This window comes from Rhodococcus sp. B7740, from assembly GCF_000954115.1.
Lineage (GTDB): Bacteria > Actinomycetota > Actinomycetes > Mycobacteriales > Mycobacteriaceae > Rhodococcoides.
In genome coordinates, this window is sequence record NZ_CP010797.1 from 4,481,213 (window position 1) to 4,537,678 (window position 56,466).

The following is a 56,466-nucleotide window of genomic DNA, read 5'->3' on the forward strand; positions in this document are numbered from 1 at the left end:
ACCGGCTCGGCAACACCGCACTGATGATCGACGACTGGCTCGACCGACACGATGCCGGACGGCTGCTCAGCGTCACCAGCGCCGATCTGTCGCTCCGAGTGTTCGACGCCCAGATCGCGACCGAGCAACTCGTCAGCTCACTGTGGGCTCTCGATCCCACCAAGCCGTGGCCGACGGCCCTGGGGCAGGCGACCACCGCGCTCGGATCGTGTCTGCAGAACACGCCGTCCTCGGAGCAGCTGCGGGCCGCTCGACGGTTGGCGGCGGCAGCGGCCGAGCGGGCCGATCCGTCCACCCCCGCCGGAATCGCGACGGTGTCCGCGCAGCGAGCCGTCCAGGCGCACATAGCCATTCATCACATCACCACCAACGCCGTCTCGGCGTCGACGGCCCCCGATATCGGCCCGTCCGAACCCGCGGCCGAGGACACCCCGAGTGGTCTGCATCCCAGCACCAAGGCCGCCGTTCAGGTAGCCGTTGCCACGAGTGCCGCAACGGTACTGGGTGAACTCGTCTCTCCCGACCGCTGGTACTGGGCGGTGCTGACGGCCTTCCTGGTGTTCACGGGGGCGTCGACTCGGGGTGAAATCCTCACGCGGGCAGGCCAACGCGTTCTCGGAACGATTGCTGGCGTGCTCGCCGGGGTGGTGATCGCCGCGTTGGTGGGCAGCAACCAGCCCGTGCAACTGGTGCTGATCGTGGTCTGCGTCTTCTTCGCGTTCTACCTGGTGACGGTCGCGTATGCGCTGCTGTCGTTCTTCGTGACCATCCTGCTCGCGATGCTCTACGGGTTGCTGGGCACGTTCAGTATCGAGGTGCTCGAGCTTCGCATCGTCGAGACAGCTGTCGGTGGTGCCGTCGGAATGGCGTCGGCCTACTTCATCTTCTCGACCAGCACCCGAAAGACACTGGTGAGCAACGTCGACAGCTACCTCGAGCAATTGGATGCGTTGATCGAGTCCAGTGTCGAATCCGTTCTCGAGCCGGGAGGTGCAACCGACCTGGTGGCGTCGACGCGCACACTCGACAACGCCCTCAAAGACGTTCTGACGTCAGGTAAGCCGCTGGTACTCGGGCCGACGACCCGCAGCAGACGCGGCGCGAAGCGACTGTTACGGGTGCTGGCCGTCAGCGGTCGGTCAGCGCACGCACTGGCCCGGGCCGGTGTGCTGGCCTCGCGTGCCGACCCGGACACGGCACCCTCGGCAGAGACCGCCGGAGCTCTACGCGACGCCGCGGCCCTGGTACGCGAGACCGCACGCCAGGTGGAGGCAGTTGTCGCCGGGGATCACGTCGAACCGCCCGAAAAGATCACCGAGACAACGGTATTGGATGTACTGCTCACCTCGACCAACGCGCCCGGTCCGCTGCGCGGCGCGGTGCGGGCACTGAACACGATGAACCGAACACTCGCCGATGTGTTGACTCGGGCTTGACCTTCACACCGTGACAAGGTCTTGGCTGACCGTCATGAACTCGATGAATCTCGTAGGTGGGGCACTTCAGCACAGCAATCCGTCGGCCCGGCTGCGGGCCGCGCTCGACATCGGTACGACACCGGATCCGCAATTTCTGGACGCCCTGGTGCAGCGGTGCGCCGTCGAACCCGATTTTCAGGTGCGGGAGATGTTGACCTGGGCCTTGATTCGCCACCCCGCGTCGCTGACGGTTCCGCGGCTGATCGATCAGGTGCGATCCGGTGGAGCTCTGGCTCGCAGCCAGGCGCTGCACACGTTGTCCAAGATCGAGGACCCGTCGGCGTGGCCGGTGATCACTGAGGATCTGATCTCCGACCCCGACGACGAGGTGGCACGAAGCGCATGGCGAGCCGCGGTGGTCCTGGTGCCGATCGGTAGTGAAGGGCAGTTGGCGGCGATGCTGGGTACCCAACTCGGTCGAGGCGGGTACGACGTTCAGCGAAGCCTGAGCCGTGCGCTGGTTGCGCTCGGATCGGTGATCGAACCGATGGTGCGCCGGGCCGCGTCGAGCACGAATGATTCGGTTCGTGCCCACGCGCTGGCCACCGAGGCGCTGCTCCGAGACCCGGATGCGGGGTTCGCAGTGTTCGAGGCCAAGCGCATCGATGCCCTTGGCGTAGACGACACGACGGGGTGAGATGGAGCGATGTTGATCGGTGAGGTGGCGCAGCGGTCGGGCGTCAGTGCGCGCATGCTTCGGCACTACGACCGGCTGGGGCTCGTGCGCCCCACCTCGCGCAGCAGCACCGGTTACCGTGAGTACGCGCCGGAGGATGTTCGACGCCTGTTCCACGTCGAGTCCCTGCGTTCGCTCGGGTTGTCGCTGAACGACGTCGGTCGCGCGCTCGACGACCCGAGTTTCGCGGCCTCCGGACTCGTCGACGAGCTCGCCGCCCGAGCCGAGGAGCGCATCGCGCGCGATGCCGAGTTGCTCACGCGGTTGCGTCGAATCGGCGACGCGCGGCCGGAGGACTGGGAGGACGTACTGGGAACCGTCGCGCTGCTCGGTGACCTGCAGTCGGTCAGTGCTGGGACCCGACAGGCAGCGGCGCTGGCCTCGGTCGGCGATCGGCCGATCCCTGCGGACGCGTTGGCCGAAGCTGTGTTGCGTGAGCCCGCGCCCAACGTTGCGGGGGCACTTCGATGGGCACTCGCGCAGTCGGGCGGCGATTCTCTCGAGGTGCTCCGGCAGGGTCTCGGTTCACCGGACCCCCAGATTCGACGCCGCGCGGTGGATACCGTCGTCGAGATCGCTCACCCCGACGCCACCGACGTGCTGCGAGAGGCGCTCACTCACGACGACGACCAGGTCAGGCGGATCGCGGCGCTGGAACTCGGTGCGCGCGGGGTGGCCGACGCGATCCCGACGCTGATCGAGATGGTCTTCGAGGGCACCAACGACGTGGACGCCGCCGATGCCCTGGGCATGCTGGGACCCGCAGACTCGATCGTGGCGGCACTGATGGACGGGCCGAGTGATGCGTCGACGCGGCTGCGGGTGACCCAGGCACTGGCGAGTATTCCGGGGAAGGCAGCGTCGCGCGCCCTGCGGGAGCTGACCCGAGACACCGACCGCTCGATCGCGCTGACGGCCGAATACGTGCTCGGCCGACGGGAATGACCCTTTGGGTACCGTCGACGGTATGAAGGCTTTCGGACTCCTCGCAGTCCTGACGATCACGTTGACGGCGTGCTCCACCGCAACCACCCCCGCCGCACCTGTCGAACCCGTTGCCGAGAACCAGGTGACCGTCGCCGATCGGATGTACTCGCCGAAGACGTTGACGATCTCGGTGGGAGACACCGTCACCTGGGTGTTCGCCGACCGCGGCATGGCCCACAACGTCGTCGCCGACGACAACTCGTTTCGCAGTCAGATCATGGAAACCGGACAGTTCACGCACACCTTCGACACCGCGGGCACCTTCACGTACCACTGCACTCCGCATCCGGACATGACGGCATCCATCGTCGTCGAGCCCTGAAACTCCTAGGCTCAGGGGCATGACGGCACCGACCCGAGGACGCAGCATCGTCGCACCCCTCGGTGTGGCCGCTGCCGCCATCGGTGGGGCAGTACTGCTTCACGTTCGCGACCCCCGCACGTCCACGTATCTGCCGTGCCCGTTCCACGCTCTGACCGGACTGTGGTGCCCCGGATGCGGCACGACCAGGGCGCTCGGTGACCTCACTCGCGGAGATGTCGCCGCGGCCGCGTCGAGCAATGTCGTTGCGGTGATGTGCGTCGTCGTGGCCGTCGGACTGTGGGGCCTGTGGCTCAGGGCTCGCTGGATGCAGATACCTCTGACGTTGCCTGGCCCGAATCGGCTGGCCGCCGCTGTGGTGCTCGCCCTTTTGACCGTCTTCACCGTGGTGCGCAACACCCCATGGGGCACCGCGATCGCCCCGACCTGACACGACTAGGAGTAGCTGTGCTGCTGGAAATTTTCTCGATCATCGTGCTGCTGGGCGTGCTCATCGCGCTCATCCCCACGGCCCGCCGCGTGTTCAAGAAAGGTGACGACGAATGAGCGACTCTCTGCGGGATCGCGTCCGCGCGAAACTCCTCGCACAACTCGCCGACGACGGAGGCACCGCCGCCGAACAGGCCGAGGGAGACGACCCACGGTTGAACGCCCTGCGCGACGACCTCGACGCACTCGACGCGGCACAGGACGGGGATCCGGTGATCGACGACATCGCCGCACGGCACTGGGTGCCCTGACCGACCCCGCCCCTCCCCGCCGCCCCGCCGCCCTTGGGGAGTCAATGTGACGTTCAGTGGCCTTTTCGACGGTCGATGTCACGTTGAGTGGACTTCTGGGGTGGCCGAAATTGGTGCACAGTTGAGGTGCATCTAGTATCTATGTTGTGTCCGAGATGAGATCTGCCGCCGATACGGCGTATGCGACGGTCAAGGAGCTCATTGTCTCGGGGGAGCTTCCCGGCGGTGAGCTCGTCAGTGAGGGCGAGATCGCGTCGCGCCTCGAGATCAGTCGCACTCCCGTACGCGAGGCATTTCTGCGGCTTCAGGTCGAAGGATGGATGCGCCTGTATCCCAAGCGTGGGGCACTGGTGGTGCCGATCGCGGTGGGTGAAGCCGAGAGTGTCGTCGATGCGCGCAGGCTGGTCGAATCGGGCAGCGTCCGAGCGTTCATCGCGGACGCCAGTGCCCGCGAATCCGTGGTGGCCGCCCTGCGCGAGAACCTGCAGCTACAACAGCAGCTGGCCGTGAACGGGACCGCCGCACAATTCAGTGCCGTCGACGCCGACTTCCATCGCACCGTGGTCCACGCCGGCGGCAACCCGTTGCTCGACGCGTTCTACGACGGACTTCGCGAGCGTCAGCGGCGGATGACGGCAGCCTCGGTGACGCGTGATCCGGGTCAGATCTCGCGCATCGTCGACGACCATCGCCGACTCACAGACCTGATCGAGGCCGGCGACGCAGACGGATTCGAGCAGGCCGTCGAACGACACATGCTCGGGGTGCACGGCCTACGACCGGACAGAGGGGGAGCACGATGAGCGAAACGCTCACGAACGATCGAGACCTCGAGCTGACTGCACGACGCTGGCTGCTGGTCGCGTCGGGCATGTTCGCCGTGGCATGGGGCGGCAACGAGTTCACACCGTTGCTGGTGATGTATCGGCTCGATCATGGCTTCTCGGCCGTTGTGGTCGATACGTTCCTGTTCGCCTACGTCCTGGGCATCATTCCGGCGATGCTGATCTGCGGTCCGCTCTCGGATCGGCTCGGTCGACGCCCGATCATGTTGCCCGCCCCCGCAATTGCCGCGGCCGGGTCCGTTCTGATCGCGCTCGGACCCGACAACGCCTACATGCTCTTCGGTGGCCGTGTACTCAGCGGCATCGCGCTCGGAATCGGTATGGCCGTGGGCGGGAGCTGGGTCAAGGAACTCTCGAGTCGCGACTCCACCGCCAAGCCCGGTGCCGGAGCGCGCCGCGCCGCGATGTCGCTGACCGCCGGCTTCGCCCTCGGTGCCGGAGTCGCAGGCGTGCTCGCACAATGGGCACCCTGGCCGACGCACCTCGCCTACAGCGTGCACGTGCTGATCTGCATCGCCGCCGGTATCGGCATGCTCTCGGTGCCCGAAACACGCGCTGCCACAACAGCGTCGAAGAACAAGCGGCTGCTCGACGACCTGAGGATTCCGTCCGCATCGCATCGCCGATTCCTGTTCGTCGTGTTGCCCTTGGCCCCATGGGTGTTCGGTGCCGCGAGCGTCGCCTACGCGGTGCTGCCGTCACTGATGGCGGATGCTCTGGCCGACGAGCCCGGTGGCGGCTACCCCGTCGCGCTCTCCGCTGCGATGGCCGTGATCGCCCTCGGCTCCGGCTTCGCGATTCAGGCCGTCGGACGTCGGATCGACACACCGGCCAACGCGCGAGGGGCACTGGTTGCACTCACTCTCCTGGTGGTCGGCATGGCCGTTGCTGCCTGGGCGGCGTCGGTGCTCACCATTGCTGCGGCGCTGATCGCGGCAGCGGTCCTCGGCTGTGGATACGGCATGGCGTTGGTCTCGGGTCTGCAAGAGGTGCAACGCATTGCGGGCCCCGACGACCTCGCCGGCCTCACCGCGGTGTTCTATTCGCTGACCTACCTGGGCTTCGCGGTGCCTGCCGTTCTGTCGGCTCTCACCGAGACCTGGCCCGGGGTGGTCACGTATCCGATCATCTTCGGATTCGGCGCAGTGATGGCGGCGCTGTGCGGACTGGTGGTCCGGTCGAAGACATCTGCTCACTTGCCGTAGGGGCCGGTGCCACCACCGTTTCGTCCGATGACGCTGGGGGTAGGCACCGCGCATGAAAATCAACGGACATGCTTGCGCCGGTCGGCGTCGCCCCGTCGGTTCCGGTTCGATGACTGCGGCACTCGCCGCATTCGTGACCGTCGGCGCGCTGGCCGGCTGCTCGAACGACCCGGTCATCGCGCAGGACACCGGCGCAGCAGAGGAGGCAGGCAGCATCGAGCTGCAGAGTGTCACGCTGCAGGCCGAGCTCACCGGTGCCACGTCCGCAGGTTCCGCCTCGGAGTACGGCAACGCAAACCTGGAGTTCACGGCGGTGAACACCGCGGGGGCAGGGACCGATCGTCTGCTCGAGATATCCTCTCCCGCCGCGTCTTCGGTGACGATCGACGCCAGCGCGGACCAGCTCGTCATCGAACCCGAGACGTCCATCGCAGCCGGCCAGCCGGTGGAGAATCCGGACGGTGGAGACGACGGAACGGACCGGCCGTTCACCGTCACCCTCGAGCTGACCGACGGAGAACTTGCGCCGGGGACATCGATCCCTGTGAGTTTCGAGTTCGAGCGCGCCGGAACTGTGACCGTCGACGCCCCGTTCGACGTCTACGAGCCGGGGGAGCTGAGCGACACTGCCCGGCCTCTTCCCCCCGAGGTCACTCCCGCGCCATGACATAGGTCCGATCCGCTCGGGTCGCTGCGAGCCGACCCGTTCGGCTCTAGGATCAGCGGCATCATGCTGCAGTCCTCGCGCACGGTCCCGCCGCATCGGGTACCTCCGACGGTGGCGCTCGCGGGTGCGACCGTATGGAACCGGCGCGAGGCGTACTGGTTCCTGATCGCGGTGATCGTGCCGGCCGCCTGCTGGTCCGAATATCCGATGGTGGTGCCGTACGTCTTCGCGATCGTTCTGCTCGGGGCCCTGGCGTTTCGCAGCCGACGGATTGCCTGGTGGGTATCGATGCTGCGGTGGGGAGTGATCGCCGACGTCGAGAGCGTGGACACCGCTCTGCGCGGCGACCGTAACCTTCGCCTCGCGCACGCCACGGGATGGAACGTCCAACGACGTTGGTACACAGGGGTTGTCACTCAATCCACGGTTCGGTACCGGGCCGGGGAAGCGCGCGGGCACCTGTTCGTTCGGGGACTGCCGTTCACCAACGGTGTGGTGCTCGCGCACTCGAAGCAACCGTCGTGTGCCATGGCCATCAGCGACTTCCCCTGCGATCTGCAATTGGACGGCAAGGGACGCTGGGCGGCGTCGTTCCCGAGAGGTTTCTGGCTGCAGGCACTGGCGACGTCGGCGATGTACGGCTACACCGTGGCAGGCCTCGCCCTGTCGCTCGGGTATCGCTGACGCAGCCGATGCGGTGGGTACCGTGGAGCGGGTACCCACCTCGTACGACGGGAGCGGACATGAAGTACAACTACTCCGGCCCCTGGCCGATTTTCGCCGTGCTGGGCGTCATCGTGTTCTGGGTGCTGTTTCAGGTCGTGGCACTCGATGCGAGTGTCGGCCGCGCCATCGCGTCGCCGATCAATCTTGTCGCGCTGATGTCGGTGGGCTTCCTGACCATCGGTTACGCGCAGAAGCGCCGTCGCCGGGTCTAGCGGGCAATCGGCTCCCCAGACTTGGATTCCGGCCCTCGATTGCAGGCCGATATCGGAAACTGGGGAGCCGATTGGCGACGCTGGAACTACGGCAACGACGGCAGCTGCGTGTCCACGAGCCATGCGTCCCACAGACTTCGGGGGCACCCGAAGCGGGAGGCGAGGTCGGTGAAGTCCGCCGTTGCGACCGTCGAGTAGCGGTACTTGGAGGTCCATTCCTGGATCAGTCCGAAGAAGCGCTCGTCGCCGATGGTGCGCCGCACGGCGTGCAGTGCCAGTGCACCGCGCTTGTACACGCGGTCGTCGAAGATGCGGGCGGGCCCGGGATCGCTGAGCTGTAGGTCCATGGCCAGTCCGCGCTGAATGGTGTGTGCGCGCTTTGCCTTGTCGTGAGCCGTTGCGCCGCCGGAGTTCTCGGCCCAGATCCACTCGGAGTAGCAGGCGAATCCCTCGTGCAGCCAGATGTCGGCCCACTTGCCGAGAGTCAGCGAGTTGCCGAACCACTGGTGCGCCAGCTCGTGCGCGACGAGACGCTCGTAGTACCGGGAACCGGAACAGTGATTGGCTCCGAAGATCGACAGCCCCTGCGCCTCGATCGGAATCTCGAGATCGTCGTCGGTCACCACCACGGTGTACGACGCGAAAGGGTAAGGGCCGTACAGCCGTACGAACGTATCCATCATCTGCGGTTGACGACCGAAGTCGTGATCGAACTGCGCGCGCAGGCGCGGCGGAGTGATGGCCTTCATTGGCACCGGTCCCGGGCTGACGATGCGATGCTCGTACGGACCGATCTGAATGGTCGCGAGGTAACTGGCCATCGGCTCGGGCTGCTCGTACACCCAGGTGGTGCGGCTGGCGCGAGTCTGCTTGCGCACCAACGTTCCGTTGGCCACCGCGTAGTACGGCGAATCGGTGGTGATGGTGATGCCGTAGCTGGCCTTGGACACCGGATGGTCGTCGCACGGGAACCACGACGCGGCCCCGTTGGGCTGGCTGGCGACGATCGACCCTTCGGCGAGCTCGTCCCAGCCGACCTCACCCCAGAAACCGTTGATGGGCTTGGGGGTTCCGCCGTACGACACCGTCACCACCAGTGCCGCGCCCGACGCGATGGGCTTGGCGGGCGTAATCTTCAGCTTGCCGCGCTGGTGGCTGAACTTCACCGATCGCGAGCCGTTGACCGACACCTTCGACACGTTCATCGCCGGGCCGAGATCGAACGCGAACTTCGACACCGTCGCCGTGGTGACCGCGGTGATCTTCGCCTTGCCCGTCAGCCGGTTGCTCTCGACCTTGTATTCGAGATCGAGTTCGTAGCGCGAGACGCGGTAGCCCCGATTTCCGTTCTGCGGAAGGTATGTATCGATCGGATTGTCGCTGGCATCGACGTCGAACACCGGTGCCACCAGCCTGTCTGGCACGAAAGATCACCCCTCGTTTCGGTCGTCGCGGATGCGCGGGAAGGGATCCCCCTTGGCCCAGGGCGCGATCGGATTGCCCTGCCAACGAGTATGCGCGGGAACCGTATCACCGCGCATCACCAGGGAGGCAGGCCCCACCGTCGCGCCGTCACCGATTCCCGATGCAGGCAGCGCGACACAGTGTGGTCCCAGTGTTGCGCCTCTACCGAGATCGACCGTGTCCATGGACATGATCCGATCATGGAACAGGTGCGTCTGCACAACGCACCCTCGGTTGACGGTCGCACCGTCGGCCAATGTCACCAGATCGGCCTCGGGAAGCCAGTACGTCTCGCACCAGACTCCGCGGCCGATATCGGCACCGAGCCATCGCAACCACATGTTCAACACCGCTGTGCCCTCGGCCGCGCGCGCGAACCACGGCGCGGCGACGGTCTCGACGAAGGTGTCGGCCACCTCGTTCCGCCAGACGAACGAACTCCACAACGGATGATCGGTCTTGCCGATCCGGCCCACCCACAGCCACTTCGCCAACGCCGACACCGCAGCGGCCACGAAACCGGCGACGAGAAGCACGAGGCCACTGACCAGTGCCGCCAACCAATATCCGACGGCGTCGGCGACGGCGGTCAGCCCGAACAACACTCCGAGTCCGATGCCGAACGTCACGACGACGGGAATCAACCGACACGTCTCGACGAGCGAGCGGGCGACCTTCAGCTTGCGTGCCGGATCGAACGTGCGTGACGAGTCCGCGCTACCGGCGGCTCGACGCAGTCGCACCGGCGGGCTGCCGAGCCACGACGAGCCGGACTTCGCCTTGTCCGGAGTGGCGGACAGCACGGCGACCAGACCGTTCTTCGGGACGGTTCGGCCGGGACCGGTCATGCCGGAATTGCCGAGGAACGCTCGCTTGCCCACCTTCGCATCGCCCAGATGCATCCAGCCGCCGCCGAGTTCGTAACTGGCGACCATGGTGTCGTCGGCGAGGAATGCGCCGTCCGCGACCGTGGTGAACTTGGGGATCATCAGCACCGTCGACGCCTCGACGTCCTTGCCGATCTTCGCGCCGAGCAGCCGGAGCCAATGGGGCGTCAACAGCGACGCGTAGAGCGGGAACAGGAACGTGCGCGCCGAGTCCATCAGGCGCTCGGTGGCCCACACCTGCCAACCGATGCGGCTGCGCACCGGGTGGTAGCCGCCGACGAGGCCGATGCTGAGCACCCGCACCGCAACGACGGTGATCAGCGCGAACACCGCCAACGACACCAGCGTCGCCACGGGCAACATCACCAGACCACGCTCGAAGGCGTCGAGCACGGAGTCGGCGGTGTGAATCCACCAGCCCATCAGCACCAGGCTGACGCCGATCGAGAACAAAGCCATGCCGGACAGGAACAGAGATGCGACGCCGTAGGCGAAGACCCAATGGGTTGCGCGTGGTGGAGCTTCCGCGGGCCACGGATGATCGGCCTTGCCGACCTTCTGAGCCGGCGAACCGGACCACATCTGGCCGGCCTTCACGCGTCCGACGACGGCGGAGCCTGCCGTGACGACCGCGTTCTTGCCGACCTTGGTGCCGGGCAGCAGCGTCGAGCGGGCACCGACGGTGGCACCGGCACCGATCTCGATGCCGCCGATGTAGACGAGATCGCCGTCGATCCAGTGACCGGACAGATCGACCTCGGGCTCGATGGAGCAGCCGTCACCCAACTCGAGCAAGCCGGTGACCGGCGGCAGGGTGTGCAGGTCGACGCCCTTGCCGATCTTGGCACCGAGAGCGCGCGCGTAGTAGACCATCCACGGTGCGCCCGACAGGTTCGACGCACCACTGGCATCGGTCAATCTCGTTGCGGCCCAAAGCCTGATGTGCATACTCCCGCCGCGCTCGTACGCGCCCGGTTTCAGCCCGGCCAACAGGATGCGCGATCCGATCACCGAGATCGCCATGCGGCCGACCGGGGTGATGAACAGGACGAATGCCAGGAGCACCCACCACCAGGACAGCGTCGGAGCCCAGGGCACGTCGCCGAACCAGGACATGACGTTGAACAGCAGTCCGAGCCAGGTGACCCACTGCAATCCGGTCAGGGTGGTCAACGGAACGGTTGCAGCGATCTGCGCCCATTGCGCGGTGCGCGAGGTCGGGGCGACTTCACGGGGAACGGCCTCGACGACCGGCTTCAGGTCGTCGAGATACTGCGCCAGCGAACCCAGCCGCGGGTGGTCGTAGAGCTGCGCGACGGTGATCTCGGGGAACCGCTCGCGCAGCGCCGTCACCAATTGCGCGGCCGACAGCGAACCGCCACCGTTGGCGAAAAAATCGGCGTTCTCGTCCGCGATCTGCGCGCCGAGGATGTTGGTCCACAGTTCGGCCACCCACCCCGCCGTGCCGCCGAGCGAGGAGGCACCCGCCATGCCGGGCAGGGGCCACGGCAGGGCATTGCGGTCGACCTTGCCCGAGGTACGCGTTGGCATCTCGTCGACCAACGCCAGGCGCGGAACCAGCGCCGCAGGCAACTGTTCGGCGAGCAACTCGCGAGCGGCTTCGAGATCGAAATCGGGGTTGGTGCTCGCGAGATACCCGACGAGCACCGAGTTACCGGCAGCCGTCTTGCGGATGGCGGCCGCCGCACCGCCGACGCCCGGAAGTGCTTGCAGCGCATTGTCTATCTCGCCGAGCTCGATGCGTCGACCGCCGAGCTTGACCTGGTCGTCGGCGCGACCCTGGAACAACAGACCTTCGAGCTCCAGCTTGACCAGATCGCCGCTGCGATACGCCCGTTCCCACCCGAGGGACGGCATGGGCGCGTACTTCTCGGCGTCCTTGGCCGGGTCGAGATACCGAGCGAGTCCGACGCCCCCGATGACCAGCTCGCCGACTTCGCCGACCTGCACCGGGGTGCCGGAGCCGTCGACGACAGCGAGGTCCCAGCCGTCGAGGGGGAGCCCGATCCGGACCGGACCCTTGCCGTCCATGATCGCCGCACAGGCGACGACCGTCGCCTCGGTGGGGCCGTAGGTGTTCCAGACCTCACGGCCCTCGACGGCGAGGCGCTCGGCCAACTCCGGCGGGCAGGCTTCGCCGCCGAAGATGAGCAGCCGCACCGCTTCCAGAGCCACCGCGGGCCACAGCGACGCCAGCGTCGGGACCGTCGAGACGACACTGATGTCGCGGGAGACGAGCCACGGGCCGAGGTCGAAGCCGGACCGCACCAGAGACCTGGGCGCGGGAACCAGACACGCGCCGTGCCGCCACGCCAGCCACATCTCCTCGCACGACGCGTCGAACGCCACCGACAATCCGGCCAGCACTCGGTCGCCCGGACCGAGCGGATCCTTCTGCAGGAACATGCGGGCCTCGGCGTCGACGAACGCCGCTGCGTTGCGATGACTGACGGCAACGCCCTTGGGAGTGCCCGTCGAACCCGAGGTGAAGATGACCCACGCGTCGTCCTGCGGGGTGGGCGGTCCGGCATTGTGTTCGGTGAGGTCGTGCTGAGGAACGTCCTGCTTGGGGGCAGTACCGGCGGCGATTCCGCCCGCGGTGACGATGGCCGTCACCTGCGCCTCGCCGAAGACCAACTCGGCCCTCTCCTCGGGGTCGTCCGCGTCCACCGGCACGTAGGCAGCACCGACCGCGAGGATCGACAGGATCGCGACGTAGAGGGAGAACGAACCCGACGGCATGCGGATTCCGACGCGATCGCCGCGCCTGACACCGGCGTTGGCGAGCCACTGAGCGCCCTCGGCGATATCGTCCAACAACTCGGAGTAACTGACCGACACGGCACCGTCGTCGATCGCGGGGGCGTCGGGGAAACGATGTGCCGTGTCGCGGAGGATGTCGATGAGCGTCCGGGCGGGTGGAGCCTGCGGCGAGCGAAGAAACGCCGCCGGGGCAGGTGCTGTGTCCGCGCTCGAACCCGGCAGATCGTTCTCTCGATGCACAGACAACCGGGCGTCCTTCTCGTTCGTTGCAAGTAACTCTGCGTTGGCAAGTGATTCTGTGGTGCTGGCGAGCAGCAGCGCCGTTGGTTATCTCACGTTCTGTTTGCCAGCAGGTGAACGAGCGCGCCTTCCCACCGCGGGAATCCTACTGCGGCGCAGGGGCGAGTCCCGGCTTGACAAAACGGCAGCGAGTTTGCGAGTGTCTCTCCCACGGTCACGAGTACCAGCATCAAGCCCCGGCTAGCTGGTCGGCAACCCTCCTCCGCGGTGGGGTGCTCCGGGTGACGACCAGGCTGATGCCGGAAAACCGGCGCGGCAAGCGCGGACTCGTTCACCACGTCCTTCGGTTGCGGGTCCCTCGAACGTGAGGGCTTGATCTGTCATGACATCTGTACTCTCCCGCCCCTGTGCTCCTTTTGCCCCTGTTTCGGGCACGGATCTACAGGTGCCGCTGGTCCACGGCGGCACATGCACTTACGCGAACTTCGATTACGCCGCCAGCGCGCCGGCCCTGGACGCGGTGACCGATCGGATCGCCGAACTGCTGCCGTTCTACTCGAGCGTGCATCGGGGTGCCGGCTACGCCTCACGGGTCTCGACGGCGGCGTACGAGAAGGCTCGGGTGACGGTCGCTGATTTCGTTGGTGCGCACAGTGATTCGGTGGTGGTGTTCACACGGAACACCACCGACTCGCTGAACCTGCTGGCCGCCTGCGTGCCGGGCGATACCGTGGTACTCGACATCGAACACCACGCGAACCTGCTCCCGTGGCGCGATCGACGAGTGGTGGTGGCGGCGTCGACCCTCGCCGAGACCATCACGCGGCTCGACGTGGAGCTCGCCGCGAAACCTGCTGCACTACTGGCGATCACGGGCGCATCGAACGTCACCGGTGAGGTACTTCCCATCGCGGAACTCGCAGCACTGGCGCATCGGCACGGCGCACGCATCGCGGTGGACGGTGCCCAGCTGGTTCCGCATCGGCGGGTCGACATCGCCGCACTCGGCGTGGACTACCTCGCGTTCTCCGGCCACAAGCTCTACGCCCCGTTCGGCGCGGGAGTGCTTGTGGGCACACGTGATTGGCTCGACGCCGGTGAGCCGCACCTGGCCGGCGGCGGCGCGGTGCGCAGCGTGAGCATCGACAACACCGACTGGGCCCCGGCACCGCAGCGGCACGAGGCGGGCACGCCCAACGTGCTCGGGGTCGCCGCTCTCGCCGCGGCCTGCGAGGCCATCGCCGGATTCGACGGTGCCGAGCTGCAGGCGCACGAGCAGGAATTGTCGTCCCGACTGCGGCGCGGCCTGACGGATCTGGACGGCGTCGAGCAGCTCCGGGTCTGGGCCGACGCGCCCGACAGTGTCGGCATCGTCACCTTCACCGTTGCCGGACGCGATCCCGGTGAGGTGGCCGCGTACCTGTCCGCCGAACACGGAATCGGCGTGCGCGACGGCAAGTTCTGCGCACACCCCCTGCTGAGCCGGCTGGGGCACGCGGCCGGAGCGGTTCGAGCCAGCATCGGCCTCGGCAGCTCGTCGGCCGATGTGGACCGACTCGTCGACGCTCTCGCCGCCCTGGTCGAGTCGGGACCGAACTGGCACTACGCGGAGGATGCCGGCTGGTGGAACCCCGTACCCGACCCGCGACCCTTCCCCGAGCTGGCCGACGGGGCCGCCGGGGTTGGATCCCCATGCAGCCCCGCAGGCCGTTAGCATGGCGTCATGACCGTGAGTGTCGTGTGGACGGGCAACCGTCACTGGAGCAACAGATACGTGGATCTGTGCCGCACTGCGTCCGGGTCGTGTTCGAGTTCGGCTCCGCTCCGACCGAATGCGTTCACCGACTTCCAGAAACAGGACCACCACTCATGTCGCACAACTTCACCCGTGTCGCCGTCGAATTCTCTGCAGGTTGGACCGAACTGACCCTGCCGTCGGACGGTGACGTAGTCCGGATCCAGGCCTCCGACCTGCGCGAATCCCAGCAACACCGGGCCCGGGTGCGGGCCGAGGCAATCGAGCGCGGCGAATCTGCCGTCAGCGCAGCAGTGTTTCTCGACCTCGAGGTCCACATCGCAACCGATGCGCGGACTGCACGTCGGGAATTCGCCGCACTGGACGCGCCGACCAGCCCGGCGTCCATCCGCTACGTCGGAACACCGGCGGGCCTGGCCAGTTTGATCTCCGATGTCACCGCGGCCGATGTGGCCGACGGCGTGACGTTGACGGTGCCAGGCGATGTCGCTCGCCAGTCGGTACTGATCAACAACGCAGTGTTGCCGCTGCTCGAATCGCGCGGCACCCGACTCGACATCGACGTCGTCGACTCGGTCCTCGGCGCACCGATCGCCCCGACACTCGCGTCCTGAGCCCCGACAGCGGGGCAGGGTCAGGTGACGTCGATCGCCAGACCCGCGGTGATGCGCACCAACTCGGTGAACGTGGACCGAAAGATCGTGTTGGTGTGACCGGCGGCCGCCCACACCTCGGCGTACCAGGCCAGATCCTGGTCGACGAACGTGTCCAGATTGGTGGGGTGGCCGACCGGTGCGATGCCCCCGATCGGCTGCCCGGTTGCGTGCTTGGCCGTGTCCAGGGGCGCGCGCATCAACGTCCCGCCCAGACGCTCACCGGTGTGCTCGAGATGAACGTTGTGGGCACCGGAAACCAGTAGCAGTACCGGCTCGTCGTCGAGCAGAAACACCATCGACTTCACGATCGCACCCACTTCGACGCCCAGCGCCGCGGCAGCATCGGCGGCGGTGTGCGTGCCCTCAGGGCTGTTGACCACCACACCGTGATGGCCGCGAGAGATCAGAGTGTCGGCAACATGGGCTGCATTCGGATGAAGTAGCCGGGTCATGTGCCAACCCTATTGCCCCGCGACCGTTTACGCAGATGCTTGCTTATCCGGTCGTTCCGCAGGCTCCACTCCCGCCCTACTGGGTCGTTCCCGCAGGCTCCACTCCCGCCCTACTGGGTCGTTCCTGCAGGCTCCACTCCCGCCCTACTGGGTCGTTCCTGCAGGCTCCACTCCCGCGAGATCACCGAACAGTCTCAATCGCGCCATCCCGCCGTCGGGGAAGATGTCCATGCGCACCTCGGAGACCGGGGTGTCGTGGGTGAGCACGAAGCGATGCCGGGTGTCGGGCTGCAGCGTCGTACGTGGCAACAGTTCGATCCACTCGCCGTCGCCGAGCCGGCCACGCAGAGACGCCGCACCGGGCGCGTTTCCGAGGAAGCAGGTGGTGTCGAGTTCGGCCAGAGAGATGAGCCCGGTGCCGGCGAGCTGCACCTGAACCCAGTCGTTCGCCTCGTTGCGTCGACGCGAGGTCTCCCAGCCTTCACCCATCGACCGTGGGGGTCCGGGGAAGAGCAGGTTGTTGGGCGAGCTGTAGAACATGTTCGAGCATGCCGAGACGTACGCGCCGTTCTCGAGTGCAGCCAGGTCCACCGGCCCGGCAGCGAGAAATTTCGGGTCGGGCTTGCCGCGGCCGAGCACCCGCAACCGCGCCACTCCGCCATCGGGATAGATCGACAGCTTCACGTGCGTCCACCGAGCATCGGAGGCGACGGTGAACCTGTTCTCGCTGTCGCCGTCGACCGAGCTGCGCGGGACGATCGTGGTCCACTCCGTCTGGGTGTGAAGCTCCTCCGGTGACGGAAAGCCGTCGACCTCGGCGGCCTCGATCGAGATCTCCGGCGGATAGTTTCCGGTGAACCACGCGGTGTCGACGACGACCGCCGAGACGACACCCGGCGCTCCGAGACGAACGATGGCCTCGTCGTAGCCGGCCTCGCGTCGGCGTCGTGTCTCCCACCCGTCGTAGATCTGGCCCTTGTGTCCGAACGTCGCCGTCGAGTAGTCGGCTTTTCCGGGCCGGACGAGATTCTCCTTCTCCGCGAACGTCTCGTCGTTCGCCCACACGACTGCGCCTCCGAGTGTGCGGACGGCGAGATCGGGCAGTGGCAAGGGGAAGTTGGCGGTCATGGGATCACACTTTACTGGTCGCGCGTGCGGCCACCGGGTTGTGTGCGGACCGGCGACGCAGTGCTGCCGCGCCCATCAGCAGCGTGCCGATCACGATGTACAGAGCAAGTGCGAGTGCGGGTTGCCCCAGTCCGGTGCCGGAGAAGTACACGATGCTGCGCACGCCCTCGGTGCCGATGCCCGGGGTGATCCACCGACCGATGGAAGCGTAGAGCGAGGGCAGGACGTCTGCCCCGAAAGCGCCTCCCGCGCTTGGGTTTCCGAGAATCACGAACAGTACGATCGCGGCCGGAACCGCGGCGACCCCGATCAGTGCGCGCAGGCCCATGGTGAACAGGCCGGTGGCGAAGACCACGGCGGTGCCCAGTAGCGCGAGCGGAAACCAATGGCCGGCAAACGTTTCCAGGACATGGGTGGTGAGAAAGGCGCCGAGTGCGCCCGAGGTGACGGCGTAGGCAGCGAGAATTCCGACGTGCGAAAAGGTTTCGCGACGCGACTGTGGTGCCCCGATCAGCAGTCCGAATGCTGCCGCCAGCAGGTAGCCGCCGACGACCCAGCCGACCGAGAGGTAGAAGCCGGACAGCCCCCGGTTGTCGTGTACTCCCACCGGAATCTCGTCGCGGACCACGAACTGGCGACCCTGCGAGGCCTCGACCTCGGTGAAGATCGATTCGAGGGCGGTGGCCACGGAACTGCCTGCCGCGCTCGCGGTGATGAGGGTGTCCGTTCCGTCGGCACCGAGGACGTACGCCCCGAGAATGTCGCGGTCGCGGAGCAGTGAACGGACCTCTGCGGTATCGGCTGCGGTGCGTGCCGCGAGCGGGGTGCCGTCGATGGCGTCGAGGCGGTCGGCGGTCTGTTGGTCCAGTCCCTCGGGGAGGCCGGGCTCGGTCACCACCGCGATGGGGATCGCGTGCGGCGTCGGCTGATGGAAGGCCGAGACGTAGCTGAGGATGAAGCCGAGCTGAAGTACCAGCACCGCGGCAGCGAGCAGTGACATCTTGCGCATGGGTGACTCCTGAATCTTGTCGATACCCGAGGTATTCAATACTCTAGGTATCGTGAATGCGGAGGAGCAAGAAAAGTGGGGGCCGACACAGGATCGGCGACGACCCCAACGCACCGACGTTCGGGACCGACTGCTCGCCGCGGCAGCCGACGAATTCACCGAACGTGGCTATGCCGCAGCGAAACTCACCGATATCGCCGACAGAGCCGGCTTCACCAAGGGAGCCGTCTACTCCAATTTCGAGTCCAAGCAAGCGCTGTTCGCCGAACTGCTCGCCCGCCGTTCCCTCGACCTCGCCGCCCGCGTACTGGCCCACGTATCCGATCTGGACTCCGGTGCAGCGGCAGGAGCGGGCGGCGGCGAAATAGCGTCCTGGGTGGTGGCCGAACCCCGGTGGCCCCTGCTGACCGTCGAATTCGGCATCCTCGCCGGACGCGACCCTGCCGTCGCCGAGCGCTACCGCACCGACCGTCGCGCGCTGCGCGGGGAGCTCGAACGCCTCATCGCCGAGCACGCAGGGCGGTGGGGAGTCGGCAAGAACTTCGATGCGCGACGCCTCGCGACGTCACTGGCGGCATTGATCTCCGGATTGGCCGTCGAACATTCGGTGGATCCGGAGGAGATCGACGAGGGAGTCATCGCCGACGCGGTGTCGGAACTGTTCGCGGGAGCGATAGCCAGGACACATCTCGATTGAGCGAGACCGCACCGGGTAACCGCAGAAGATGAATGCCCAGAATCCAGACCCCGACGTCACCACAGGACTCGAAGCGGGAGGCGGCGTCACGCCAGGAGACACCCCGCTCGCCGAAACCGGAATCGGCGGTCCGAATCACGAGCCGCCGCAGCGCAGCCGGGTGATGCCCATCGTCGTCATCTGCGTCGTGGCATTGCTGGCGATCCTGATCGCCGGTGGACTGATCGGTCGCGTCGTCGGTTTGTTCGGCTGATCCCCGACCGAGCTCAGTACTGGGGCCAACCGCCTTCGGGCCCCAGCAAGCGATCCAATCTGGTGTGGTTGATCTTCGCCAGCTCGTCGCGCATGATCTTGCGCTCGGTCTGATCGTCGTTGTCGAGGCGATGGCCCAGATCGACCAGGATGTCTCGCGGCTCGAAGCCCTCGGGCTCGAACAACCGGCTGGACGCGTACGGGTAACCGAACCGGTCCTCGTACGCCCTGGCCGCAGTTCCCAGTGCACCGCGAGTGTCGGTGTCCATGGCCGCGCACACCTTGCTCGGCTCCGGCAGCGTCGCGGCGAGCGAATCCACATCCCCGTCCGAGAGTTCGGTCAGTTCCGCGTCGGCTACGGCGAACAGGTCAGCCCGTGAGCGGTACCTGCGGCCGTCGGCCACCCTGGACGCCCACGCCACCGAGCAGCAGCACTCGTACAGCGCATGGACCGCCTTGCGGCGCGGCAGATCGTTGAACGTCTCCAGGCCCAGTCCCTGATGCATCAACATGAGTCGATGATGGGCGCGATTCGATGCATGTACCAGAGCTGAGCAGGGACTTAGCGCAGACGTTACGCGCCGTAACATGCGGTGCAGCAATGTGCGACGCTGCCGCTAGGCTCGCAGGCATGACGGAACGAACCTGGAACGCCTTCTCCGTGGAGATCGCGGACCACATCGCGAACGTGACACTTCTCGGACCGGGCAAGGGCAACGCCATGGGCCCCGACTTCTGGAGCGAAAGCCCCGAGCTGTTCGCGCAGCTCGACGCCGATCCCGAGGTCCGGGCTGTCGTGCTCGCGGGCTCCGGTAAGAACTTCACCTACGGACTCGACCTCGCCGCGATGGCAGGAACATTCGGTCCGCTGATGGCCGACAAGGCGTTGGCCGGTCCCCGGACGTCGTTCCACGACACCATCAAGACGATGCAGAAGGCCATCAACGCGGTTGCCGACTGCCGCAAACCCGTCGTCGCGGCGGTTCAGGGCTGGTGCATCGGCGGCGGCGTCGACCTCATCACCGCCGCGGACGTGCGGTACGCGAGCGCCGACGCAAAGTTCAGCGTGCGCGAGGTCCGGGTCGCGATCGTCGCGGACATGGGGTCGTTGGCCCGACTGCCCGCGATCATCGGCGATGGCCACATGCGTGAGCTCGCTCTGACGGGCAAGGACATCGATGCCGCGCGCGCCGAGAAGATCGGCCTGGTCAACGACGTGTTCGAGGACCACGACACCACCCTGGCCGCTGCTCGTGACTGCGCCGCCGCCATCGCCGCGAATCCGCCTCTGGTGGTGCAGGGCATCAAGACCGTGCTCGACCATTCCCGATCTTCCAGCGTCGACGACTCGCTTCGCTACGTCGCGGCCTGGAACGCCGCCTTCCTCGCCTCGCACGATCTCACCGAGGCGATCACCTCGGTGTTCGAGAAGCGACCGGCGCAGTTCACCGGTAACTGACGTGGTCGAGTTCGCCGAGGAACTGGGCACGCAGCTGGTTCGGCTGCAACGCTTGCGCGAGCGGAACATCGCCCAGATCTCGTCTTCGGGCGGTGTCGACGGGGCTGCTTACGTATGCTTGTTCCGCCTGCTGCGCGACGGGCCGATGAGATCCAGTGAGCTGGCCACGATGGTGAACTCGGATCCGTCGACGGTGAGCAGGCAGGTGGCTCAACTGGTCGAACGGGGGCACGTCGAGCGTGTGCCCGACGAGAGAGACGGAAGGGCCTTCGTTCTCGCCGTGACGCAGTCCGGGCGGGACGTGGCCGCGGCAATTCAGCAACGCCGTACCGAATCTCTCGGTCGGGTGATCGAGGGGTGGGATCGCGAGGACCGGGCGTCACTGGTCGCTTTGCTGGATCGTTTCTTGACCGATTACGAAGAAATGAGACCGGACCTTCCGGCCCGACGCGCAGGTAGCGTCTGAGCCGCCGACAGTCGACAAGGGATCGTTTCGTAGAGGTGCGCGACGAGTCGGGACAACCGGTTCGGACGGAGGGGGCGCGGTGCCAATGGATCGCGATCGACCGCCGCACGGTCGGGCGAGCGGACCGCGAGTAGGTTCGGTGAGGCTCGAACGTCGCGTCGCGCTCGGGATCGCCGCCTTGGTTCCCTCGTTCGGTCTGATCGGGGCCATCGCGATGTTCTCCGACGACGGTCCCGCGTGCACGACCGCGAAGGTCGTCTGTCTGCTGGTGCTGATCTCGACCGTCCCGGTGGGAGCGTGGTGGCTTCGGCGTTCGCTGGATGCGTCGCACATGCCCGGGTGGTTCGTGGTGTACGCCGACGTGGGCGTCGCAGCGATGTTGCTCACCTTCGCCGGCCGCGACCTGGCTCTGAACGGGGCGGCCCTGTTCGCGGTGATCGGCATCTACATCGTCTACTTCGCCCGGCGGCGAGTGCTCGGATTCCACATGCTGTTCGTCAATGTGACGGTCGTAATTCTGGCGGCGCTGGCGCTGGCGGAGGACGCTCACGATCTGGCGTCGACCGCCGCCAGGACCCTCGCGACGCTGCTGGTGGTCAATTCGGTGCTGGTGTTTCGCGCCGTGATTCAGCATCAACTCGATCTCGCCAACACCGACTCACTGACCGGCCTGCTCAACAGGCGCGGCCTGGAACTGCGGTTCGAACGCATGATGGCCTCGCTCGACGCGGATCGTTCGGTGGCGTTGATGGTGGTCGATCTCGATCAGTTCAAACAGGTCAACGACACCTACGGCCATGCAGTGGGCGACCGCGTGCTGCGCCGCACGGCTCGTAGATTGAAGAGCGCCACGGGGGCGCGGCCGTGTGTGGCCCGCACCGGAGGTGAGGAATTCACCATCGCGCTGCCGGTCACGGAAGCTGCGGCGCACTCGATTGCCGACGAGATCCGCGAATCCGTCCACGATTCGCTCGACGACGTACCGGTGACGGTCAGCGTCGGTGTGGCGATGATCAACGGCAGCCGCTGGTCGGACGCAGCAGAGTCGGGTGACGGCGAGGACCTGCTGCACAACGTTCTGCTCGACGCGGACGCCGCGATGTACGAGTCCAAGCACGCGGGCGGAAACAGAGCGACGGTGTATGCCGGCGAATGATCCGCCGGCGTACACCGTCGTCGTTCGGGGAAGAACGTGTGACTTCCGTCAGCGCAAGGCGCTCTTGGGGTCGTTCCACAGCTGATCGGTGAAGTCCTCCAACGCGACGAGCACGATGGTGTCCTCGGTGCGGCGCAGAATCGACTTGCTGGCGCGGACCTGCACGATATCGCCGGTCTTGTCGGTCATCCGCCACAGAGAATCCGCGCGGGTGGCCACCGTGGTGAGGAACATGTCCGCGACATTGACGCCCTCCGGTGCCCGGTCGGGGAAGATGTCGTGCAGGTGGAAGTCCTCCCGCTCGGTGCGGTCCAGGCCGAACAGATCGTCGAAGGCCTCGTTCGCGAACACGATGGCACCGGTGGGATCGACTGCAAGGATCGGCACCGGAATTCGGTCGAGGACGACCGTGACCGGCAGATCGGGAAACTGCGTCGGATCCGAGATCGGTCGCGAATCGAGATTGCGCCGATCACCGTTGGAAGTGCTGTCGGTCATGCGTTTCCCCAAACTAGTTTCGTCGGCGTTCGGCCGAGGGCGAGGTGTGTGATGCCGAAACGATCAGTGCTCCGGATTGTCCGCCAAGCGCTTGAATGATGCAGCGATTTCGGCCTCTGCCTCTGCGCGGCCCACCCAGTCTGCCCCGGTGACGTGCTTGTTGGGTTCGAGATCCTTGTAATGGACGAAGAAATGCTTGATCGCATCGAGCTCGAACGTCGAGACGTCGCTCAGATCCTGGATGTGGTCCCAACGAGTGTCGCCTGCGGGAACGCACAGCACCTTGTCGTCGCCGCCGGCCTCGTCGACCATCTTGAACATCGCTACGGGACGGGCTTCGACGATGACGCCGGGGAACACCGACTCGGGCAGCAGAACCAGTGCGTCGAGCGGATCGCCGTCCTCGCCGAGCGTGTTCTCGATGAAGCCGTAATCGGCTGGATACGCCATCGCGGTGTAGAGGTAGCGATCGAGTCGAACACGTCCGGTGACGTGGTCGACCTCGTACTTGTTGCGCTGCCCCTTGGGGATCTCGATGGTGACGTCGAACGGCACGTGCAGTCCTCACTGTCTTCGTTCGGGCCCGACCGGGCCCGAACCGTTGCGAATGTGTCGATGGTGGCGGCGCAAGGCTACCGGACCCGAGGATACTGTTGACTGAACGATCGTGGGTACGACCACGGCAGATACGGAGGAACAGTGGCGGGGCTGACACGACGGTTCCTCGGCCCCACAGCGGGCCGACGGCGCAGGAAGAAGCGCGTGATCCTGACGCTGTGTGCGCTGTTCGTCGTGATCCTCGCCGCGACGACCGCCGCCCTCGTGTTGCCGTCGGTGTCCGACGGAGCGGAGACCGCGATCGAGCCCCCACCCGAGACGGTGCTGCCCGACCCTGCGATCACCCCGTTCCCGGAATCGGCACCGGTGCCGAACTCGGCAGCTCTGGCAGCTGCGCTGGCCCAGGTGGTCGACGATCCCGCCCTCGGCACGTTCACCGGCACCGTCGCCGACGCACGGACCGGTCAGGTGCTCTGGTCCCAGAACCCCGACACTCCGATGACGCCTGCCTCGACCACCAAGGTCCTCACCGCTGCCGCGGCGATGCTCGCGCTCCCGGCCGATCACCGCGTCACCACTCGCGTGGTCCAGGGCAACGGCGAGGGCAACATCGTGCTGATCGCGGGCGGCGACCCCACACTCACCGCGCTTCCGGTCGGAACGGACGGGTTCTATCCGGGAGCGGCGCGCATCGACGACCTGGTGGAGCAGATTCGGCGCAGCGGAACGGTGGTGCGCAGCATCGGCGTCGACACCTCCGTCTATTCCGGTGACACGATGGCGCAGGGCTGGTTCCCCGCCGATATCGCCGCCGGTTCCATCACACCGATCGAACCGATCATGCTCGACGGCGGACGATCGGACCCACTCGTCGACGAGTCGCCGCGCAGCACAACCCCGGCGCTGGACGCAGGCCGCGCACTGGCTGCTGGGCTGGGCGTCGACCCGGCAGCGGTGACGATCGGCAAGGCCATCGACGGGGCCGATCAGATCGCATCCGTCGAATCCGCGCCGCTGCGGAACCGATTGCAGCAGATGATCTATCGCTCCGACAATGTCCTCGCCGAGGCCGTAGGACGCGAAATCTCTCTCGAAATGAACACGGCGGCAAGCTTTTCCGGAGCAGTGGCGTCGATCGGGCAGACCCTGTACTCGGCAGGCTTCGACATGGCCGGGCTCACGCTCGAGGACGCCAGCGGACTGTCGGTCGACGGCAAGATTCCGGCCAGGCTGCTCGATCAGGTGTTGACGTCGGCAGCGGGAACCGAGCAGCCTGCACTGCGTCCGATGCTCGATTATCTTCCTGTCGCCGGCGCGACCGGAACCCTGACGGATCGGTACGCCTCGGGGGATCGAACCGGAGCGGGCTGGGTTCGCGCCAAGACCGGAACGCTCTCTGCTGCAAGCGCTTTGGCGGGATACGTCGTCGACGTCGACGGCCGCATCCTGACCTTCGCGCTGATGTCCAACGACCGGCCGCCCGACGTCAGTCGCCCCGCCCTCGATGCCGTCGCATCGACCCTGAGATTGTGTGGTTGCCAGTGAACACGGACGCAGCAACGAAGGCCGAAGACGGCGAATCCACGTCCGGTTTCGCCGGTGCCGTCGACTGGTCGGTGGCGGCGAAGACCGGAGCGAAGCTGGCCCGCCCGGGTCCGGCCACTTCGCGCTACACCGCCGATGCGGCCGTGGAAGAGCTTGCCGCCGCATCGATTCGGGCCGAGGGGCCGGTTCGCGAGACCACCGGCCTGGCCGACGGCCTCCCAGTGCCCGACGCCCAGGTGGTCGACCGCGCAGGCTGGATCGCCGCGGCCGCGTCGTCGATGAAGCACCTGACCGGAGACGACGACGGTACGCCGCCGTCCGGTCTGCTCGGCGGAAAGCCGGCCGGACTGCAGGCCGGAGCGATGCTGGCCTTCCTGTCCAGCGCCATTCTCGGACAGTACGACCCCTTCACCGGCGAGAACGGAACGCTGCTTCTGGTCGCGCCCAACGTGATTGCCGTCGAGCGGGCGCTGCGTGTGTCGCCGAGCGACTTCCGGTTGTGGGTGTGCCTGCACGAGGTGACGCACCGAGTGCAGTTCTCCTCCGCGCCGTGGCTCGGCGGCTACATGCGCGAGAACGTCGGGGTGCTCTCCGACGGCACCGACGAGCCGCTGACAGATGTCGCCAACCGGCTGACCGGTGCGCTGAAGGCCCGCAAGAATCCGAGCGGGTCCACCAGGTCCGAGGACGCAGGCATCGTCGGACTCCTGCGCGCCACCCAACCGCAGCCCCAGCGCGACGCCATCGACCGACTCCTGGTGCTGGGCACCCTGCTCGAAGGCCACGCCGACCACGTGATGGACGCCGTCGGACCGGCCGTCGTGCCGACCGTGACGCGGATCCGTGGTGCGTTCGATCAGCGCAGGCAACGCAAGGTGAACCCGCTGCAACGCGTCGTCCGGGCACTGCTCGGCATGGACGCGAAAATGGCGCAGTACGTGCGCGGCAAGGCGTTCGTCGATCACGTCGTCGCCACGGTGGGGATGGAACGCTTCAACACCGTGTGGACCGGGCCCGACACCCTGCCGTTGCTGTCGGAGATCGAGGACCCCGACGCCTGGATCGCCCGAGTTCTGGGCTGATGCCCACGCGGCTACCCGAAGGCCCCGCGCTGCTCGAGGTCAGGCATGCGGTGCGCGCGTGGCTCGCCGCCCACCCCGGTCCTGTCGCCGTCGCGTTGTCCGGTGGAGCGGATTCGTTGGCGTTGACCGCAGCGACCGTGGCGGAGGCTCCGGGTGTGCTCGCGTTGATCGTCGATCACGGTCTGCAGGCCGGCTCCGCGCAGGTGGCCTCGACTGCGGCGGCGCACGCTCTCGAGTTCGGTGTCGCCGACGCGCGGGTTCTGACGGTGCAGGTGAGCGGCTCGGGAGGGATGGAAGCAGCCGCCCGCCGAGCCAGGTACGACGCGTTGAACCAAGCCCGCGGCGACGCGTCGGTGCTGGTGGCGCACACCCTCGACGATCAGGCCGAAACGGTGCTGCTCGGGTTGGGGCGCGGATCGGGACCGCGGTCGATCGCCGGGATGGCGGCATTCGATGCGCCGTGGGGCCGGCCGCTGCTCGGAGTGAGGCGCAGCGTGACCCGGGCTGCCTGCGTCGAGCTGGGGATCGAGCCGTTCGAGGATCCGCACAACATCGACACCGACTTCACTCGGGTTCGGTTGCGTCACGAGGTGCTGCCCCTGCTCGAGGATGTGCTCGGCGGTGGTGTCGCCGCCGCACTCGCGCGGACTGCCGAGCAGTTGCGCGAGGACGGCCGGGTCCTCGACGCGATGGCCGAGTCCGTCGTCGATACCGATGCGCCGGACCTCGAGGTCGCTGCACTCGACCCGCTCGCTCCCGCCGTTCGCAGGCGGGTGCTGCGCCGATGGTTGCTCGGCCGAGGTGTGACGTCGCTGACCGACCGGCAGATCCGGGCCGTCGATGCCCTCGTCGGACGGTGGACGGGTCAGGGCGGAGTCGCGCTGCCAGGAGGAACGTCCGACGCCAGGTTGGTGTGCTCGCGTCGGCATGGCAGGCTGAGCGTCGGCCTGGAGAACGAATGAAGGGAAACCCCGTGTACGAGGGCGACATCGAATCGGTTCTCATTTCCGAGGAACAGATCAAAGCACGCACTGCGGAACTCGCAGAAGAGATCGCCCAGCGGTATCCCGAAGGCTCGCCGGAAGGTGACCTGCTCCTGGTCGGCGTCCTCAAGGGCGCGATCATGTTCATGACCGACTTCGCCAGGGCCCTGCCCATCCCGGCGCAGCTCGAGTTCATGGCGGTCAGCTCCTACGGGTCGTCCACCTCGTCGTCGGGCGTCGTCCGGATTCTCAAGGACCTCGACCGCGACATCACCGGACGCCACGTGCTGATCGTCGAGGACATCATCGACTCCGGTCTGACGCTGAGCTGGCTCAAGCGCAACCTCGCGACCCGCTCGCCTGCCTCGTTGTCGGTGGTGACGTTGCTGCGCAAGCCCGACGCCATCAAGGTCGACGTTGAGGTCGCGAACGTGGGCTTCGATATCCCCAACGAATTCGTCGTCGGCTACGGCCTCGACTACAACGAGCGCTACCGGGATCTGCCGTACATCGGCCTACTCGATCCCAAGGTCTACAGCTGAGTTCGTTCCTTCGGTCCGCCCCGCCCGCGTGAATGGACCATTGCCGCGCGGAGACGCATGCAATGGTCCATCGATGCGGATAAGGTGCCCATCAGGTGGGGAACTGCCGGGGGAGTGCAGTCGTTGGAGGGGAAGGAGCGTCGACGCAAACAGGTGCGTGGACGCACAGCGCCAGGTAAGAGCGAGTCAGATGTCCGAGTCTCGCGCTAGCCTGGAGTATCCGGCGGGCAGGGAGCAGCCAGCGCGCTGGAGCGGACTGAAAGGACACGGCCGACTCGGCTGAAGCTGTATGAATCGGAAGACAGTAATACGAAATCTTGCCATCGTTTTCGGCATTCTGTTGGTGATCTATGCCTTCAGCTACTTCGGTAACGACACGCGGGATTGGAAGACGGTCGACACCTCGGTGGCGATCGCCCAGCTCGACGACCGCAATGTCGAGTCCGCGCAGATCGACGACCGTGAGCAACAGATTCGGCTGACTCTCAAAGAGGCCAACGAGGCCTCGGGCAACGAAACTCAGATCATTGCGAAGTACCCGGACTCGGCGTCCGAGCAGATCTTCGACAAGGTCGACTCCCAGGGGTTGACCAGCTACAACACCACCGTCACCCAGGAGAGCTGGTTCAGCTCGTTCCTGCTGTTGATCCTGCCGATGGTGCTGATCCTCGGCGTGATCATCTTCGTGATGAGCCGCATGCAGGGTGGCGGACGCGGTGGCGTCATGGGCTTCGGCAAGTCCAAGGCCAAGCAGCTGACGAAGGACATGCCCAAGACCACGTTCGCCGACGTCGCGGGCGCGGACGAGGCAGTCGAAGAGCTCTACGAGATCAAGGATTTCCTGCAGAACCCGTCTCGCTACCAGGCCCTCGGTGCCAAGATTCCGCGCGGCGTACTGCTGTACGGCCCTCCCGGAACCGGCAAGACGCTGCTCGCGCGCGCCGTCGCGGGCGAGGCAGGCGTGCCGTTCTTCACCATCTCCGGCTCGGACTTCGTCGAGATGTTCGTCGGTGTCGGCGCGTCCCGCGTGCGCGACCTGTTCGAGCAGGCCAAGCAGAACAGCCCCTGCATCATCTTCGTCGACGAGATCGACGCCGTCGGTCGTCAGCGCGGCGCAGGCATGGGCGGCGGTCACGACGAGCGCGAACAGACGCTCAACCAGCTCCTCGTCGAGATGGACGGCTTCGGTGAGCGCACCGGCGTCATCCTCATCGCCGCCACCAACCGCCCCGACATCCTCGACCCCGCGCTGTTGCGTCCGGGCCGCTTCGATCGGCAGATCCCGGTCGGTGCCCCCGACCTGGCCGGCCGTCGGGCGATCCTGAAGGTGCACTCCGCGGGCAAGCCCGTTGCGCAGGACGCCGACCTCGAAGGTCTCGCCAAGCGAACCGTCGGAATGTCCGGTGCCGACCTGGCGAACGTCATCAACGAAGCGGCACTGCTCACCGCCCGCGAGAACGGCACCGTCATCACCGAGGCATCCCTCGAGGAGTCGGTGGACCGCGTCGTCGGTGGCCCGCGCCGCAAGAGCCGCATCATCAGCGAGCACGAACGCAAGATCACCGCGTACCACGAGGGTGGTCACACTCTCGCGGCGTGGGCGATGCCCGACATCGAGCCCGTCTACAAGGTCACCATCCTCGCTCGCGGTCGCACCGGCGGTCACGCGATGACGGTGCCCGAGGACGACAAGGGCCTGATGACGCGGTCGGAGATGATCGCTCGCCTCGTCATGGCCATGGGTGGCCGCGCGGCCGAGGAGCTCGTCTTCCACGAGCCGACCACCGGTGCGTCCTCGGATATCGACCAGGCCACCAAGATCGCTCGTGCGATGGTCACCGAGTACGGCATGAGCAGCAAGCTCGGAGCCGTTCGCTACGGACAGGAACAGGGTGACCCGTTCCTCGGCCGGTCGATGGGTCAGCAGTCCGACTTCTCGCACGAGGTCGCCCGCGAGATCGACGAGGAGGTGCGCAAGCTCATCGAGGCGGCGCACACCGAGGCGTGGGCCATCCTCAACGAGTACCGCGACCTGCTCGACACCCTTGCCTCGGAGCTGCTCGAACGCGAGACGCTCACCCGCAAGGACCTCGAGAAGATCTTCCACAGCGTCACCAAGCGTCCGCGCATCACGCTGTTCAACGACTTCGGTGATCGCAAGCCCTCGGACAAGCCACCGGTCAAGACTCCTCGCGAACTCGCCGCCGAGCGCGGCGAGCCGTGGCCTCCGGTGCCGCCGGCCCCGAAGCAGCTTCCGCCGCAACAGTTTCCGCAGCCCAGCTACGCCGGTTCGCCGCAGCTGAGCAAGGGTGGCTACCCGAACGGAAGCAACGGATACAACGGGTCTCCGACCAACGGCGCACCCACCAACGGTGCCCCGTCGAACGGCGCTCCGACCAACGGTGGCCCGGTCAACGGATCGCCGAACACCGGCGACGTCGATGCGCCGAACACCGGTGAGCGACGCAGCGCCCCGGTAACCGGCGGCTTCAACGGCGGCGGCTACAACGGCGGGCCCAACGGAGGTTACGGCGGCCCGGTCAACGGAGGAGCTCCCAACGGGGGCGGATACTCCGAGGGCTATCGCAGGCAGGACCCGCGCCCGAGTGGCCCGAGCCAGGGCTCGCGTCCCGATTACGGTGCCCCGGCCGGATGGTCGGCTCCGGGATGGCCTCCGCGTGAGCAGTCCGCGGTTCCCCGTTACCAGGGACCGACCACGCCGCCTGCTGCGAACCAACCGAACCGCGAGCAGTCGGAATCGGATCGACCGGACCAGAATCGGTACGAGCCGCCGCAGGGACAGCCACCGGCGTACCGGCAGCACCCCACCTATCAGCAGCCACAGGCGTATCAACCGCCGACCGCTGCACCGTCGAATCAACCGCCTTCGAATCAACCAACGGAATATCAGCAGCCGCAGTATCAGCCGGATCCGTTCCGGCCGGACGCACGGGAACAGGGTCGTACCTCTCGGCACGAGCCCCCGTACGGCCAGAACCAGAACGATGCTGCACCGGCCGAGGCGTCGCCTCCCACCTGGGAGGTTCCGACTCCGTCGCAGAGCTATCCGCTGCCCGGAGACGATCGTTCCGCGAGCAGCCCGTCCGAGGACGCGCGGCGAGACGAGCGAGCCGAGGACGACGGCGACGAAGGTCCGAGGACGCAACGCTGGGAAGGGCCGGGCGGTTCGTACCGCTAGGTCCATCATTAGGCTGGCTGGGTCGACCCTTTCGGTCGGCCCAGTCCGTCGTTCGAACCGTGCTGAAGGTCGACGCAGCTGCTCGTGAAGAACAGGTGCAGTTCGGCCCAGCTGTCACATTCGCGGAGCCCAACCGGAGGTACGTTCTCGTGTCAGTCAACCGGACCGACGAGTCGGCAATCGACTCGGCAGAAGTCCCAGCAGCGCAGCAGAGGGCAGTGGAAGAGACAGTGGCCTACGCCACCGGCGCGGTCTTCGACCAGCCTCGCGCCGAGGCCGCCGTGCGGGAGCTGTTGATCGCCGTCGGCGAGGATCCCGACCGTCCAGGTCTGCTCGACACCCCTGCCCGCGTCGCGCGTTCCTACCGCGAAATTTTCGCCGGGCTCTACACCGACCCGGACACTGCGCTGAACACGACGTTCGACGAGGGGCACCAGGAACTGGTTCTCGTCCGCGACATCCCCATGTTCTCCACGTGCGAGCATCACCTGGTCTCGTTCCATGGCGTTGCACACGTCGGTTACATCCCTGGCAAGAGCGGCAAGGTCACCGGCCTGTCGAAGCTGGCGCGCGTGGTGGACATGTACGCCAAGCGCCCGCAGGTGCAGGAGCGTCTGACCAGCCAGATCGCCGACGCGTTGATGCGCAAGCTCGACCCGCGCGGTGCGATCGTCGTGATCGAGGCCGAGCACCTGTGCATGGCCATGCGCGGGATTCGCAAGCCGGGTGCCAGTACCACCACCTCCGCGGTGCGGGGTCTGTTGCAGTCCAGCGCGGCGTCGCGTTCGGAAGCTCTGGACCTGATTCTGCGGAAATGACGCGTCCGGTCGATTCCCGATGAGCCCGGCGCGAAGTATCCCCCCGGCACCCGTCGTCATGGGTGTACTCAACGTCACTGCCGATTCGTTCTCCGACGGCGGTCGATACCTCGACGTCGACGCTGCCGTCGAACACGGGTTGGCGATGCATCGTCGCGGCGTCGACATAGTCGACGTCGGTGGTGAGTCGACGCGGCCCGGAGCAGACCGGATCGATCCGACACTCGAGGCGCAGCGTGTCGTACCGGTCATCGCTGCGCTCGCCGAAGCAGGGGTGGCCACCAGCGTCGACACGATGCGTGCCTCGGTCGCCGAGGCCGCGATCGAGGCCGGGGTATCGATCGTCAACGACGTCTCGGGCGGTCGGGCGGATCCGGCCATGGCCGGGGTGGTTGCGGACGGCGGATTGCCGTGGATCCTGATGCACTGGCGAGCCGCCGGATCCGAATACCGGCACGCCGGTCCGGCCGATCGGTACCACGACGTGGTCGCCGACGTCCGCAGTGAACTGCTCGAACAGGTCGACCACGCAGTGGCCGCAGGAGTGGACACCGCGATGCTCGTGCTCGACCCGGGCCTCGGCTTCGCCAAGAACGCCGAGCACAACTGGCAACTGCTCCGTGGCCTCCCCGATCTGGTGTCGGCCGGCTTCCCGGTTCTCGTCGGTGCCTCCAGGAAGCGATTCCTCGGATCACTGCTGGCGGACGACGACGGTTCTCCGCGACCGCCGGACGGGCGAGAGGTCGCCACGGCCGTGGTGTCGGCGCTCGCCGTCGCCGGGGGAGCGTGGGGTGTGCGCGTGCACGACGTTCGAGCGTCACTCGACGCGGTGGCGGTCGTACGGGCATGGCAGGGTGATCGGGCATGAGCGAGATCAGCAGCCGCGTCGGCACCGGGACGCGTCGCGGCGACCGCATCGAACTGCGTGGCCTGACGGTGCGCGGCAATCACGGCGTCTTCGACTTCGAGAAGCGAGACGGGCAGGACTTCGTCGTCGACATCACCGTCTGGATGGACCTGCGGCCCGCGGCCGAGACCGACGACCTGACGCGAACCCTGCACTACGGAGAACTGGCCGAGCACGCCGCGGCTGTCGTCGCGGGCCCGTCGAGGGATCTGATCGAGACGGTCTCGGCCGAGATCGCCGAGGTCGTGCTGGCGTACGACTCACGCGTCGACGCGGTGGAAGTGGTGCTGCACAAGCCGTCGGCACCCATCCCGTTGACGTTCGGGGACGTTGCCGTGGTGGCGTACCGGGAGCGGTCGTGACCCGGGCGGTGCTGTCCATCGGCAGCAACGTCGGTGATTCGCTGGCCCACTTGCGTTCTGTCGCAACCGAATTGGGTCCACGGTTGGTGGCCTGCTCGTCGGTCTATCGCTCCGCTCCCTGGGGCGGCGTGGAGCAGCAGGATTTCCTCAATGCCGTCGTGGTGGCCGAGGACGAAGCGTTCGACGCCTGGGATTGGTTGCGCTTCGGGCAGCGCCTCGAGGAGGCGGCCGATCGCGTTCGAGTCCAGCGGTGGGGGCCGCGGAGCCTCGACGTCGACGTGGTGGTGTGCGAGAACCTGATCAGCGAGGACCCTCGTCTGATCCTTCCGCACCCGCGCGCGCACGAGCGGGCGTTCGTCCTGCTGCCGTGGCTGGACGTCGAACCGGACGCCACCCTGCGCGTCGGCGACGACGATGTGCCGGTGACCGAATTGCTCGCGCGACTGAGTCCGGAGGAGCGTGCGGGAGTTGTCCAGCAGGAGTGGAGCCTGCAGGAACGACCAAAAGAGCACGAAGGCGTCGGTGATGGGTCGTGGTGACCAATCCCACCAAGGTCTGGGATGTGCTGGGTCTTTTCCTGGTCGCCTCGATAGGCACGTGGTTGCTGGTTCGGGTCTTCTACGGCTCGTTGCCTCCGATTCCGGTGTACGCCGGGGCGTCGTTGTATCTGGTCGCGGTGGTGCAAGTGGTCACCGCGGTGATCGTTCGCAACCGCATCGCCGAGCATCGGGTGGGCAGCGGTCTGCACGATCTGCACCCGTTGACTGTGTTCAGGGCGTTGGTGTTGGCCAAGGCATCGATGCTGGTGGGGACCGCTGTCGTCGGAGTGTGCGTCGGGTTTCTGGTGTACGTGATACCGCGTGCGGCGACGGTGCGGGCAGCGTCGTCGGACAGGGCCGGAGCCGTCGTCGCGCTCGTGGCGGGACTGGCCGTCGTCGCTGCCGCGGTGTGGCTCGAACAGTGCTGCCGTACCCCGGAAGACCGTGACGACGAGCGTTCTCGGTAACGCTCGAAACATTTGATTGTTACCTCGGTTGTGTAAGTGATCGGTCGAGGATGACTATTTGCGAACGATTTGCCAGTTACCCTTGTGAACATGACAGATCAGACTCGCGCAAAGAAGGGACGCCGTAAGAGGCGTAGTGCGAGCCAGCTGTTCCTCGCGGCGCTCGTCGTGTTCGGCATCATCGCCAGTGTGTTGATGCTCTTCACCGAGAGCGTGCAGTGGATGAGAGTCGGTGTCCTTTCGGCGCTGTGGGCTGCGGTGATCGGTGCGTTCGCGATGACCAAATACCGGCGCGAGGCGGCCGCCGATCAGATCAAGGCCAAGGATCTGCAGACGGTCTACGAGTTGCAGTTGGCTCGGGAGATCTCGGCGCGACGCGAGTACGAGATGAACGTCGAAGCCAGGGTTCGCAGCGAATCGCAGCTCGAGATCGACGAGGTCGCAGCACTGCGCAACGAACTCGCTGCCCTCCGCCAGAACCTGCAGGTGCTCTTCGACGGCAATCTGCCCACCGAACGTGTCGCACTGCGTGCCGAAGCGATGAGGATGCAAGAACTCGGCGGACGCGGGTACGACAGCTACCAACCTGCGCCGTCCGGCCTGTACGTCCCCGGTCGCGGCAACGGTTCGATGGCACCGGGAACCGGCCTCAACGGAGTCGGAACTCCCTACGACGAGCCGGTCACAGCCGAGACGTCGGTGGTGTACCCCGAGGATCCGGACGAAATGCCGCAGGCCACGGCGTCCGCAGCGGCATCGTCGACTGCCGAATCGGCCCAGGATTCGTACGCCGAGGATTCGTTCGAGGAGACGAGTCACGACACGGACGCCTCCGACACGGACGCGGACCCGTACGAGCGACCTGCAGCACAGGCCCGTCCCTACGGTGCACCGAGACCGGCGGGGCGCGTGACGCCGCCCAGCTCCCCTTTCACCGCATACGACTTCGAGCAGACGCGTCGACCTGCGGCCGAGCCGGAACCCGAGGCGGAGCCAGAGCCGCAGGCCACAGCCGAGACCGAACACACGGAGGTCGATTCGGTCGGTTCGTACTCCACGGGTTCGTTCTCCGCGGACTCGTACTCGACAGACTCGTATTCCACGGAGTCCTATGCTGCGGATCCGTTCTCCGCGGAGCCGAACGTGCAATCCGAGAACGAGCCCGCCGCGGACCGGAACGGCGACGCCCTCTCTGAGTCTCGCGCCTCGCTGCGTGAATCGGCGGACGCGTTCTTCGCGGCCGACCACGACTACCGGACATCGGTTGAGGACACGTCCGTCTCGCCCCGACGCGGTCGTAGGCGCGCGGAGTCGACCGACGACGAGGATGCGTCGGGCGCACACTCGAACGGTCGATCCGTCGCCGAGATCATGGCCGGACTGCAAGGCGGAGGGTCCGGAGATGCGGCCACGACCGACCCGGGCACACGCCGCCGTCGCCGTCGCGCAGACTGAGAACCAGATCACACAGTTCTTCCATGGCCCGCGAGGGGCGCGGTCGCTATTGTTCCGTGCAGGACGTCCGGTACCCGCAGAGCGGGACTGGAACGAACGAGAGGAAATTTTCGGTGACCTCATCCGGGTTCACTGGTGGTCTGTCTCCGGCTCGCTTGACGGTAGGTGTCGTCTCGGCGGGACGGGTCGGTACCGCATTCGGTGAGGCGCTCGAACGCGTCGGGCACGTGGTCGTCGGTGCCGCTGCCGTGTCGGACGCGTCCATCACGCGGGTGCGTGAGCGGCTCCCCGAGTCCCAGGTGCTGCCCGTCGACGAGGTTGCTCGGCGCGCCGAACTGCTGATCCTGGCGGTACCGGACAGCGAGTTGGCATCGATCGTGGCGGGCCTGGCGTCCACCGGAGCGGTGGCACCGGGAAAGTTGGTGGTGCATACCTCCGGCGCGAACGGGATCTCGGTACTCGAGCCGCTGTCCGCTCTCGGTGCCGTGCCGTTGGCGATCCACCCGGCCATGACGTTCAGCGGCGGAGTCGAGGACACCGACCGGATGACGGCGGCGTGCTTCGGCATCACCGCAGGCGACGAGATCGGCTACGCGGTGGCGCAGGCCCTGGTGCTCGAGATCGGCGGCGAGCCGGTGCACGTGCCCGAGAACAATCGGCCGCTCTACCACGCCGCGCTCGCGCACGGCAGCAATCACCTCGTCACGCTTGTGGTCGACGCGGTCGAAGCGCTCCGAGTTGCATTGGCCGGACCGGGTTTTCCCGGTTCGGATTCCGAACGCGGTGTGCCCGAGCGTGTTCTGGCTCCACTGCTCGAAGCTGCGCTGGACAATGCCCTGCGCAACGGACAGTCGGCGCTCACCGGGCCGGTGGCCCGCGGCGATACCGCGGCCGTCGGCAAGCATCTCGACGTACTCGAATCCGTGGATTCGAGGATCGCAGCCGGATACCGCGCGCTGTCCTTGCGATCGGCGCAGCGGATCGGTGCCAAGGCAGACCTGATCGAACTTCTGGAAGGCAATCGATGACCCTCGCGGGCAGCTACACCAAGGGGCAGTTGACGGTTCACCACGATCCTGCGGTGATCACGTCGGTGTCGAAAGCACTTCGCGGCGTCGGGAAGCAGGTCGCTCTGGTTCCGACCATGGGCGCGCTGCACGCCGGGCACGTGCAGTTGGTGCGGCAGGCCAAGCTCACCGGTGCGGTGGTGATCGTGTCGATCTTCGTCAACCCGCTGCAGTTCGGTGTGGGTGAGGACCTCGAGGCCTACCCGCGCACCCTCGACGCCGATGTCGCGTTGCTGCGTGAGGAGGGCGTCGAACTGGTCTTCGCGCCGTCGGCGTCGGACATGTATCCGTCGGGTCCGCGCACCACCGTCAATCCCGGACCGCTCGGCGCAGAGCTCGAAGGCTCGAGCAGGCCAACGCATTTCGCCGGAATGCTCACCGTGGTGGCCAAGCTGCTGCAGATCGCGGCTCCGCATCGCGCGTACTTCGGCGAGAAGGACTACCAGCAACTGACATTGATCCGGCAGATGGTGCGCGATCTGAACTTCGACGTCGCCGTCATCGGGGTCCCGACGGTTCGCGAGCAGGACGGTCTTGCGCTGTCCTCGCGTAATCGCTACCTCGACCCCGAGCAGCGTGACGCCGCGATGGCGCTGTCGGCCGCGCTGGTCGCCGGGGCGCACGCCGCGGCCGGGGGAGTCGAGGCCATCATCGCCACTGCGCGTGCCGTTCTGGACGAGGCTCCGCTGGTGCAGGTCGACTACCTGGAGGTGCGCGACCCGCATCTCGGTCCGGCTCCCGAACGTGGGGACGGCAGACTGCTCGTGGCGGCCAAGGTCGGCACCACGAGATTGATCGACAATGTCGGTGTCGCAGTCGGCACCGGTTTTCTGGAGGCAGGAGTGGAGCCTGCGGAACGACCAGAAAAAATTAGTCCCGACGATCCGAAAAGCTGAGGGCACAACATGTTTCGAACAATGATGAAGTCCAAGATCCATCGCGCCACCGTCACGCACGCCGATCTGCACTACGTGGGCTCGGTGACCGTCGATCAGGATCTGATGGAGGCAGCCGACCTGCTCGAAGGCGAACAGGTCACCATCGTCGACATCGACAACGGTGCGCGGCTCGAAACGTACGTGATCACCGGTGAGCGCGGCAGCGGTGTCATCGGGATCAACGGCGCTGCAGCGCATCTGGTCGATCCGGGTGACCTGGTGATCCTGATCGCCTACGGCGTGATGAACGAGCAGGAGGTGGCCGACTACGCGCCGAGGGTGGTGTTCGTCGACGAGAAGAACCGGCCCGTCGAGCTGGGAAGCGATCCGGCTCATGCGCCCGCGGGCTCGGGTCTGATCACACCGCGCGATCTGCGGGCCGATTCCGTGCTGGTCTGATTCGATGCTCCTCGCGATCGATGTACGCAACACCAGTACCGTGGTCGGCCTGTTCACCGGCACCGGTGATCATTCGAAGCTACTGCGGGACTGGCGCATTCGCACCGACCCTCATGTGACGGCCGATGAACTGGCACTGATGCTGCGCGGCCTGCTGGGTGAGGACGCGGACCAGATCACCGGAGTCACCGCACTGTCGACCGTTCCGTCGGTGCTTCGGGAGATGCGGACGATGCTCGCGCGCTACTGGGATCACGTGGTGCACGTGATGGTCGAACCCGGCGTGCGGACCGGCGTGCCGTTGCTGGTCGACAATCCCAAGGAGGTCGGTGCCGATCGCATCGTCAATACCCTTGCCGCACACGACCTGTACGGAACGGCGTGCATCGTGGTGGATTTCGGAACCACCACCTGCGTCGACGTCGTCTCGGCCAAGGGGGAATTTCTCGGCGGTGCCATCGCTCCCGGGCTGGAGATGTCCGCGTCGGCCATGTCCACTCGCACGGCCACGCTGCGTGAGGTGGAGATGATCCGGCCCCGTTCGGTACTGGGCAAGAACACCGTGGAGTGCATCCAGTCGGGCACCATCTTCGGGTTCGCCGGTCTGGTCGACGGCCTCGTCGGGCGAATTCGACGAGAGGTTCCCGAGGTGACGGGCGCGGACGTCGCCATCATCGGTACCGGAGACATCGCAGCGTTGATCTTGCCCGAGTCGACGACCATCGAGCACCACGAACCCGACCTGACCCTCGAGGGGCTGCGTCTGGTCTACGAACGCAACATGGCCAAACGACGCCCCCGCTGAACGGCTGGCGCATCGTGCGATGGTGTGCCAGAATCGTCGTCGTGATGACGTGCATGGCCACCCAGGAGTGTTGTCGAGGCTGAACCCTGCCTCGTTCATACGCACCCCTGGAGTAGAGCTTCATGCTTTCCACACCTGTACTTTCCGTACCTTCGCGCACCCCTTTGTCGTCGCGCTCGGTCTCGACGCTTCCGACCCGGTTGCGCCCACCCGACCTGCTGCGCATCACCGACCAGGGCGCATCCGACGTCCTCGAGGGCCGCTTCGACCACCTGCTTCCCGGCGGCGGTCGCTGGCCGACCGACGAGCGTTGGGCCGCCCGACTGCATTCCGACGACGACCTCGACGTCTGGTTGATCAGCTGGGTTCCCGATCGTTCCACCGAACTGCACGATCACGCGGGATCGCTCGGTGCGCTCACCGTTCTCAGTGGCTCGCTTCTCGAATATCGTTGGGCCGGAACAGGACTGAAGGAGCGTCACCTCGACGCCGGTGATCAGGCGTCGTTCCCGCTCGGTTGGGTTCACGACGTGATGCACGATCCGGCGTCCACCACGACCGGCCCCACCCTCAGCGTGCACGCCTACTCGCCGCCCCTGACGGCGATGTCCTACTACGAAGTGACCGAACGGTCCACGCTGCGTCGCACCCGTAGCGAGCTCACCGACGAACCCGAGAAGGCCACGCTGTGACCATCCCCGCCATGACCATTGTCGAAATGCTCGAATCCGCACGCGAAACCATCGATCGAATGACCGTCTTCGAGCTGCGCGACGCCGTCGACCGCGGAGCCGTCGTCGTCGACATCCGGCCCCAGGCGCAGCGCGCCGTCGAGGGAACGCTGCCCGGGGCGCTCGCCATCGAACGCAACGTCCTCGAATGGCGTCTGGACCCGACGAGCGATGCGCGCCTGGCGATCGCCGTCGACCACGACGTCGAATGGATCGTCATCTGCTCCGAGGGTTACACCTCGTCTCTCGCCGCCGCGTCGCTCAAGCTGCTGGGTCTGCACCGGTCCACCGATCTGGTCGGCGGTTACCAGGCGCTGAAGTCGGCAGGACTGCTCGGTGTGCTCACGCAGGCGAAGCACTGCGTCCGTGAGGCCGAGGCCGTCGCTGCGCACTGATCGTCCGCACCGGATCGGACTGTAAAGTGTGTGCGCGTGACTGACACAGATTCCACCCAGCAGGCCGACGACACCCCGGAGCAACTACGGATTCGTCGTGCCAAGCGCGCCGCGCTGCTCGAGCGTGGGGTCGAGGCGTATCCGGTGTCGGTTCCACGCACGCACTCCTTGCTCGAGATCAGGACCGAATTTCCCGAACTCGAACCCGACACGACGACCGGTCTGGTCGTCGGCGTCGTAGGCCGGGTCATCTTCGTGCGCAACACCGGAAAGCTGTGTTTCGCCACGCTGCAGGAGGGCGACGGCACTCAGCTGCAGGCCATGATCAGCCTGGCAGGTGTCGGCGAGGACGCTCTCGCACAGTGGAAGTCCGATGTCGATCTCGGCGACTTCGTGTTCGTGCACGGCGAGGTGATCAGCTCCCGCCGCGGCGAGCTGTCCGTGATGGCCGACGCGTGGCAGATCGCATCGAAGTCGTTGCGTCCGTTGCCCGTCGCGCACAAGGAGCTGAACGAAGAGACGCGCATTCGGCAGCGGTATCTGGATCTGATCACGCGTCCGGAGGCCAGGGAAACCGCCCGCAAGCGCATCGCCGTCGTTCGGGAACTACGCAACGCACTCGAGCGTCGCGGCTTCCTCGAGGTCGAGACTCCGATGTTGCAGACCTTGCACGGCGGCGCGGCGGCTCGGCCGTTCGTCACCCATTCCAATGCCATGGACACCGACCTCTACCTCCGGATCGCGCCGGAACTGTTTCTCAAGCGCTGCGTCGTCGGCGGCATCGAGAAGGTGTTCGAGATCAACCGGAACTTCCGCAACGAGGGTGCCGACTCCTCGCATTCGCCGGAGTTTGCGATGCTCGAGACATACGAGGCCTACGGGACGTACGACGACTCGGCGAAAATGACGCGTGAACTCGTCCAGGAAGTGGCCATGGCCGCACTCGGGTCCACAGTCGTCACGCTGCCCGACGGCACCACCTACGACCTCGGCGGCGAGTGGACGACGCTCGAGATGTACCCGTCGTTGTCCGAATCGCTCGGGTTCGACGTCACCCCCGACACCACCGTCGACGAACTGCTCGCGATCGCCGACAAGGTCGGGGTGGAGGTGCCGCGCAAGGACGGCGTCCCGATCTACGGCCACGGCAAGCTCGTCGAGGAACTGTGGGAACACCAGGTCGGCGACGCCTTGACCGAGCCCACGTTCGTCCGTGACTTCCCGGTCGAGACGTCCCCGCTGACGCGTCAGCATCGCAGCAAGCCCGGCGTCACCGAGAAGTGGGATCTCTACGTTCGCGGATTCGAGTTGGCCACCGGCTACTCCGAACTGGTCGACCCGATCATCCAGCGTGAGCGTTTCGAGGATCAGGCGCGTCAGGCCGCGGCAGGCGACGACGAGGCCATGGTGCTCGACGAGGACTTCCTCGCCGCGATGGAACAGGGCATGCCGCCGACCACCGGAACCGGCATGGGCATCGACCGCCTGCTGATGGCGCTGACCGGCTTGGGGATCCGCGAAACTATCCTGTTCCCCATCGTCAAGCCTTCCCAGGCCTGATCGAACGGTGAAGAGCTGTTCGCCAGCAGCGGACAGTGAACGGGAAACGTTTTGCATAGTGCCTGCGTTATGAACAATAAGCAGGCAAGGCAGTCCGCACACGTGGGCCGTCGCGCAGCATTTCAGGGGTGGAGGGTCGGCGTTCGTCACGTCGGCCAACTACAGTGAGAAGCAGTCTTACCTTCAAATGCACAAGCGACCCGGCGTGTTGGACACTGCGGCGCTAGAAGAACTGGTGGGCGAGCTACCACCCGCCAAGAAGTGAGGGAGAGCGATGTTCGAGAGGTTCACCGATCGCGCGCGGCGTGTTGTCGTCCTGGCTCAAGAAGAAGCCCGGATGCTCAACCACAACTACATCGGCACGGAGCACATTCTGCTCGGCCTCATCCACGAGGGCGAAGGCGTCGCAGCCAAGTCTCTCGAGTCGCTGGGCATCTCCCTCGAAGGAGTACGCAGCCAGGTAGAGGAGATCATCGGTCAGGGTCAGCAGGCTCCGTCCGGTCACATTCCGTTCACCCCGCGCGCCAAGAAAGTACTCGAGCTCAGCCTGCGTGAAGCACTGCAGCTCGGCCACAACTACATCGGCACCGAGCACATTCTGCTGGGACTGATCCGCGAAGGCGAAGGCGTCGCAGCTCAGGTTCTGGTCAAGCTCGGAGCCGACCTCAACCGCGTGCGTCAGCAGGTCATCCAGCTGCTGTCGGGCTACCAGGGCAAGGAGCCGTCCGAGAGCGGCAGCGGCCGCGGCGAGGCGGGCACCCCGTCGACGTCACTGGTTCTCGACCAGTTCGGCCGCAACCTCACCCAGGCCGCGCTCGAAGGCAAGCTCGACCCGGTCATCGGTCGCGCGAAGGAAATCGAGCGCGTCATGCAGGTGCTGTCGCGTCGCACCAAGAACAACCCGGTCCTCATCGGCGAGCCCGGTGTCGGTAAGACCGCAGTCGTCGAAGGCCTGGCTCAGGCCATCGTCAACGGCGAGGTTCCCGAGACGCTCAAGGACAAGCAGCTCTACACCCTCGACCTCGGCTCGCTCGTGGCCGGCAGCCGGTACCGCGGTGACTTCGAGGAGCGCCTGAAGAAGGTGCTCAAGGAGATCAACACCCGCGGCGACATCATCCTGTTCATCGACGAGCTCCACACGCTCGTCGGCGCAGGTGCCGCCGAAGGTGCCATCGACGCAGCATCGATCCTCAAGCCCAAGCTGGCTCGTGGCGAACTGCAGACCATCGGTGCCACCACCCTCGACGAGTACCGCAAGTACATCGAGAAGGACGCCGCACTCGAGCGTCGTTTCCAGCCCGTCCAGGTCGGCGAGCCGACCGTCGAGCACACCATCGAGATCCTCAAGGGTCTGCGCGATCGCTACGAGGCACACCACCGCGTCTCGATCACCGACGGTGCCCTCGTAGCTGCCGCCACTCTGGCCGACCGGTACATCAACGACCGGTTCCTGCCCGACAAGGCAATCGACCTCATCGACGAAGCAGGCGCGCGGATGCGCATCCGCCGGATGACCGCGCCGCCAGACCTGCGCGAGTTCGACGACAAGATCGCCGACGCGCGCCGGGAGAAGGAATCGGCCATCGACGCACAGGACTTCGAGAAGGCCGCGAACCTGCGCGACAAGGAGAAGACGCTCGTCGGTCAGCGCGCCGAGCGGGAGAAGCAGTGGCGCTCCGGTGACCTCGACGTCATCGCCGAGGTGGACGACGAGCAGATCGCCGAGGTTCTGGGTAACTGGACCGGCATCCCCGTCTTCAAGCTCACCGAGGAAGAGACCACTCGTCTGCTCCGCATGGAGGACGAACTGCACAAGCGGATCATCGGTCAGGTCGAGGCAGTCAAGGCCGTCTCGAAGGCGATCCGTCGTACCCGTGCAGGACTGAAGGACCCGAAGCGTCCGTCGGGCTCGTTCATCTTCGCCGGCCCGTCCGGTGTCGGTAAGACCGAGCTGTCGAAGGCTCTGGCGAACTTCCTCTTCGGCGAGGACGACGCACTCATCCAGATCGACATGGGCGAGTTCCACGACCGCTTCACCGCGTCGCGCCTGTTCGGTGCTCCTCCCGGATACGTCGGGTACGAAGAGGGCGGCCAGCTCACCGAGAAGGTCCGTCGCAAGCCGTTCTCCGTCGTGCTGTTCGACGAGATCGAGAAGGCCCACCAGGAGATCTACAACACCCTCCTGCAGGTGCTCGAAGACGGTCGTCTCACCGACGGCCAGGGACGCACGGTCGACTTCAAGAACACCGTGCTGATCTTCACCTCGAACCTCGGTACCTCGGACATCTCGAAGGCAGTCGGCCTCGGCTTCTCCTCGGGCGAAGGCACCGGATCGAACTACGAGCGGATGAAGCTCAAGGTCAACGACGAGCTGAAGAAGCACTTCCGCCCCGAGTTCCTCAACCGTATCGACGACATCGTCGTGTTCCACCAGCTCACCAAGGACGAGATCATCCAGATGGTCGATCTCATGCTCAACCGAGTCGAAGGTGCGCTCAAGAACAAGGACATGGCGATCGAGGTCACCGAGAAGGCGAAGTCGTTGCTCGCCAAGCGCGGATTCGATCCCGTCCTGGGTGCGCGGCCACTGCGTCGCACCATCCAGCGCGAGATCGAGGACCAGCTGTCGGAGAAGATCCTCTTCGGCGAGATCGAAGCCGGCCAGATCATCCTGGTCGACGTCGAGAACTGGGACGGCGAAGGCGCAGGCGAGGACGCGAAGTTCACCTTCCGCGGTGAGAAGAAGGCGATCATCGTCCCCGACGAGGTCCCGGTCGACCTGGCCAAGGCCACCGGAGACAGCGACAGCGAGTAGCTCCACCAGCTCCGTACAACGGGCGATCCTCTTTCGAGAGGATCGCCCGTTGTCGTCTGTCCACCCGCCCGCTTACCCACCCGCCCACCCGCCCACCCGCACAGCCCGCCCACCCACCCCCGTTCGCGTCAATGGACCATTGCACCCTTCAGACGTATGTAGTGGTCCATTCACGCAGATCAGCTACGCGGGTGAATGGCACATTGCAGCGCTCAGACGTGTGCAGTGGTCCATTGACGCAGGACCCGAGCGCCGAGGGCAACGGCAATGACAACAAGTTCGGCGAGCAGGATCCAGAACAGCAGCGCGATGTCTGGAGCCCAGCGGGCCAGTGTCGAGATCGGCGCATCGGCGAGTGCGGGCAGCGAAAAGTACAGCAGTCCAGCTGCGCCGAGGGCGGCCAGTGCATGCGCGGGTGCCCATCGTCCGGGAGCGGTTCGGAATCCGAGGAGCGCTCTGGTCGCACAGATCGCCAACAGCACCGCGAGGGTGGTCGACGCGATCAGTGCAACTTCGTACGGACCGAAGCCGGCGGTAGGAGGGTCATCCATGCCGAGTCGCGCGAGCACGAGGGAGCGGGCAGCCGAGGCCAGAGCATCGGCCTCGAGTTCGCCGTATCTGTTGGTCGCGAACACCACTGCCAGGTGTCGTTCCGGAACGAGTGCGACGTGAGTGAAATAGCCGGGGACCGCCCCGGAATGCCACCGCATCTCGGTACCGTCGGGCAGCGTTTCGACGTACCACCCGTATCCGTACGCCGCCCCCGAACCCGTCGGCACCGTATCCGGACTGTTCGACGCCGGAGCGGTCAGTTGCCTGGATGCATAGCGTGAGAGTTCGTCGATGGAACCGCTCAGGTAGCCTTAACCCATTCCTGCGGAGTCGATTCCGGTATCGATTCTTCGGGGGAAGGTGAAGAACGGTACGTGGCCGGGTGCGACGGTGTCTGCGGTGTGCACCCCGGTCTCACGGGCGACGACGTCGGCGAAAGGTTCTGACGGCGCTCATCGAAATTCCCCACTAGCGCTCATCGAAATTCCCCACCCGTGTGGCACCGCCAACGAGGGCGGGTCTCCAACGAAGCTGATGGTCTCTGACCACGCACCAGCTATCCGAAGGAGACCCGCTCCTCATGCTTACACAGGAGGAAGATGTGGAAATCAACGCCTTGCACAAACGAGGCTGGAAGATCGCGGACATCGCGCGTCACACCGGCCGCGACCGCAAGACCATCAGGTCGTACCTGAACGGCACCACCACTCCCGGGGTGCGTAAACGCAGCGCACCGGACCCATTCGAGGTGTTCCTCGCCTACGTCACTGCACGTCTGATCGACGACCCACACCTGTGGGTCCGCACGCTCTGCGACGAACTCGAGGACCTCGGCTATCTGATGTCGTATCAAACGCTGCACCGCAAGATCCGCGAACTCAAACTCCGGCCGATCTGCCAAGCGTGCCTGACGGCCACCGAAAGACCCAACGCGGTCATCGAACACCCGCCAGGGGAAGAGACACAATGGGATTGGGTCGATCTACCCAACCCACCCGCCTCGTGGGGCTGGGGATCGATGGCCCACCTGTTCGTCGGAACTCTGGCGTGTTCGGGCAAATGGCGCGGCGTCCTCGCACCGAACATGACCCAACCACATGTCGTCGACGGACTCGACCGGATCTGCCGAGGCCTCGGCGGGATCAGCCGAGTCTGGCGGTTCGACCGAATGGCCACAGTCTGCCACCCCGAGTCCGGCCGGGTCACCGCCAGCTTCACCGGCGTCGCGAAACATTACGGTGTCTCCGTTGCGATCTGCCCACCGAGGCGCGGCAACCGCAAAGGTGCAGTGGAGAAGTCCAATCACACTGCAGCGCAGCGGTGGTGGCGAAATCTCTCCGACGATCTGAGCGTCGAGCAAGCCCAAGCGAGCCTCGATCGGTTCTGCAGTCTGCGCGGCGATACTCGCTTGCGGCCGACGAAGGACGGCAAAACTTCGGTAGCGACGATCGCCACCGCCGAAGGACTGCATCCGATGCCGCCGTCCGCGTATCCCGCGATCCTGTCCACTCATCGAGTCGTATCCCGGCAGGCGTTGGTGTCCTACCGCGGCAACCGCTACTCAGTGCCGCCCGAGCTCGCGTCCGCGCAGGTCACCGTCACCCACGTTCTCGGGACCGACGTCATCGACATCGTCACCACCTCGGGTATCGCCATCGCCCGGCACCGGCTGGCGGCCGATGGGACCGGGGCGATGGTCCGCGATCACGGCCACATCTACGCCCTCGAGCAAGCAGCGATGGCCGGCGCGAACACCGGACGTCCGCACCGCCGCAAGGAACGTATTCCGCCCGGACCGGACGCACTCGCCGCTGCAGAGAAGCTCCGAACAACAACCAGTGCAACATATCCCGACGCAGCGGACAGATCGGAAAACGACAGTCACGCAACCGAATCCGATACCGCAGGAGCGATTATCTACGACCTGTCGATCTATGAACGCGCCGCACACGGAAGGAACACCCTGTCATGACCGACCAGAAAGCTGCCACGAACGCCGACCGGTTACCGGCCCCGAACACCGCCGCTGCAGCCAGCCTTTACCAACGCCTGCGGGGGCATCTCGCTGTCCTGAAACTTCACGACGCCGCCGAAGCGCTGCCGTCGGTCCTCGATCAAGCAGCCGCCGAAGAACTGTCGATGACCGCGGCGTTGGACCGGTTGCTCTCGATCGAGGTCGAGGCCACCGAAGCCCGCCGACTGAACGGCAGACTCCGATTCGCGTGCCTGCCGACACCGGCATCGCTCGAGGACTTCGACTACGACGCAGCCGCTGGTGTCGACAGGAAGTTGATCGAGGAGTTGGCGACCTGCCGATACTTGGAGACAGCGACGAATGTGCTGCTCATCGGCCCGCCCGGGGTCGGCAAAACGCATCTGTCGGTCGGGCTGGCGCGTGCCGCAGCTCATGCCGGCTATCGAACGTATTTCACCACCGCAGCTGATCTCGCTGCCCGCTGTCATCGAGCCGCTCTCGAAGGAAGGTGGGCTACGACGATGCGGTTCTACGCTGGACCGACACTTCTCGTCGTTGATGAACTCGGCTACCTACCGTTGCCCGGCGAGGCAGCGTCGGCGTTGTTTCAGGTTGTCTCGCAACGGTATATGAAGACGTCGATCGTGATGACCACCAACCGTGGCGTGGGATCGTGGGGTGAAGTGCTCGGTGACAACACCGTCGCAGCAGCCATGCTCGACCGGCTTCTGCATCGATCCGTCGTGCTCAACCTCGACGGTGATTCCTACCGTCTCCGAGACCACAACGCCAGATCGGAGAAGCTCCGCAAAGCCACCACAGGAACCCGCCAACCACTACAGTGAAGTTCGCTCACGAGTGGGGAATTTCGGTGAGCGCGGTTGGGGAATTTCGCTGAGCCTCGTCAGTTCGGCGGTGGCCTTCTCGACGATCGCTTGCAGCAGTAGGTAGTTCAGGCTCGAGTAACGGAAGGTGCCGCGTTCGGCGGCCCTGACGTCCAGGGCGGGGAGGATGTCGAGCGCTCGCTCCGTGCGCCCCCACACGTCCAGTTCGGTCACATCGTGCGGGAGGCCGCTCGTGTGGTGGATCAGGTCGTCGATCGTGACGTTGTCCGGAAGGATCGAATCGCTTTCCGGCAGAATCGAATTCACGGATCCGTCCAGCGTCAGGGCTCGGTTTTCGGCGAGTGAGTACACCGTGGCCGCCGTCACCGACTTCGATACCGAACCCCACACGAACGGAGTCGTCTCGTCGATCGGCGCACCGTCTCCGTCCACCCCGTACTCGACGTTCTCCAAGACTTCGTGCTCGGAGACGACGCGGAATGCGACTCCCGGCAGTCCGAGTTCGTCTGCAACGGCTCGGATGTCCGACGCCACGCCGGGGTCCGGTGGGGTGGGGGAGCCTGCGGTCAGGACTGCTACGACGGTCAGCAGGGCGTGGACGATGCGCATGATTGGAGTGAATCAACCTCATCGCGGTCGACGCCTCGGTGAACACCCTGATTTCACACCTGAGATCAGCTTCCGCCTATCGGGTCGTTCCTGCAAGCTCCACTCCTGCGCGGACGAGGCCTGCGATCCAGGGCATCACGTCGTCGTAGGCCGCCAGGGATCCGGGTAGGTGGTTCGCGCCCTCCACCGGGATGGCCGGCAGATCGTATTCGCGGTAGGTGACGTCTGCGCCCAGATCGCGCCAGCGCCCGAGCAGGGTGCGGCTCTGCTCGACGGGCACGGTGTCGTCCTCGACTGCGTGCGAGAGATACACCGGCATGGCAGGGGCGATGCGCCCGACGGTGTTCGTCTCGGTGATCTCGGCCAGCACCGGGTTGCTCAGTTGCTCGGTCAGTGGTCGGCCGTCGCGGGTGAGCTCGGTCGTTCGTACGGTTGCGGTGGCCGCGGGGTCGGTGGTGCACCAGTTCTGTGCGGCGTCGAGCGCGGCGATCCCGTCGGAGTCGAAGAGGTCGCGGATGCCTGCCGCTCGTTCCGGGTAGGCGTTGATCATCCCGTCGACCGTGAAGAGCGCGGCGCTACCGAGGCGGGTGTTGTCGAGCGTGTCGATGTTGAGGGTCGGATCCGCCGGTGGCGCACCGACGTACGCGCCCCGGACGTTCAGCTCGGGAGCGTAGGTGGAGGCGAGTTCGGCAGCGGATGCGGACGCGAACCCGCCTTCGGAGTAGCCGAACAGCACCACCGGGGTGGTCGGCTCGACGTCCGCGGTTCTGGCGGCGTCCAGCAGCGCACGGCCCGAGGCGACTCGGTTCAGGTACGTGTGCCCGCCGGGGGTGCCCAGGCCCTGGTAGTCGGTCGCGACGACGCGATATCCGGCCAACAGCAGCGGCAGGATGGCCGGGGACGAACCGACTGTCCCGAGAACAGCCGATCCGGCGCAGCGGTCCGCCATACCGGAGGTGCCGGGCGCGTACGCGATCACCGGCCGGGGTCCGGGGCCGACCCACGGAGCGGTAGGGGTCATGGTGTAGCCGGATACGACCATGGGCTGATCGTGTGTGTCGGTGGACCGATAGAGAATCCGCTCGATGTCGAATCCGAGACCGAACCCTTTGGGCGAGTTGACGGGCAGGCTTCGGACCACCTCGCCGAGCGTCGCGCTGTCGACCGCCGCAACCGGCGCGTCGTAGAACTCCGTCAGAGGGCTCGCGCCGGCCGTCGGCGTCGAGAATCCGGCGATCGCGATCGACAGGATCGCGGTTGCCACGATCGTCGCTGCGCGCGGGCAGTTCCTCGATTGTCGCACCCGTCGTGTCGACATCTTCGCACTCGGTAGCCCGGTCACCCCGCTGACGTTAGCCTGAGAAACAGGCCCACAGAGGGTCGACTACGAAAGGATTCGGTTCGATGCCAACTCGTACTTCACGCACAGCTTGGAACGGAACGCTGGAACAAGGTTCCGGTCAGGTCGAGCTGTCCAGTTCCGGCGCGGCGACTTTCGATGTGTCGTTTCCCAAGCGCGCCGCCGAGAACGCCGACGGCACCACCAGTCCCGAGGAATTGATCGCCGCGGCTCACTCGAGTTGCTATGCGATGCAGTTGTCGGCGTTGATCGCCGAGGCGGGCGGCACCCCACAGAGTCTCGAGGTCACCGCCGATGTCTCGCTGGGTCCCGATGAACCGGGTTTCAAGCTGACCGGCATCAAACTCACCGTGCGGGGCGAGGTCGAGGGTCTCGATGCAGACGGGTTCGCGAAGGCGGCTCAGGCGGCAAAGGAAACCTGCCCCGTCAGCAAGGCTCTCACCGGTGTCGAGATCACATTGGACGCGGCTCTCGAAAGCTGAACGGACAAATCGCCCGATGTGAGACTGGCGAACGATCGTCAGGTTTGAAATAGTTCGTTACTCGACCCATCTGCAGGGTGATTCGGTAACGAATCGTGTTCAAACGTCGGGTTCGATCGGCTGATGCGTACGTTCGGGGTATGCACCGACCGGCCTAGGAAGGATCAGCCCCACCATGTTGTGGACGCGCTTCCTGGGCTTCGGTGTACTCGCCGTAGCGGCGTACGCAATAGCCCCGCCGGGCATACCCCAGGGTGCGATATACGCAATCGTGCTTCTGGCCACAATCGTCGCGTTCGTCTACCGCTACTTTCGGGAACCCGGGCCGGACAAGCGGACGTGGAAGTACATGGCCGTCGGCGTCGGCTCCTGGGGTATCGGCGACGTGCTGATCGCGATGGTACAGGTCAGCGGTGGACGAGTATCGACGTTCTCCTCGTCCGACATCTTCTACCTGTTCGGCTATCTGGTGATCGCCGTCGGCTTCGCACGAGCCGCCGACGAGAACGGGCTCGTGTTCGGGTGGGAAGAACTGCTCGAGTGTCTGGTGGTTGCAGTCGGTATCGGACTCGCCACTTGGGTGTTCGTCATCCCCGGCGATTCGGCGTTGTCGTTTCCGTCGGCGATGGAATTGTGGCCTGCCACGGTCTACCTCACCATCGACGCGTTTCTGCTCACGCTCGTCGGAAGTCTGTACCTGCTGACCCGCTCGACAACGGTGCCGTTCCTGGCGGCAGCGGCCGGAGTCGTGTTCCTGGTGTCTGCCGATTTCGCGTCCTATGCCACGGTCGACTCGTCCGAGCTCTACCGTTCGACCCTCCTGAACACGCTGTGGTTGGCCGCGTACGTGTGTTTCGGAGTGATCGCCCTGCACATTCCGGAGCGGGCGGTGTCGCGGGTCGACCGGTCCAGCCCCTTCAGATTCGGGCGTGTGAGATTTCTCGGACTCGCGGTCGCGGTCGCCGTGACACCCCTCGCGATGGCTGTTCAGTTGGCCCGGGGGGTTCCGGTCCAGCAGTGGGGGTGGGTGATCGTGCTGTCGTCGGCGATGATCATCGCGCTCGTCGGGTGCCGTATCGCGTACTTCCTCGAGACGCTGCGGCGGCAGGCCGCAGTGCTCGAGGACGTGGCTCGGACGGATGCGGTGACCGGGCTGGCCAGTCGCCGCCTGCTCCGAGAGCGGTTGGACACGATGCTCGCCGGACGCGGCGAGTCGGACGTATTCACGCTCGTGGTGGACATCGACCGCTTCGCGCAGATCAACGAGACCTTCGGGTACAGCGTGGGAGACAGTGTCCTGCGCGAGATCGGTCATCGCCTGGTCGCATCGGTGCGATCCGACGACCTCGTCGGACGGCTCGGTGGGGATCAGTTCGTCGTCGCCATGCGCAGGCGTCCCGGCCAGATCGACGTATCGGACACCGCCGAGCAACTCCAGTTCGCAGTCAGTAGAACGATGTTCGTGCACGACATCAACGTGGCACTCGACGCGACGGTCGGAATCGCAGCCATAGAAGTCTGCCCGGCGGTCTCGGGTTCGGGTTCGGCGACCGTGTCGATAGACGGCGAATCGATGCTGCAGCGGGCGCACGTGGCCCTGACTGCCGCGAAGGCGGGCCACACTCGTATCGGTCGCTACGAACCCGACATGGATCGCGACCGACACGATCACATGCGGTTGCTGGGCGAACTCGACAAGGCCATCGGTGACCACCAGCTTCGAGTGTTCTTTCAGCCTTGCCTGGATCTGGAATCCGGCAGTGTCGATCGCGTCGAGGCGTTACTGCGGTGGCAGCACCCACGTGAGGGTCTGATCGGACCGTCGATGTTCCTGCCCGACGCCGAGCGCACCGGTATGTTGCCCGCCATCACCGCCCTCGTGCTCGACGAGGCCTTGGCTCAGTGCAGCGAGCTGCGTCGACGTGGAGTCAATCTGTCTGTCTCGGTGAATCTTTCGGTGAGAAACCTACTGGACGAGACGCTCACCGAACAGGTCGCGGCCGCGTTGGCGAAACATTCGGTTCCCGCGCATGCCCTGGAGTTCGAGGTCACCGAGACAACGGCGATGACCGATCCGGTGCGCTCGGTGAACGCGTTGACGTCCCTTCGTGGCCTCGGCGTCACCATCGCGATCGACGACTACGGCACCGGCTACAGCTCGTTGGCCTATCTGCAGACTCTGCCGGTGCAGACTCTCAAGATCGACCGCTCGTTCGTGTCGAAGATGAACACCGAAGAGACCGACGCATCGATCGTGCGCTCGACCATCGACCTGGCTCGAAGTCTCGGGGTGCGGGTGATGGCAGAGGGAGTCGAGGACGCGGGCACGTTGGACGCGCTCCGAGAATTGGGCTGCGACGGTGCTCAGGGCTACTTCCTCGGCAGGCCGATGCCGGCCGAGTTCCTGGCGGAAGCTGTGGCGAAACTGGATTCGCAGATGCCGACGAGACTCGAATGGGAGCTCGCCCGCGAACGCATCTGAGCGGACGCGTGCGCTCTTCAGGACGCGGCAGGCACGTCCAGTACGACCTCGAATTCGAGCAGGGATGCTCCGGACGAGACCGGCTTCGCAGAACTGGCTCCTGCGTGAGCCTCCCGCGACGGTCCCGCCGACCATGCCTGGAACGACTCCTCGTCCTCCCATTGGGTGACGACGAAGTAGCGCGACTCGCCCTTGACCGGCCGCAGCAGTTGGAACCCGAGGAAACCCGGGGAGCCGTCGACCGACCCGGCGCGCGCGGCGAAGCGCTTCTCGAGTTCGGGGCCCGCGCCCTCGGGTACGTCGATCGCATTGATCTTCACAATGGCCATGCCCGCGAGATTACTCCGCCGATATGCTCGGTGGTGATGCTCTACGACGAGGGTGGATCCGGCCGTTCGATTCTGCTGCTGCACGGGCTGATGGGCAGCGCCGCCACCTGGCGGCGGCAGGTTCCGTGGCTTCGAGAATTCGGGCATGTGCACTCCTACGATGCGCCGGGGCATCGCCGTCCTGCGCCGACCGAGCTCACGACCGAGTTCTTCGTGGCCGACCTGCTCGAGCATCTCGAGGCGTTGGGTCCCAGTGTGTTGATCGGTCATTCGATGGGCGCACTGCACGGTTGGTGTGCCGCCGCCGAGCGCCCCGACCTGGTTTCCGCCATGGTGGTCGAGGACATCTCTCCGGATTTCAGGGGACGGACCGCCGATGATTGGGCAGCGATGATGCGGGCGTGGCCGCAACCCTTTCCCGACGCCGATGCGGTGCTGGCGTTCTTCGGAGATGTTGCGGGACAATACTTTCTGGATTCCTTCGTGCGAAGTGACGATGGCTGGCGCCTGCACGGTGAGGTGGACGTCTTCGAGGCGATCTCGCAGGAGTGGGGGACTCGACACTTCTGGGACGAGTGGGAGGCCGTCGAGGCTCCGGTGTTGCTGATCGAAGGTGAACACACCATCACCCCGGCCGGTCAGATGCAGCGAATGCACTCGGGCAAGCCCGGATCGGCGTACGTGCGGATCGAGAAGGCGGCGCACCTGATTCACGACGAGGCACCCGAGGGGTATCGCACGGCGGTGCAGGAGTTCCTGCGCGCACTAGGATGATCCGAATGCCGCTCGCGAAGCTCAACGGAATCGACCTCAACTACGACGTCACCGGCGACGGTCCGCTGGTGGTGTTGGTGATGGGTACCGGTAGCCCGGGACGCGTGTGGCGAACCCATCAGGTTCCGGTGCTGGTGAAGCAGGGGTACCGGGTGGTGACCTTCGACAATCGGGGTATCGCACCGTCTTCCGAGTGCGCGAGCGGAATGACGCTCGACGATCTGGTCGCCGACACCGCTGCCCTCATCGAACACCTCGGTGGCGGGCCTGCACGCGTCGTGGGCACCTCGATGGGAGCGCGCGTGACGCAGGAACTGGCCTTGGCCCGGCCGGATCTGGTGTCGCATGCAGTGATGATGGCCACCTTCGGCAAGACCACCACTTTTCGTGCGCAGATGTCGAAGGGTGAGAAGGATCTTCACGACGCCGGGGTCGAACTCCCCGCGTCGTATCGGGCGGCGATGACTGCGATGCAGAACTTTTCGCCGAAGACCCTCGCCGACGACTCGGCGATCGGTGATTGGCTGGCGATCCTCGAATACTCCGGTGGCAGAAAGACTGCGGGTATGCGTGCGCAGATCGGACTCGAAATGCGTTCAGGGACGGACCGATTGGCGGCGTACCGGGCGATCAGGGCGAAATCTCTGGTGATCGGATTCGCTGATGATCGCATGATTCCGGTACAGCAGTGCCGCGACGTCGCCTCCGCGATACCCGGTGCGCAGTACGTCGAAATCGCCGACACCGGTCACTTCGGATACCTCGAACGCCCCGATGCGGTCAATGCCGCGCTGGTGGAGTTCCTGGCGTCCTAGCCGTCCGAGCCCTCGCCCGCGAGGGCGAACAATCCCGATTCGGTTTGTTCGATCAAGCCGTCGGTGAGCAGTGAATCGAGAGCTCGGTCGCGTTGGGTCGGGTCGGTGGTCCAGACGATGTCCAGCTGAGCGCGCTCGACCGGTCCGGTGCTCTCGCGCAGCACCGACATGAGCTTGCCGCGCACCTGACGATCCGTCCCCGCGAACTTCTGGACCTTCTTGGCCGGGCCGGTGTGCGCGGGCCTGCCTGCCTCGATCCAGGCGCACTCCGGCAGTGGGCACAGCAGGCAGGCCGGATTCTTGGCGGTACAGATCAGTGCGCCCAGTTCCATCAACGCCGCCGAGTAGCGCGCGGCGCGCGGGACGCTCTCGGGAAGCAGCTGTTCCACATCGGCCAGATCCCGCGAGGTCGAGGGATTTCCGGGCTCGGCGTTGCCGTGCATCGCACGCGCGACGACGCGTCGAACATTGGTGTCCACCACAGGAACTCGCTGACCGTAGGCGAAAGTCGCGACCGCTCTTGCGGTGTATGCGCCGATGCCCGGCAGACCCAACAGAGTCTCGACGTCGGTGGGCACCTCGTCGCCGTACTCTTCGGAGAGCACCCGGGAGCACTCGTGCAACCGCAGTGCTCGACGCGGATAGCCCAACTTGCCCCACGCGCGGAGCACTTCGGCCTGCGAGGACGCGGCCATCGCCGACGGCAGCGGCCAACGCTGCACCCACTGCTCCCAGATGGGCGCGACCCGCACCACCGGCGTCTGCTGCAGCATGATCTCGCTCATCAGGATCTGCCACGCGCTGACGCCGGGCCTTCGCCACGGCAGGTCGCGTCCGTCGGTGTCGAACCACCCGAGCAGTGCGTCGGCATCGATCGGCAAGTGGTCGCCCTTCTCGTCGTGTCCGTGATCGGTCCCAACAGTAGTCAACCCGACTCGCCGGTAACTCGATCCACGTGCACAATGAAACCCATGCCTGCTTCGAATCCGATCGCTGCCTGGAAGTCACTCAAGGAAGGCAACCAACGGTTTGTCTCCGGAGAGGTCCTGCACCCGTCGCAGGGTATCGAGGATCGCGCCCGCCTCGAGAGCGCTCAGCATCCCGGTGCCATCCTCTTCGGCTGCGCGGACTCGCGTGTTGCTGCAGAGATCATCTTCGATCAGGGCCTCGGTGACATGTTCGTGGTGCGCACCGCGGGCCATGTCGTCGACTCTGCGGTTCTGGGCTCGATCGAGTACGGCGTCGCGGTGCTGAAGGCGCCGCTGATCGTGGTGCTCGGCCACGATCATTGCGGTGCAGTCAAGGCGACCGTCGACGCCCTCGAGAGTGGCGACGTACCCGGTGGCTACATCCGCGACGTCGTCGAACGCGTCACCCCGTCGGTGCTCTCGGCCCGCCGCGACGGCTACCATGCCGTCGACGAGTTCGAGGCCCGCCACGTCGAGGAAACCGGAAATCTGCTGATGCAGCGTTCCCGAATCGTCGCCGAGAAGGTCGAAGCCGGAGAGCTCGCGATCGTCGGGCTCACCTACCAACTGTCGAAGGGTCATGCGCAGTTGCGTGAGGTGATCGGCGACATCGGCGAAATACCAGCCTGAACCACTCCGATCCCATCTCGGTGAGTTCGCTGACGCGACACGCCGCGTGGGCTCAGGGATAGCGTGGCCTCGGCCGCATACGGTTGATTCGTGTTGGAACCGACCGGGCCTTTGCCTCCCGAAATCTACTGGCGACGCCGTGCGCTCGCCATCGGTGCGGCCGTTGTCGTCCTCGGATTGATCGTGTGGTTCATCGCCTCGCTCAGTGGCGGTTCCGACGACACCGAGGCCGCTCCTGCAGGTGTCGTTGCGGCTCCGGCGACGTCCTCGGCTCTGCCGTCACCCAGCTCCTCTGCCTCCGATGCGGATTCCGCCGGTGCAGGTGGCTCCGGTGGCGGTTCGGGTGGATCAGGTGGTTCCGGCGGTTCCGGCGGCTCGGGTGGAGCCACCGACTCCGCTGCCGGTGGTGGCGCAGCTGCGACCACCAGCGGCGCGCCGGCTCCGGTGATCGCCAATCAGTGCTCGGATCAGTCGCTCGCGATCAAGGTGACGCCGGAGCAGGCCACCTACCGGCTGGGCGAAGAGCCCGTGTTCACCGTGGTCATCACCAACATCGGCTCCACCGAATGTCAGCGCGACGTCGGTGCCGGTCTGCAGCAGGCGCTCGTCTACACCCTCGACAATCAGCGCATCTGGTCCAACATCGACTGCTTCCCCAACGCTGCTTCGGATCTGCGCACCTTCAAGCCCGGCGAGCAGGCCGGCTTCACCGTCAA

General features: G+C 65.9%; 58 protein-coding genes and 1 riboswitch (2 of these 59 only partly in view). Of the genes, 45 read left to right on the forward strand and 13 right to left on the reverse strand.

From position 1 onward, the window contains the following. The 11 genes from NY08_RS20825 to NY08_RS20875 form a co-directional block, all read left to right on the forward strand. Positions 1-1,436: the 3' portion of an FUSC family protein gene (locus NY08_RS20825; protein ID WP_045198539.1), read on the forward strand. 622 nt of this gene lie to the left of the window's left edge; 1,436 of the gene's 2,058 nt are visible here — the last part of the coding sequence; its start codon lies off the left edge, out of view; it ends in the stop codon at positions 1,434-1,436. A gap of 34 nt (positions 1,437-1,470) precedes the next feature. After that, a complete protein-coding gene (locus NY08_RS20830; protein WP_045198540.1) occupies positions 1,471-2,115 on the forward strand; it encodes a HEAT repeat domain-containing protein in 645 nt (214 codons plus the stop codon). Between the two features lie 9 nt (positions 2,116-2,124). Further along, on the forward strand, positions 2,125-3,099 hold the full coding sequence (locus tag NY08_RS20835; RefSeq protein WP_045198542.1) for a HEAT repeat domain-containing protein: 975 nt from the start codon (positions 2,125-2,127) through the stop codon (positions 3,097-3,099). 22 nt (positions 3,100-3,121) lie between these two features. Beyond that, entirely contained in the window at positions 3,122-3,463 is a 342-nt protein-coding gene (locus NY08_RS20840) for a cupredoxin domain-containing protein (protein ID WP_045198544.1), read from the forward strand. Between the two features lie 19 nt (positions 3,464-3,482). Beyond that, positions 3,483-3,893 (forward strand): DUF2752 domain-containing protein, encoded by a 411-nt coding sequence (locus NY08_RS20845; protein ID WP_045198545.1) that lies wholly within the window; start codon positions 3,483-3,485, stop codon positions 3,891-3,893. 112 nt (positions 3,894-4,005) lie between these two features. Beyond that, complete coding sequence (locus tag NY08_RS20850; RefSeq protein ID WP_032395188.1) at positions 4,006-4,203, forward strand: hypothetical protein; 198 nt, start codon at positions 4,006-4,008, stop codon at positions 4,201-4,203. Positions 4,204-4,358: 155 nt separating this feature from the next. Continuing rightward, on the forward strand, positions 4,359-5,006 hold the full coding sequence (locus NY08_RS20855) for a GntR family transcriptional regulator (protein WP_176459167.1): 648 nt from the start codon (positions 4,359-4,361) through the stop codon (positions 5,004-5,006). After that, entirely contained in the window at positions 5,003-6,253 is a 1,251-nt protein-coding gene (locus NY08_RS20860) for an MFS transporter (RefSeq protein ID WP_045198549.1), read from the forward strand. Before NY08_RS20855 ends, NY08_RS20860 begins: the two co-directional genes overlap by 4 nt. 52 nt (positions 6,254-6,305) lie before the next feature. Further along, positions 6,306-6,920 carry a hypothetical protein gene (locus tag NY08_RS20865; RefSeq protein WP_045198550.1) on the forward strand — a complete coding sequence of 205 codons (615 nt, stop codon included), beginning with the start codon at positions 6,306-6,308 and terminating at the stop codon, positions 6,918-6,920. Between the two features lie 63 nt (positions 6,921-6,983). Further along, positions 6,984-7,604, forward strand: coding sequence for a hypothetical protein (locus NY08_RS20870; RefSeq protein WP_045198553.1), 621 nt, complete (start codon positions 6,984-6,986; stop codon positions 7,602-7,604). A gap of 59 nt (positions 7,605-7,663) precedes the next feature. After that, a complete protein-coding gene (locus tag NY08_RS20875) occupies positions 7,664-7,858 on the forward strand; it encodes a hypothetical protein (RefSeq protein WP_045198555.1) in 195 nt (64 codons plus the stop codon). A gap of 86 nt (positions 7,859-7,944) precedes the next feature. Here NY08_RS20875 and NY08_RS20880 read toward each other — a convergent pair whose 3' ends face one another. Continuing rightward, positions 7,945-9,282, reverse strand: a complete 1,338-nt coding sequence (locus NY08_RS20880; protein WP_045198557.1) for a M1 family metallopeptidase — start codon at positions 9,280-9,282, stop codon at positions 7,945-7,947. Between the two features lie 6 nt (positions 9,283-9,288). Beyond that, positions 9,289-13,233, reverse strand: a complete 3,945-nt coding sequence (locus NY08_RS20885) for a Pls/PosA family non-ribosomal peptide synthetase (protein ID WP_235387266.1) — start codon at positions 13,231-13,233, stop codon at positions 9,289-9,291. Between the two features lie 212 nt (positions 13,234-13,445). Beyond that, positions 13,446-13,561: riboswitch (SAM riboswitch) on the forward strand. Between the two features lie 54 nt (positions 13,562-13,615). Between NY08_RS20885 and NY08_RS20890 the strand changes: the two genes are divergently transcribed. Next, positions 13,616-14,947, forward strand: coding sequence for an aminotransferase class V-fold PLP-dependent enzyme (locus tag NY08_RS20890; RefSeq protein ID WP_045198559.1), 1,332 nt, complete (start codon positions 13,616-13,618; stop codon positions 14,945-14,947). A gap of 155 nt (positions 14,948-15,102) precedes the next feature. Further along, positions 15,103-15,603 (forward strand): hypothetical protein, encoded by a 501-nt coding sequence (locus tag NY08_RS20895; protein ID WP_045198561.1) that lies wholly within the window; start codon positions 15,103-15,105, stop codon positions 15,601-15,603. Between the two features lie 20 nt (positions 15,604-15,623). Here NY08_RS20895 and NY08_RS20900 read toward each other — a convergent pair whose 3' ends face one another. The 3 genes from NY08_RS20900 to NY08_RS20910 form a co-directional block, all read right to left on the reverse strand. After that, on the reverse strand, positions 15,624-16,097 hold the full coding sequence (locus NY08_RS20900) for a YbaK/EbsC family protein (protein WP_045198563.1): 474 nt from the start codon (positions 16,095-16,097) through the stop codon (positions 15,624-15,626). Positions 16,098-16,241: 144 nt separating this feature from the next. Further along, entirely contained in the window at positions 16,242-17,225 is a 984-nt protein-coding gene (alc, locus tag NY08_RS20905) for an allantoicase (protein WP_032395180.1), read from the reverse strand. Between the two features lie 4 nt (positions 17,226-17,229). Continuing rightward, positions 17,230-18,234 carry a membrane protein gene (locus tag NY08_RS20910; protein ID WP_045198565.1) on the reverse strand — a complete coding sequence of 335 codons (1,005 nt, stop codon included), beginning with the start codon at positions 18,232-18,234 and terminating at the stop codon, positions 17,230-17,232. Positions 18,235-18,286: 52 nt separating this feature from the next. Here NY08_RS20910 and NY08_RS20915 point away from each other — a divergent pair, with 52 nt between their 5' ends. Continuing rightward, positions 18,287-18,931: a TetR/AcrR family transcriptional regulator gene (locus tag NY08_RS20915; protein ID WP_176459165.1), complete on the forward strand. Its 645-nt coding sequence runs from the start codon at positions 18,287-18,289 to the stop codon at positions 18,929-18,931. Positions 18,932-18,959: 28 nt separating this feature from the next. Further along, positions 18,960-19,184 carry a DUF6480 family protein gene (locus NY08_RS20920; RefSeq protein WP_045198567.1) on the forward strand — a complete coding sequence of 75 codons (225 nt, stop codon included), beginning with the start codon at positions 18,960-18,962 and terminating at the stop codon, positions 19,182-19,184. 13 nt (positions 19,185-19,197) lie between these two features. Here NY08_RS20920 and NY08_RS20925 read toward each other — a convergent pair whose 3' ends face one another. Further along, positions 19,198-19,695 (reverse strand): 2-oxo-4-hydroxy-4-carboxy-5-ureidoimidazoline decarboxylase, encoded by a 498-nt coding sequence (locus NY08_RS20925; protein WP_045198569.1) that lies wholly within the window; start codon positions 19,693-19,695, stop codon positions 19,198-19,200. 119 nt (positions 19,696-19,814) lie between these two features. Here NY08_RS20925 and NY08_RS20930 point away from each other — a divergent pair, with 119 nt between their 5' ends. From NY08_RS20930 to NY08_RS20940, 3 genes are all read left to right on the forward strand, one after another. Next, the gene (locus tag NY08_RS20930; RefSeq protein WP_045198571.1) at positions 19,815-20,642 is read left to right on the forward strand and encodes a crotonase/enoyl-CoA hydratase family protein; all 828 of its coding nucleotides are present in this window, start codon (positions 19,815-19,817) and stop codon (positions 20,640-20,642) included. A gap of 1 nt (position 20,643) precedes the next feature. Continuing rightward, on the forward strand, positions 20,644-21,108 hold the full coding sequence (locus tag NY08_RS20935; RefSeq protein WP_032395175.1) for a MarR family winged helix-turn-helix transcriptional regulator: 465 nt from the start codon (positions 20,644-20,646) through the stop codon (positions 21,106-21,108). 139 nt (positions 21,109-21,247) lie between these two features. Further along, on the forward strand, positions 21,248-22,264 hold the full coding sequence (locus NY08_RS20940) for a GGDEF domain-containing protein (protein WP_235386984.1): 1,017 nt from the start codon (positions 21,248-21,250) through the stop codon (positions 22,262-22,264). A 48-nt stretch (positions 22,265-22,312) separates the two neighbouring features. Here the strand turns inward: NY08_RS20940 and NY08_RS20945 are convergent, their stop codons facing one another. Together NY08_RS20945 and NY08_RS20950 are read right to left on the reverse strand one after the other, a co-directional pair. After that, positions 22,313-22,762: a PAS domain-containing protein gene (locus NY08_RS20945; RefSeq protein WP_032395173.1), complete on the reverse strand. Its 450-nt coding sequence runs from the start codon at positions 22,760-22,762 to the stop codon at positions 22,313-22,315. Between the two features lie 63 nt (positions 22,763-22,825). Next, a complete protein-coding gene (locus NY08_RS20950; RefSeq protein ID WP_032395172.1) occupies positions 22,826-23,317 on the reverse strand; it encodes an inorganic diphosphatase in 492 nt (163 codons plus the stop codon). 144 nt (positions 23,318-23,461) lie between these two features. Between NY08_RS20950 and dacB the strand changes: the two genes are divergently transcribed. From dacB to NY08_RS21045, 19 genes are all read left to right on the forward strand, one after another. Further along, on the forward strand, positions 23,462-24,865 hold the full coding sequence (gene dacB / locus NY08_RS20955; protein WP_045198576.1) for a D-alanyl-D-alanine carboxypeptidase/D-alanyl-D-alanine endopeptidase: 1,404 nt from the start codon (positions 23,462-23,464) through the stop codon (positions 24,863-24,865). Next, positions 24,856-25,947 (forward strand): zinc-dependent metalloprotease, encoded by a 1,092-nt coding sequence (locus NY08_RS20960; RefSeq protein WP_442970765.1) that lies wholly within the window; start codon positions 24,856-24,858, stop codon positions 25,945-25,947. The genes dacB and NY08_RS20960 overlap by 10 nt, the downstream gene beginning before the upstream one ends. After that, positions 25,947-26,909, forward strand: a complete 963-nt coding sequence (gene tilS, locus NY08_RS20965) for a tRNA lysidine(34) synthetase TilS (protein WP_045198579.1) — start codon at positions 25,947-25,949, stop codon at positions 26,907-26,909. The genes NY08_RS20960 and tilS overlap by 1 nt, the downstream gene beginning before the upstream one ends. Before the next feature lie 11 nt (positions 26,910-26,920). Beyond that, on the forward strand, positions 26,921-27,472 hold the full coding sequence (hpt, locus tag NY08_RS20970; protein ID WP_032395535.1) for a hypoxanthine phosphoribosyltransferase: 552 nt from the start codon (positions 26,921-26,923) through the stop codon (positions 27,470-27,472). 289 nt (positions 27,473-27,761) lie between these two features. Continuing rightward, positions 27,762-30,671 carry an ATP-dependent zinc metalloprotease FtsH gene (gene ftsH, locus NY08_RS20975; protein WP_045198581.1) on the forward strand — a complete coding sequence of 970 codons (2,910 nt, stop codon included), beginning with the start codon at positions 27,762-27,764 and terminating at the stop codon, positions 30,669-30,671. Between the two features lie 218 nt (positions 30,672-30,889). Then, positions 30,890-31,489: a GTP cyclohydrolase I FolE gene (folE, locus tag NY08_RS20980; protein ID WP_032395534.1), complete on the forward strand. Its 600-nt coding sequence runs from the start codon at positions 30,890-30,892 to the stop codon at positions 31,487-31,489. A 19-nt stretch (positions 31,490-31,508) separates the two neighbouring features. After that, the gene (folP, locus tag NY08_RS20985) at positions 31,509-32,357 is read left to right on the forward strand and encodes a dihydropteroate synthase (RefSeq protein WP_176459166.1); all 849 of its coding nucleotides are present in this window, start codon (positions 31,509-31,511) and stop codon (positions 32,355-32,357) included. Beyond that, the gene (gene folB / locus NY08_RS20990) at positions 32,354-32,758 is read left to right on the forward strand and encodes a dihydroneopterin aldolase (RefSeq protein ID WP_045198583.1); all 405 of its coding nucleotides are present in this window, start codon (positions 32,354-32,356) and stop codon (positions 32,756-32,758) included. The genes folP and folB overlap by 4 nt, the downstream gene beginning before the upstream one ends. Continuing rightward, positions 32,755-33,297: a 2-amino-4-hydroxy-6-hydroxymethyldihydropteridine diphosphokinase gene (gene folK, locus NY08_RS20995; protein WP_045198585.1), complete on the forward strand. Its 543-nt coding sequence runs from the start codon at positions 32,755-32,757 to the stop codon at positions 33,295-33,297. Before folB ends, folK begins: the two co-directional genes overlap by 4 nt. Continuing rightward, complete coding sequence (locus NY08_RS21000; protein WP_094628620.1) at positions 33,294-33,764, forward strand: DUF3180 domain-containing protein; 471 nt, start codon at positions 33,294-33,296, stop codon at positions 33,762-33,764. The genes folK and NY08_RS21000 overlap by 4 nt, the downstream gene beginning before the upstream one ends. Positions 33,765-33,854: 90 nt before the next feature. After that, a complete protein-coding gene (locus tag NY08_RS21005) occupies positions 33,855-35,219 on the forward strand; it encodes a DUF6779 domain-containing protein (RefSeq protein WP_045200892.1) in 1,365 nt (454 codons plus the stop codon). A gap of 113 nt (positions 35,220-35,332) precedes the next feature. After that, complete coding sequence (locus tag NY08_RS21010; RefSeq protein WP_032395166.1) at positions 35,333-36,247, forward strand: Rossmann-like and DUF2520 domain-containing protein; 915 nt, start codon at positions 35,333-35,335, stop codon at positions 36,245-36,247. Next, entirely contained in the window at positions 36,244-37,182 is a 939-nt protein-coding gene (panC, locus tag NY08_RS21015; protein ID WP_045198588.1) for a pantoate--beta-alanine ligase, read from the forward strand. Before NY08_RS21010 ends, panC begins: the two co-directional genes overlap by 4 nt. 9 nt (positions 37,183-37,191) lie before the next feature. Beyond that, positions 37,192-37,623: an aspartate 1-decarboxylase gene (gene panD, locus NY08_RS21020; RefSeq protein WP_032395164.1), complete on the forward strand. Its 432-nt coding sequence runs from the start codon at positions 37,192-37,194 to the stop codon at positions 37,621-37,623. 4 nt (positions 37,624-37,627) lie between these two features. Beyond that, positions 37,628-38,428 carry a type III pantothenate kinase gene (locus NY08_RS21025; protein WP_045198590.1) on the forward strand — a complete coding sequence of 267 codons (801 nt, stop codon included), beginning with the start codon at positions 37,628-37,630 and terminating at the stop codon, positions 38,426-38,428. Between the two features lie 122 nt (positions 38,429-38,550). After that, the gene (locus tag NY08_RS21030; RefSeq protein WP_032395162.1) at positions 38,551-39,120 is read left to right on the forward strand and encodes a cysteine dioxygenase; all 570 of its coding nucleotides are present in this window, start codon (positions 38,551-38,553) and stop codon (positions 39,118-39,120) included. Positions 39,121-39,131: 11 nt separating this feature from the next. Further along, positions 39,132-39,554 carry a rhodanese-like domain-containing protein gene (locus tag NY08_RS21035; protein WP_045200894.1) on the forward strand — a complete coding sequence of 141 codons (423 nt, stop codon included), beginning with the start codon at positions 39,132-39,134 and terminating at the stop codon, positions 39,552-39,554. A 36-nt stretch (positions 39,555-39,590) separates the two neighbouring features. After that, positions 39,591-41,114 carry a lysine--tRNA ligase gene (gene lysS / locus NY08_RS21040; RefSeq protein ID WP_045198592.1) on the forward strand — a complete coding sequence of 508 codons (1,524 nt, stop codon included), beginning with the start codon at positions 39,591-39,593 and terminating at the stop codon, positions 41,112-41,114. Positions 41,115-41,388: 274 nt separating this feature from the next. Next, a complete protein-coding gene (locus tag NY08_RS21045; RefSeq protein ID WP_032380134.1) occupies positions 41,389-43,929 on the forward strand; it encodes an ATP-dependent Clp protease ATP-binding subunit in 2,541 nt (846 codons plus the stop codon). 212 nt (positions 43,930-44,141) lie between these two features. On the opposite strand, the gene NY08_RS21050 is transcribed toward NY08_RS21045, so the two are convergent. Then, on the reverse strand, positions 44,142-44,786 hold the full coding sequence (locus NY08_RS21050; protein ID WP_082073906.1) for a serine hydrolase: 645 nt from the start codon (positions 44,784-44,786) through the stop codon (positions 44,142-44,144). 275 nt (positions 44,787-45,061) lie between these two features. On the opposite strand from NY08_RS21050, the gene NY08_RS21055 reads away from it, so the two are divergent. Continuing rightward, positions 45,062-46,453 (forward strand): Mu transposase domain-containing protein, encoded by a 1,392-nt coding sequence (locus tag NY08_RS21055; RefSeq protein ID WP_045194499.1) that lies wholly within the window; start codon positions 45,062-45,064, stop codon positions 46,451-46,453. Continuing rightward, positions 46,450-47,301, forward strand: coding sequence for an IS21-like element helper ATPase IstB (istB, locus tag NY08_RS21060; RefSeq protein WP_045194497.1), 852 nt, complete (start codon positions 46,450-46,452; stop codon positions 47,299-47,301). Before NY08_RS21055 ends, istB begins: the two co-directional genes overlap by 4 nt. Here istB and NY08_RS21065 read toward each other — a convergent pair. Together NY08_RS21065 and NY08_RS21070 are read right to left on the reverse strand one after the other, a co-directional pair. Beyond that, positions 47,293-47,910 (reverse strand): serine hydrolase domain-containing protein, encoded by a 618-nt coding sequence (locus NY08_RS21065; RefSeq protein WP_052683897.1) that lies wholly within the window; start codon positions 47,908-47,910, stop codon positions 47,293-47,295. The genes istB and NY08_RS21065 overlap by 9 nt on opposite strands. 76 nt (positions 47,911-47,986) lie before the next feature. After that, positions 47,987-49,174, reverse strand: a complete 1,188-nt coding sequence (locus tag NY08_RS21070; protein ID WP_045198598.1) for a lipase family protein — start codon at positions 49,172-49,174, stop codon at positions 47,987-47,989. 140 nt (positions 49,175-49,314) lie between these two features. On the opposite strand from NY08_RS21070, the gene NY08_RS21075 reads away from it, so the two are divergent. After that, complete coding sequence (locus tag NY08_RS21075) at positions 49,315-49,752, forward strand: OsmC family protein (protein WP_032397201.1); 438 nt, start codon at positions 49,315-49,317, stop codon at positions 49,750-49,752. 175 nt (positions 49,753-49,927) lie between these two features. Beyond that, positions 49,928-52,234, forward strand: coding sequence for a putative bifunctional diguanylate cyclase/phosphodiesterase (locus tag NY08_RS21080; protein ID WP_052683898.1), 2,307 nt, complete (start codon positions 49,928-49,930; stop codon positions 52,232-52,234). Positions 52,235-52,251: 17 nt separating this feature from the next. On the opposite strand, the gene NY08_RS21085 is transcribed toward NY08_RS21080, so the two are convergent. Further along, positions 52,252-52,563 carry an antibiotic biosynthesis monooxygenase family protein gene (locus NY08_RS21085; protein WP_045198600.1) on the reverse strand — a complete coding sequence of 104 codons (312 nt, stop codon included), beginning with the start codon at positions 52,561-52,563 and terminating at the stop codon, positions 52,252-52,254. A 36-nt stretch (positions 52,564-52,599) separates the two neighbouring features. Here NY08_RS21085 and NY08_RS21090 point away from each other — a divergent pair, with 36 nt between their 5' ends. Together NY08_RS21090 and NY08_RS21095 are read left to right on the forward strand one after the other, a co-directional pair. Beyond that, positions 52,600-53,337 carry an alpha/beta fold hydrolase gene (locus tag NY08_RS21090; RefSeq protein WP_045198602.1) on the forward strand — a complete coding sequence of 246 codons (738 nt, stop codon included), beginning with the start codon at positions 52,600-52,602 and terminating at the stop codon, positions 53,335-53,337. Positions 53,338-53,342: 5 nt separating this feature from the next. After that, positions 53,343-54,152, forward strand: coding sequence for an alpha/beta fold hydrolase (locus NY08_RS21095; RefSeq protein WP_045200899.1), 810 nt, complete (start codon positions 53,343-53,345; stop codon positions 54,150-54,152). Here NY08_RS21095 and NY08_RS21100 read toward each other — a convergent pair. Further along, positions 54,149-55,033, reverse strand: coding sequence for an A/G-specific adenine glycosylase (locus NY08_RS21100; protein WP_045198604.1), 885 nt, complete (start codon positions 55,031-55,033; stop codon positions 54,149-54,151). The two genes, NY08_RS21095 and NY08_RS21100, sit on opposite strands and share 4 nt — an antisense overlap. A gap of 90 nt (positions 55,034-55,123) precedes the next feature. On the opposite strand from NY08_RS21100, the gene NY08_RS21105 reads away from it, so the two are divergent. Both NY08_RS21105 and NY08_RS21110 read left to right on the forward strand, forming a co-directional pair. Continuing rightward, on the forward strand, positions 55,124-55,750 hold the full coding sequence (locus NY08_RS21105; RefSeq protein WP_032397417.1) for a carbonic anhydrase: 627 nt from the start codon (positions 55,124-55,126) through the stop codon (positions 55,748-55,750). A gap of 90 nt (positions 55,751-55,840) precedes the next feature. Beyond that, positions 55,841-56,466: the 5' portion of a hypothetical protein gene (locus NY08_RS21110; RefSeq protein WP_032397197.1), read on the forward strand. 130 nt of this gene lie beyond the right edge of the window; only the first 626 of its 756 coding nucleotides appear in the window; its start codon is at positions 55,841-55,843; its stop codon lies beyond the right edge, outside the window.

Excerpts from the sequence above, each read along its gene's own strand:
- NY08_RS20835 (WP_045198542.1), top strand. The coding sequence starts at position 2,125 with ATGTTGATCGGTGAGGTGGCGCAGCGGTCGGGCGTCAGTGCGCGCATG.
- NY08_RS20840 (WP_045198544.1), top strand. The coding sequence starts at position 3,122 with ATGAAGGCTTTCGGACTCCTCGCAGTCCTGACGATCACGTTGACGGCG.
- NY08_RS21085 (WP_045198600.1), bottom strand. The coding sequence starts at position 52,563 with ATGGCCATTGTGAAGATCAATGCGATCGACGTACCCGAGGGCGCGGGC.
- NY08_RS20855 (WP_176459167.1), top strand. The coding sequence starts at position 4,359 with ATGAGATCTGCCGCCGATACGGCGTATGCGACGGTCAAGGAGCTCATT.
- NY08_RS20890 (WP_045198559.1), top strand. The coding sequence starts at position 13,616 with ATGACATCTGTACTCTCCCGCCCCTGTGCTCCTTTTGCCCCTGTTTCG.
- tilS (WP_045198579.1), top strand. The coding sequence starts at position 25,947 with ATGCCCACGCGGCTACCCGAAGGCCCCGCGCTGCTCGAGGTCAGGCAT.
- NY08_RS20850 (WP_032395188.1), top strand. The coding sequence starts at position 4,006 with ATGAGCGACTCTCTGCGGGATCGCGTCCGCGCGAAACTCCTCGCACAA.
- NY08_RS20875 (WP_045198555.1), top strand. The coding sequence starts at position 7,664 with ATGAAGTACAACTACTCCGGCCCCTGGCCGATTTTCGCCGTGCTGGGC.
- NY08_RS20845 (WP_045198545.1), top strand. The coding sequence starts at position 3,483 with ATGACGGCACCGACCCGAGGACGCAGCATCGTCGCACCCCTCGGTGTG.
- NY08_RS21045 (WP_032380134.1), top strand. The coding sequence starts at position 41,389 with ATGTTCGAGAGGTTCACCGATCGCGCGCGGCGTGTTGTCGTCCTGGCT.
- panC (WP_045198588.1), top strand. The coding sequence starts at position 36,244 with ATGACCCTCGCGGGCAGCTACACCAAGGGGCAGTTGACGGTTCACCAC.
- folP (WP_176459166.1), top strand. The coding sequence starts at position 31,509 with ATGAGCCCGGCGCGAAGTATCCCCCCGGCACCCGTCGTCATGGGTGTA.
- NY08_RS20860 (WP_045198549.1), top strand. The coding sequence starts at position 5,003 with ATGAGCGAAACGCTCACGAACGATCGAGACCTCGAGCTGACTGCACGA.
- NY08_RS20870 (WP_045198553.1), top strand. The coding sequence starts at position 6,984 with ATGCTGCAGTCCTCGCGCACGGTCCCGCCGCATCGGGTACCTCCGACG.
- NY08_RS21095 (WP_045200899.1), top strand. The coding sequence starts at position 53,343 with ATGCCGCTCGCGAAGCTCAACGGAATCGACCTCAACTACGACGTCACC.
- NY08_RS21035 (WP_045200894.1), top strand. The coding sequence starts at position 39,132 with ATGACCATTGTCGAAATGCTCGAATCCGCACGCGAAACCATCGATCGA.
- NY08_RS21055 (WP_045194499.1), top strand. The coding sequence starts at position 45,062 with ATGCTTACACAGGAGGAAGATGTGGAAATCAACGCCTTGCACAAACGA.
- ftsH (WP_045198581.1), top strand. The coding sequence starts at position 27,762 with ATGAATCGGAAGACAGTAATACGAAATCTTGCCATCGTTTTCGGCATT.
- panD (WP_032395164.1), top strand. The coding sequence starts at position 37,192 with ATGTTTCGAACAATGATGAAGTCCAAGATCCATCGCGCCACCGTCACG.
- NY08_RS21005 (WP_045200892.1), top strand. The coding sequence starts at position 33,855 with ATGACAGATCAGACTCGCGCAAAGAAGGGACGCCGTAAGAGGCGTAGT.
- NY08_RS20920 (WP_045198567.1), top strand. The coding sequence starts at position 18,960 with ATGAATGCCCAGAATCCAGACCCCGACGTCACCACAGGACTCGAAGCG.
- NY08_RS20830 (WP_045198540.1), top strand. The coding sequence starts at position 1,471 with ATGAACTCGATGAATCTCGTAGGTGGGGCACTTCAGCACAGCAATCCG.
- NY08_RS20925 (WP_045198569.1), bottom strand. The coding sequence starts at position 19,695 with ATGTTGATGCATCAGGGACTGGGCCTGGAGACGTTCAACGATCTGCCG.
- NY08_RS20900 (WP_045198563.1), bottom strand. The coding sequence starts at position 16,097 with ATGACCCGGCTACTTCATCCGAATGCAGCCCATGTTGCCGACACTCTG.
- NY08_RS21105 (WP_032397417.1), top strand. The coding sequence starts at position 55,124 with ATGCCTGCTTCGAATCCGATCGCTGCCTGGAAGTCACTCAAGGAAGGC.
- NY08_RS21030 (WP_032395162.1), top strand. The coding sequence starts at position 38,551 with ATGCTTTCCACACCTGTACTTTCCGTACCTTCGCGCACCCCTTTGTCG.
- NY08_RS20945 (WP_032395173.1), bottom strand. The coding sequence starts at position 22,762 with ATGACCGACAGCACTTCCAACGGTGATCGGCGCAATCTCGATTCGCGA.
- folB (WP_045198583.1), top strand. The coding sequence starts at position 32,354 with ATGAGCGAGATCAGCAGCCGCGTCGGCACCGGGACGCGTCGCGGCGAC.
- NY08_RS21090 (WP_045198602.1), top strand. The coding sequence starts at position 52,600 with ATGCTCTACGACGAGGGTGGATCCGGCCGTTCGATTCTGCTGCTGCAC.
- NY08_RS20865 (WP_045198550.1), top strand. The coding sequence starts at position 6,306 with ATGAAAATCAACGGACATGCTTGCGCCGGTCGGCGTCGCCCCGTCGGT.
- NY08_RS21080 (WP_052683898.1), top strand. The coding sequence starts at position 49,928 with ATGTTGTGGACGCGCTTCCTGGGCTTCGGTGTACTCGCCGTAGCGGCG.
- alc (WP_032395180.1), bottom strand. The coding sequence starts at position 17,225 with ATGACCGCCAACTTCCCCTTGCCACTGCCCGATCTCGCCGTCCGCACA.
- NY08_RS21025 (WP_045198590.1), top strand. The coding sequence starts at position 37,628 with ATGCTCCTCGCGATCGATGTACGCAACACCAGTACCGTGGTCGGCCTG.
- istB (WP_045194497.1), top strand. The coding sequence starts at position 46,450 with ATGACCGACCAGAAAGCTGCCACGAACGCCGACCGGTTACCGGCCCCG.
- NY08_RS20930 (WP_045198571.1), top strand. The coding sequence starts at position 19,815 with ATGACGGAACGAACCTGGAACGCCTTCTCCGTGGAGATCGCGGACCAC.
- NY08_RS21065 (WP_052683897.1), bottom strand. The coding sequence starts at position 47,910 with ATGCGCATCGTCCACGCCCTGCTGACCGTCGTAGCAGTCCTGACCGCA.
- NY08_RS20910 (WP_045198565.1), bottom strand. The coding sequence starts at position 18,234 with ATGCGCAAGATGTCACTGCTCGCTGCCGCGGTGCTGGTACTTCAGCTC.
- NY08_RS21075 (WP_032397201.1), top strand. The coding sequence starts at position 49,315 with ATGCCAACTCGTACTTCACGCACAGCTTGGAACGGAACGCTGGAACAA.
- NY08_RS20895 (WP_045198561.1), top strand. The coding sequence starts at position 15,103 with ATGTCGCACAACTTCACCCGTGTCGCCGTCGAATTCTCTGCAGGTTGG.